A 57,403-nucleotide genomic window follows, 5' to 3' on the forward strand; every position below is an offset into this window, starting at 1 on the left:
TAAATATAAAAACGTATCCCCAAGGAGGAAGAATCAATTACAACTGTCGGATCAAGCGGATAATTTTGTACCTAAGCTAGGCTTGCTTTTTACTGTTATAACCGCTTTGCGCTGCTGCATATTGTTGCGGACTAGCGCGAATATAATAAGCGCGGTGCCATACAGCTCGAAGAGTCCAATCTGATAGCCCTGGAAGGCCATGATGACAAAGGTTGTAATCGGTACTGCGTTAATAAACAATACGCCGTTGACCGGTGTCAGCAGCTTCATGCCAAGATTCCATGACAGCAAGGCGGCAAGGCCAGGCAGCAGCACCATAAAAGCCATTTCGTATTTGATATTCCATAAGGTCTCCAGTGTCGGTACTGGCAATGCTCCTGCTGCAGAGGCCGACGCGACTACGATAAATGAAACAAAATTGCCCAGAATGCAGGTTAAAGTGGAATAGCGCAGTACTGACCAGTGCTTAAAACGGCTGCCTCCCATCGAGTAAATAACCCAGCCAATGACAGCTATAAGCATCATGGATAAAGGGAAAAGATGCTGGCCAGCCGTTTGGAAGAAGGAGAGCTTGCCATTTGTAATGACGAGCAGGGCGCCGATCAAAGCAAGGCCGACGCTCCATATCGTATAGCGCTTCGGTGCTTTCCGCGTAATAAGCCACATAATAATAACAGAGATCATCGGCATTAATACTTCAGTAATTGATGCTGCGATCGCGCCTGCCTCGCCCATCATCGCTTGCGCCATAAAAATGCACATATTGTATACGGTAAACGCCAACGTCCCCAAGACAGTAAGAAGAACTCCTCTTCCTTCCAATTTAAAGGCCGTTCTGCCTTCCTTCATCAACAAAATGACACTTAAAATTGCAGCTACGAAAAAATAACGTATAAACGAAAAATAAAAGGGATCAATTTGCTGCAATGCGACATGCGCGACCGGAAACATCGCTCCCCATGACATGCTTGCAACGAGGCAGAGCAATGCTCCTGCTATAGCTAACTTCTTAGACATTTCAACTTCGCTCCTGTATGAATAAAATCCGATTCACTCGTGTTACTTCTTATCATAATCAACTGCAATCTATTGGTAAATTGATTAAAACTAATGTAAACCATCATTATTAATGATATTATAATATCGGAAAGGCGGTTGGTTGCATGGAGTTGAACGATCTAGTCATATTTGAAGCTGTAGCCTTGCATGGCAGTGTCAGTAAAGCGGCGGAGCAATTGAATTATGTGCAATCCAATGTTACCGGCCGCATCAAGCGTTTGGAGCTGGAGCTGCAAACTACGCTATTCGAGCGCCATAAGCGCGGCATGATATTGAATACAGATGGCAAGCGGCTGCTGGAGCATGCTCGTGAAATATTGCAAAAGGTCGATGAGGTGAAGCGTATGTTTGTGCCTCATGATTCGCCTTGCGGTATTTTGGATATCGGCATTATTGAAACGGTCATTGCACTGCCTGGAATTTTGCACGCTTATTACAGCAAGTATCCGAATGTCGAGCTTTCTCTTTCTACAGGGGTGACGGAGCATTTGCTGCAGGATGTGTTAACTATGAAGCTAGATGGAGCCTTCGTTACCGGGCCAATTACCCATCCGCAAATCGATCAAATTGATGTCATTCAGGAAAGGCTGATGCTTGTAACAAAGGAAAGCCAATTTTCTGTCGAGGATATAACCAAAAAACCGTTGTTGCTATATAATAAAGGCTGCGGGTATCGAGGCCGGCTGGAGAGCTGGATGAAGGTTGAAGGAATTGTTCCGAAGCAAATTATGGAGTTCGGCACCTTTGGCACGATTATCGGCAGTGTTGCGGCAGGAATAGGAATAACGATATTGCCTGAATCGTCCGTCGCACAGTATGTTGCTGAAAAGCAGGTGTACGCGCATGCGATTCCTAAGCCTTTTCATGATATTACGACTGTATTTATTCGTCGCAAGGAAGCGTATGTGACAAGCACGCTGCAATCTTTTATGGATGAAATTGATCGCGCAACTAGAACCGGCTAAAGAAAAATATTTTCTAGTGCGGAACAGAAGAGGAGAGAAATATTGTGAAAAAAATATGTGTATTTGCGGGCTCAAATGCCGGAGTATCACCTGAGTATGAACAAGCGGCTATGCAGCTGGGCCAATGGATTGCTGCCAATCAATATGAGCTTATTTATGGCGGTTCCAAAATCGGCTTGATGGGACGGGTGGCAAATACGGTGCTCGAGGCTGGCGGCACAGTAATTGGCGTTATGCCAAGAAATTTGTTTACTGGAGAAATGGTTCATAAAGGACTCACTAAATTATATGAAGTAAACAGTATGCATGAGCGTAAAGCGTTAATGTCTGAGCTATGTGACGCGTATGTATCCTTGCCGGGCGGTTTAGGCACTTATGAAGAATTATTCGAGGTACTTAGCTGGTCGCAGCTTGGCATTCACAAAAAACCGGTTGGCTTGCTTAATGTACGCGGCTTTTATGATCCGTTAATGGCTATGCTGCAAAAAACAGTAGATGCCGGCTTTATGAGAGAGAGCAACCTAAGCCTCGTGCAATGCGAAGCTCAAGTAGAGACGCTGCTTGAAAAGATGAACAATTATGTGCCCGCGGCACAAACGAATAAATGGGATGAACTGCCTAGCCAGGCAGCGCAATAAACGATAGAGAGGTTGAGTCAGGCATTCGTGCCATGACTCAGCCTCTCGTCTTTTTACAAGGATGCTTGTTTAATTTGATGAATGTCCTGCAGCAAATCTAGAGATACTTTATTAAACGTGCTGTAATCGCAGCATTGCTTGTAAATGGCGTCGAAATCATCCTGAAGCGAGCTTGCATGCGTAAGCTGGGCAATGGCCGTCTTCATCAAGGCCGCATACCGGCTGCTGACCGGTTCGGCTTGCTCAGCAATGTTTTCGTCCGTATTGGGACTTATAGTCAGCTCATATAAATCAATGATAACTTCTTCTTGCAGAGGTTTATATTCATGGGGTGCAGTACTGTCGAATATTGCAAAGCCAAGCTCTCTTATAATAACCATATCGATGCTCTTAGGATCAAGCCCGCAATGGTATACCTCAATGTCGTATCCTCGATCTATCGCTGCAGCTGCAAGCTTACGTAAAATCGTTGATTTTCCAGAACCAGGCCTTCCTTTTAAATGGTAGCGCTGCAGATCATCCGTAAGCTGGGAAACATAGTCGACAGCTCCTTTGGCGGTTGCCGTTCCCAGAAAGCGGTCATCGATTCTGCTTTGATTCTCGCTTGGCTGCTGCTCGCCGAGTAAAAGCTGAATATATTGTTCAGTCAGCTTGTTAGTTTTGTCAAAGTCAATATGAGGCAAATAAAGCCTTTCCCAATCATCATGAATAAGTAATGCATCTGCGAAGCCGGAATATGCCGCCTGCTTGGCAGCTGCAATCTGCTCCTGAAGCTGATCCAATCGGGCTTGCTGCTGCGCAAGCAAACCAGGCTTAATGGCACTCTCCATATTTACCTTAATGATTTTTTTATCCGGCAGCGAAAGCTGGCTGGCAGCTGCTTCTTGTATGACAGCTAATTTCAGCTCTGGAATAACGATGCCCGACAACAGGTCTGATTGCAGCGGATTATGCACATACCAAGCAGCTTGCGGTGCAGCTTGTAATGCAATTTGATGAAGCAATAACGAAACATCCTGCTGCAGCTTGCTTTGAATAATAAAAACCCGGTCAATGCCCTGCAAGGAAGACTCCCATCTGTTTTTATAGCCTCCAGCAGTATTTGCCTCTGCCATGAAGTGCAGATTTTGTGTTGCTGTCATTATCATCACGTCCCTTCGAGCATTTTGCAATGCCTAGAATATCATATTATGCCCACTTTCAAATGGTGCCTATATGGTAGTTTTTGAAAGATATCAGCTAGCGGCAGCTTTGCTTATAAACGGACAATAACGTAAAAAAATGTTCAAATATTAAGATTTACTAGTGTTTTTGAGTATGATTTCATCTGTTTCCACAAAAAAAAGAGCAATTTTCGAATAAATTGCGAAAGTTGATTGTTCTTGCGGCTGCTAATTATGCTATAATGCGATATATGGGATACATCCAATTTATTCGGAGAGGACTATTATAATGAAACCAATTTACTCTGGCAAAACAAAAGACGTATTCGAGTTGGACAATGGAGACTACCTGTTGAAGTTTAAAGACGATGTCACTGGTGAAAATGGTGTTTTTGATCCGGGTGCCAACACTGTCGGCCTGGTAATGGAAGGAGCAGGTCGCGCTGGCCTAAGCTTAACTAAATTCTTTTTTGAGAAGCTGAAGGAAGCGAATATTCCTACTCATTATATTGATGCGAATATTGCGGATGCTACAATGACAGTGAAGCCTGCAACTGTATTTGGCAAAGGGCTTGAGGTTATTTGCCGCTACCGTGCAGTAGGAAGTTTCTTGCGCCGTTATGGCATGTATGCAGAGGAAGGACAAGCATTGGACAGCTTTGTAGAGGTTACGCTTAAGGATGACGATCGTCAGGATCCGCCTATCAGCGAGGATGCGCTTGCTATGCTGAATGTGCTGACACATGAGGAATATGCTGATTTGAAGCGATTGACGAAGCAAATTAGCGGCATCGTAAAGGACGAGCTTGCCCGCAAAGGCATAGAGCTTTATGATATCAAGCTTGAATTCGGGCGTGACCGCCAAAACAATCAAGTGCTTCTTATCGATGAGATTTCCGGCGGCAACATGAGAGCTTATAAGGATGGCGAATATATCGAGCCGTTGCAGCTTGAGAAGTTAATGCTTGCTTAATAGAAATAGCTGAGAGTTAGCCGAGAGATGGGCAAATGCACCTGTCTTATCGGCTTTTTTGAAATTATAAAATGTATAAGGCAACTCCTTATAATCAACTGGCAAAATTGCTCTAACGGTTGCCATCGCTGCTATTCCGATTATTTTAGCTCATTTGAGCATTTAACGGTTGCCACGAGCGCTATTGTCCCATTTCCGAGCAAAATCAATGCTTTTTGGGAAATTAAGCGCAATAGCAACCTTTAGAAAATTCAAGCTGTCATTTTTGCACGAATAGCGTTTGTGGCAACCCTTAGAATCGTTGATATATAAGAATGTGCCGACGCTTGAAGTTTTTGCCCGCAACGCTATAATGTTCATAACAATATGCGGGAGGAAACAATATGCACACGAAGGAAAGTCTAATGGAGCAATTGCAAGCTGCACATATTAATGGCAGCGGCACATTGCTCATGCACTCGTCTATGAAAAGCATAGGAGAAGTTTCTGGCGGAGCGGACACCGTGCTGGATGCTTTGTCTGAATATATGGCGGAGGGCTTACTCGTTCTGCCGACTCATACCTGGTCTTATATTAAAGCTGACAATCCCCGGTTTTACGTGGCAACTTCGCCTGTATGTGTCGGCATTTTGCCTGAGCTGTTTCGAAGCCGCAAAGAGGTGTATCGCTCCAGTCATCCCACGCATTCTGTCGCGGCGCTTGGGAAGGACGCGGAAGCCTTTGTAGCAGGCGATGAGCGCTTCGATACGCCGTGTCATCGCGAATCGGCATGGGGCAGGCTCCTTGACCGTAAAGCAACGATTATATTGGTAGGCGTTGACCAGAAGCGCAACACCTTTATTCACGGTATTGAAGAGTGGGTTGATATTCCTGGAAGAATGACCGATACACATGAACAGCTTATTACAGTGCTGCCTGATGGCACTGAAATTCCAGTCCCTTCACGCAGGCATTGCGGATTATCATGGTCGGAGCATTTTTGGAAGGTAGAAGAGCTGCTTGAGCAGCAAGGGGCGATTTATCGCGCCAAGCTGGGCGATGCTTTGATGTGGGTATGCGATACCGTAAAGCTGACAGAGCAGATTACAGCGCTGCTCAGGCAGTATCCGGATTTATTTTCTGATAATGAGCCGTTGAGCTATCATGTAAAGAAGAAGTGATTGATTGTATTTATTGTCACAGAGGCCTTGATCCTAATAAGCGGGATCGAGGCTTTTTTTACATATTAGAAAGTATAAATTTTCCGTTGATACAGCCGTATCACCTTGGCAAACGCATCTTTCCAAAGGGCGGCGAAGCCGTTTATCCTTGTGCTGGTCCAATGAAAAGGTTGATACCAAATTACTGCTTGTATCGTATTACTGTCATATACACATCGATAAGGGGTGGAGAGCTGTGGAACCTGTATTGCAAGTTGCATTGGAAGAGGCCGGATATGAAAATGAGAAGGCAACTATTTCAAATATTCAAATTACAGTAGCCCCGGGTGAGATGGTAGGGCTGATTGGACCGAATGGGGCGGGAAAAAGCACGACGATCAAATCCATTCTCGGATTGACGGCATACATAAAGGGTAAAGTCGAATTTGGAGGTGTTCATAAGCGATATGCTTATGTTCCAGAACAGCCGGTTTATTACGAGTATTTTACGCTATGGGAGCATTTGCGGTTAGCCGCTGCTGCTTTTGATATTAACGAAGATGCATTTACGCCAAGAGCCGAGCAGCTGCTGGAGTTGTTTCGCTTATCTGAAAATCGGCATGACTATCCCGCCAAATTTTCTAAAGGGATGCAGCAGAAGCTGATGCTGATTGTTGCATTTTTGCTGGAGCCGGATGTTTATATTGTGGATGAGCCATTTGTTGGTCTTGATCCCCGCGCAACGAAGGATTTGCTGGAACTGCTGGATCAGGAGCTGACAAGAGGAGCGGGTGTTTTAATATGCACCCATGTGCTTGATACCGCCGAGAAAATATGTGATCGTTTTGTGCTCGTTAATAATGGCGGCATGGTAGCCTCCGGCACGATTGATGATGTGCGTGAAGCTGCTGCTCTTTCTGCTGAAGCCTCTTTATTCGACTGCTTCCACCAGCTGACATAAGGAGGTGAGGGCGATGACGAAGCGTCGATTGTTTTTCACCCGTCTGAAAAGAGACTGGAAGACCCAAGCAAAGGCATGGGCAAGTGCACTGGATTGGACGGTTTGGTTATATTTGCTCATCCCGGCGATAATTATAGGCGGCGGGATGTATCTGGAACTGTGGGAAACCTTGCCTGCATGGTCAGAAGCTATGCCTTGGCTGTTGTTTGCCAAGATCAGCCTGTTCATTATGATATTGCTTGCTCGCATTCGTGTTTATCTGGAGGCGGCAGACCGTTTGTTCATGCTGCAAAGGCCTGCTTGGATTCAGGCATTGCGGCGATATGGGATGATGTATGGCGGTCTGAAGCAAGCTGCAGCTATACTGCTGCCATTGGTGCTTTTGCTGCCTTTTCTGTTAAAGGCAGAGCAGTTAAGCTGGAGCACGCTCATGCTTTATTATTTGCATGCATGGAGCTTTAGCATGATCGTAGCCGCAACTGAGCATGTTACAGCAAATGTACTGCTAGGCTGGCGCAAATGGGCTGTATATTTAAGCTGCGTGTCAGTTATCGCCGTTTTTTATTTTGTATCGGCCGGATGGCTCTCCTCTAGCCCGGCAGTTACTTTAATCCTAACTTTATTTGCAGCTGTTATGAGTTTAATGGCGGCTCTGCGCGCCAAGCTCAATATTGAGCTGGAGGTGGAGCGGGAGCAGTCTGCAAAGCTTAAAACAACGGAGCTGCTTATGAGCCAGGTGATAGAATCAAAGCCCAAAATAAACTTTCGCAAGCCGTTTTTATGGACCAAGTCTCAGCGTATTTTCAAAACCTCCGATGCTGGTACGATACTTGCCGAGATGCGTCTCAAGGCGTATGCAAGAAAGCTATCCCATTTGCAAGTATGGCTCGGCTTTATATCCATTTCATCGGTAGCACTGACCTTGGTGCCGCCAGCTGCTGCTGCAGCTCTTATTATCGCGCTTGCGGCGATGGGCGCCAACTGGCTGCGTGCGCAGTGGTCACAATGGATCGCTGAGGAGTTTATAGCGCAATACAGCTGGACGGATCGTCAAAAAAATTATGGCATCGTGCTTTCCCGCGGCTTGATTATGCTGCCTGCTATAGCGGTATGGTGTGCCGTTGTCGGTTTTTTGTTAGGAGGAGTATGGCTGTCTGTTCCTTTTTTTACGCTAGGCGGCGTGATATGGCTGTTCATTAGCTGGCAGCTGCTGAAATCCTATAAATAACAGTGCCTTGTAGTAACAATTTGTTCCAGCGATGATCAGGGATATGCCCTTGTATTCTGTTGCGAAGTTTGGGAAAATAGCTAAAGGACATTGAGCAACGGAAAGAAGGTCAAACATGAGCAAGCCATCCCTTTACGGATTGACATTCGCTCAGCTTACGAATTGGCTGAGTGATAATGGACATAAAAAGTCGCGGGCTAACGCGGTTTGGGAAGCATTGTATAGAACAAGAATTAGAAGTTTCGATGATATGCACGAGGTGCACGGTGATTGCCTTACATTATTGAAGGAACAGTTTGTGCTGGAAACATTGAAGGAGCACACGAAGCAGGAATCGAATGACGGAACGATCAAGTTTTTATTCCAGCTTAGCGACGGCAATTTGATCGAAACGGTCATGATGCGCCATAAATTCGGACTTTCGGTATGTGTAACTACTCAAGTAGGCTGCAATATTGGATGCAGCTTTTGTGCCAGCGGATTGCTTGCCAAAAGCCGTGATTTGACGAGTGCAGAAATTGTAGAGCAGATTATGCAGGTTCAATTTTATTTGGATGCAAGACAGCAGGAAGAAAAGGTAAGCCATATTGTAGTAATGGGTATTGGCGAGCCATTCGACAATTATAAGCATATGTCGGATTTTATTCATGTAGTGAAGGACCATAAAGGGTTGGCCATTGGGGCAAGACGTATTACTGTTTCCACGAGCGGACTTGCCAACAAGATTGTAGAGTTTGCCGATAGCGATCTTCACGTTAACTTGGCCGTTTCTCTTCATGCTCCCAATGATGAGCTGAGAACAAGAATTATGAAAATTAACCGGGCTATCCCGATTGCAAAATTAATGGATGCTATTGATTATTATATATCGAAGTCGAATCGCAGGGTTACGATTGAGTATATTTTGCTGAAGGATGTTAATGATCAGGCGGAGCAGGCGTTAGAGCTTGCAGAGCTGATGCAGCCGCGCAAACGGCAAATAAATGTGAATCTAATACCTTACAACCCTGTTGATGAGCATAGCCAATATCAGCGCAGTACACAGGAATCGGTAAGACAGTTTTATGATGTCATGAAGAAGCAAGGAATCAGCTGCAGTGTTCGATTGGAGCACGGTACGGATATTGATGCAGCCTGCGGTCAGCTAAGAAGCAAGCAGATCAAAAAAAGCGATGCCGTCGTTCAGTCTTCATAATTGGAGTAAAATAGGAGGTGCAGCTTATGCCCAACCTGCAACTGGGCTCGCTCGTACTCAATACGGAGCTTCTCTTGTATTTAATAGCGGGAGCAGCGGGCGTGCTGCTGGTTTGGCTGAGCAGCCGATCGTCGGAAGCTTCCTCGCGTTTCGTATCCAGTGCCTGGAGTGCGGTTTGGATCTGGATTGTTGTGTGGAAAGCAAGCTTTATCGTATTTGATTTTTCAGCCTTCAGAGATAATTGGAAATCGCTGTTGTTTTTTGATGGCGGGATCAAGGGCTTGATTGCCGCGTCTGTTATTAGCGCAGCTTTTGCAACGTTACAATTTATTAAGGCGGCTAACGCTAAAACCGCGTTTAAGCTGCTGCTTGCGCTCATTGCTGGCTGGCTTGCGGTATACAGTGCAGCACAAATTTTATTCGCTGACTGGCCGTCGTTCCAGCATTACTTGCTGCTTGCTTGGTCAATCGCAGCAGCGATAGGTGTTGTGAAGCCGCCAAAAGCAGCTTTGAAGCAGGCTTTTCCGCAATTGCTGGGCTTGCTGCTGATTACAGGGCTTGTGAGCTATTTTGCCTACGATGTAGTGGAAAATAACTGGCGCAGCACGCCTGTATCAGGATCGGCCGAGCAGAATATAGGGATTAAACCGGGGCAGTACTCTCCTGATTTCCAGACAGTTAATTTGCAAGGGGAAGCTGTTTCGTTGTCTCAATTTAAAGGAAAAACTGTGCTGCTCAATTTTTGGACGACTTGGTGCACCGTTTGCAAGGCAGAGATGCCGCATGTGCAAAAGCTGCACGAAAGCTTGGAGGAACAGGATTTCGTCATTTTATCAATTAACGCAACAAGCCAGGATAGCGGTGCCGAACAAGCACGGCGATATATAGAAAACGGTGAGCTGACCTTTCCGGTTGCGCTCGATCCATCGGGCTCCATAAGTCAAGCTTACCGTGTACGCGCCTTTCCGGTTACTCTCGTCATAGATCCGGAAGGGGTTGTACAAAAGTACCATATAGGCGCGATCAGCTACGAGCAAATGCGCAAGGCAGTGCTTGCCGCTTCATCCAAACAATAATGAAATTTTTAAAAGAGCCGATTACGGCTCTTTTTTTGATATATAAGAAAGTATAAGTTTTTGTATTCTTATACCCGCTCTTATATTTCACCGGTAAACGCGCCTGTCCAAAGGACGGCGGAGCCGTTTATCCTTGGTCACTATCGCTTAATTTGAAAAAGTAAATATTAACGGTTTAATTGTTGATACTAGTCCTATTCGTATTTTAAACGGTGAACGATGAATAATAAATTGGAGGGTAAATGAAATGAAAATTACTGTGCAATGTTCCGATTGCGAGCTGCAGGAACTAGATTATTTCTTTGAATTTGAGTTAACGGATGAAAATACAATTTTTCCGGTAGAGTGCACCAATGGGCATAAAAATGCTATTATTTTACCTCAGCAAAAATTTGAACTTCTGTTTGAAATGGGCCTGCGTGCTTTAGAGGATGGCTACACGAGAGAAGCAGCTTTTAACTTTGCAACTGCTCTTGAAAGATTTCATGAATATTGCGTCAAAGTTATGAGTAATGTGACAGAATGCCAAGATTCAGGAGCTTTTTTTGATGCTGAAGAGTTTAATTCCGAGTTTCAGAAAACATGGAAGGAGATGTCGAGGCAGTCAGAGCGACAATATGGTGCTTTTATGATTCTTTACTTAGTTGCTTTTAAGAGAAAACCTACTCTCATACCTAGTGATTGTATATCTTTCCGAAATGATGTTACACATAAAGGAATCTTTCCTAAAGAAGAAGCGGTTATAAAGTATGGCAAATTCGTGTTTGATTATATCTCTGAAAAATATATGGAGCTAAATCGTCAATTTCCTAAAGGTATAGCTGCTATAAATAAAATCGATACGGATAATTTTATAACAAGCTTTAATGGGGGAACTCTTCTGCACTGGAAAGAAACGGCAGCTTTTGCAATTATGGACGATGAATTTATTCATAAGACTTTTGAAGAAGCGAGACTCAGTTCGAAAAAGCTAAATATGTCGCGAGTAAAAGCTTAAAAGAACATTGCCATTACTCATTAAGAAGCAGCGCGTCCTTAGGCAAGGCCGCGCTGTGTTGTTGCGCTTACTTATTGCGGTTTATTCTCGCCATAAAGATTAGGCTTCAGAATGGCTGCATCCGGAAGCTCCTCTGCAAATTCCGTATGGCTCTTCTGGGCCAATGGCATTTTTCCTCGTTTTACATTTTTAGAAAGAGCGGGTTGATTGTTCTTCTGATTATGTGTCATGTTATGTCCCCTTTAATTTAATGCTACTAGTACATTGCCACATTTTCGATCAAAATATGTATTTAACCGGTAAACATGACTCAATCGCTCAAGTGAAGGATGCTGCGTCATTTATCATTGGACGTATAGGATATGTACTCGCAGCTAGTAAAAGTATGAAATCTATAGAATGTCTTAAGGTTTTCTTTAAAATCTCGCAAGCTCAATTTGTTATATTGTATACAGTTAACTAGTCACGCAGCGCGAATTCAGTAAAGGGGGATTCAAAATGATCAAAGTGAAGGGCGTAAGCCATCAATTTAGAATAGGGAAAAAAGGGAAAGAAAAAGTGGTTCCTGTACTGCACGACATTGATCTGCACGTCAATAAGGGTGAAATCGTGGCGATAGTAGGGCGAAGCGGCTCCGGAAAATCAACACTTCTTAATCTAATGTCCGGCTATATCCGTCCGTCGCAAGGCAGCATTGACGTGCTGGGTCATATGGTAACAGCTATGAATGAAGGTCAATGGGCGGATTTTCGCCTGGAGCATTACGGTTTTATTTTTCAGAGCTTTCAGCTTATCCCAAGCATGACGGCCTATGAGAATGTAGAGCTTCCTCTTGTACTAAAGGGCGAACAAGGAAAAGCGAGGCGGAAAAAGGTGCTGGAGATGCTTGAGCGAGTTGGACTGTCTGAGTATGCGGATCATTATCCGGGCGAGCTGTCTGGCGGGCAGCAGCAGCGTGTATCTGTCGCAAGGTCATTAATATTGGAGCCTCCAATCGTTTTGGCGGACGAGCCTACCGGAAGTTTGGATAGCGAGAACGAGAAGCAATTGCTGACGATGATCCAGCAGCTCAACCACGAGCTGGGTATAACGTTTGTTATTATTACTCATGATGAGCAAGTCGCTGCCATTGCACACCGTACCATTACATTACAGGATGGCAAAATTACAAAAAGCTCTAGCTCACTGGCAGGAGGGCATTACTATGAAGTTCAATGATCAGTTCCGATTCGTTCGGCAAAATATGAAAAAAAATAAAACGAGGCTGTTTATGACGGTGCTCGCTACCGCAATGGGTTGTGCTTTTCTTATCGTATTGGCATCGGTAGGCTTCGGCCTTAAGCAAAGTATTGTGGATAATATTGTAGGGGATAGATTGGTTACTGAAATAAGTATTCACGGAAAAGTAGACAAGGATCAAAATTTTCAAGGCAATCAGATGACAGATTCGGATATTGATTATTTTAAATCATTGCCTAATGTAAAGGCGGTTCTGTATACGAATTATGTACAGCAGTGGCTTAATCCTGCAGTCGAGGGTGAGGCGGTTAACGGCGGCTCCTTCAAGCAGATTGATTATGAAGCAGAAGCGAAGACCGGATTTAAGCTAAGTGCTGGTCGCATGCCCGAAACTGGGAAAAATGAAGTCATTGTAGGTTATCATATTCGTGAGACAGTAAATGAAGACGGACGTACGGCGGGTGGCGACACGGTCAAGAGCGAGCTGCTTCCTGCCAAGGATTGGCTCGGCAAGCAAATGGAGCTCGAGGTAACTTATTATGAGCAGCAGAAAAAACAGAGCCAAAAAATGCAGGTAACGATCGTTGGCGTTGCCGAGGCTCCTTCCAGAGAATGGCTGAAGGATAAAGATATTTATATAGGGCTCGATACGATGGGCCAAATTGAGTCTTTAACGAAATCACAATTCGGGGCTTTGCCGCCGCAGCAGGAGGATGGGGAGCCTACCAAGGAAGAGCTGGAGTCCGTGCCGCAGCTTGGCGATGAACGCAGCTACAATGGAGTGCGCATTATAGCTGATCATGCCAAGTCCGTTAAAGCGCTGGCAGAAACGGTTCGTGAGCAGGGCTATTACAACCATTCCATTGCAAGCGAGCTTGAGCAGGTAAATATGATGTTTATGATCATGACGATCGGACTTATATTTGTAGGTACCATTGCTGTTTTGATTGCGTCAATCGGTATATTTAATACGATGACGATGGCTGTAACAGAGCGAGCGCAGGATATAGGCATTATGAAAGCGATTGGTGCACATCCGTCCGCCATCCGCAAAGTATTTTTGCTCGAAAGCAGCATGATCGGCTTGTTGGGAGCTATAGTAGGAACGGTCGTTTCTTATATAATCTCTATCGCAGTTAATGCTGGGCTGCCTGTATTGATACAATCATTAATGAATGAAAAGGTGCCTAGCAACTTTCAGTTCTCAGTTATTCCGCCTTATTTAGCGCTGCTGGCCTGTGTAATATCCTTGGCGGTTGCCATGCTGTCAGGCTATCGGCCGGCTAAGCGGGCTACTAAAATTGATGTGCTGCGTGCGTTGCGCAGAGATATATAGTTTGATCAATCGCGATCATCCTATACAACGATGGATAACCGGGGCGCTTTTGCCTCGGTTTTTCCTGGTCTATAACGATATTTCTGGTCCGATATACGCCAGATATTCGTTATTTAAAATTTTATCAAAATCCGTTTATTGGAAAGGGTCTGTTATGTGCGCGCGATTGGTATTATAATATAAGGAATAACCTTTTTTAAAATTCATAATTAATAGGAGTGTGACGATCTGTTGGACGATATTCCCTTATCATTGCTCATTATTTTAGGAGCGTTGATTTTGCTGTCCGCCTTTTTCTCATCGATGGAAGCGGCATTTTCTAATTTGAGCAAGATTAGAGTTCGCCATTACGTAGAGGAGGAAAAACGTGGCAGCAAGAAAGCTATGTATATCGTTGAAAATTTGGATAAAGCCATCTCAACGGTGCTGCTAAGTAATTTAATAGTTACGGTGGCGGCAGTAAGTATTGCAACCAAGCTGCTGATAGATAACTATGGCTCATCTGCCGGCCTGACAATTACGATTATGGCTATGTCGCTTGTGCTTTGGATTGTCAGCATGATGATTCCGCGTACTTATGGCAAAGAACACGCGGATACTTACAGCTTGAAAATTTCTATTGTGATGTTTGGCTTGATGTGGCTGCTTACTCCTATTAACGCATTGCTGCAATTGCTGCAGCGGACATTCACGCGTCTTTTTTCCAAAGGCGAAGGCAATACTCATACCATTACTGAGGATGAGATTAAAGCCATAGTCGAGATTAGCGAGGAAGAGGGCGTTATTGAAAAGGAAGAGAAGGAGCTTGTGTACCGCTCCCTTGATTTCGATGAAATATTAGTCGGTGAAGTGCTTACGCCAAGGCCGGACATGATCGCTATTGAGGTCAGCCAGCCGATTGAGCAAATTAAAAAAATGTTTTTTAAGGAGCGCCTATCCCGCATACCAGTCTACGACAAAGATATTGATAATATTATCGGGATATTATCAGAACGCGAGTTTTTCGCCCAATTGCTTCAGCATGAAAAGGTAGATATTCGCAGCTTGCTAAGAAAACCGAAGTTTGTTGTAAAATCAATGAAAATATCGGCGCTTTTACTGGAGCTGCAGAAGAGCAACGTGCATATGTCGATTGTAATCGATGAGTTTGGCGGTACTGCAGGTTTAATTACTCTTGAAGATATTTTGGAGCAGCTGGTTGGCGATATTTGGGATGAGCATGACGAAGTGATAAATCTCATTACGCAGCTGGATGAGACTACGTATGAGGTTAGCCCTCAAATTACACTTGATGAATTTGAAAAAACATTGAATATTGAGCCTATAGAGAGCAGCTTTTACAATCTGGGCGCTTGGATATTCGGTAATATAGATCGCATCCCGCAAAAAGGCGACTCGTTTGAATATGAGCATGTAACCGTGACCGTTGCCGAGGTAGAGAAGAAGCGGGTGAAAAAATTGCTGGTTAAAGTAAATAATCCCAAGTTAGAAATTGAAGCATAAGCAATATATAGCTAATGCTGACGGGACTTATATATGTGAATGAAATAAGTAATGCAGGGAATGATTTCTTTATTTGATAAGGAATCATTCCTTTTTTATGGAATTGAGAAACTTCAAAATTGATGTTGACTCTAACGTTACGTTATACTTTATAGTCAAATTAAGCCGTTGCAAGACAGGAGGGATAAAATGAAAATAAGCGAGGTAGCTGAACTGGTTGGCATAAGCGTGCGAACTTTGCATCATTATGATGCTATTGGCCTGTTGTCGGCTGACGTCACGACGGAAGCAGGCTATCGTATTTATTCGCAAACCAATTTAGAGCAGCTGCAGCAAATTTTATTTTTTCGAGAGCTCGGGTTTCCGCTGAAGCAAATCAAAGATATTATAAACCGGCCTGACTATGATCGGCAGGAAGCCTTGCATATGCACAGAAAGCTGTTGCTGGACAAACGCAATCAACTGGATCAATTGCTTGCGACGGTTGATAAAACGATACAGGAAGCGAAAGGAGAGATTACGATGACAGCAAAAGAAAGATTTGCAGGATTTGATTTCAGCAGTAACCCTTATGAGCAGGAGGCGCGCGAACGCTACGGGGACAAAGCGGTTGATGATTCAAAAAACAAAATTAATGCCTATACCAAGCAAGGTCAAGAAGAGCTTGCCGATAGTATGAATCGCTTGTACCGGGAGCTGGCCGAGCTTCGGCATACCGACCCTGCATCCAGTGAGGCGCAAGAGTCGATTGCTAAATGGTATAAGCTGCTTAACGATATTGGAACGTATACGCCTGAAGTATTCCGCGGACTTGGGCAAATGTACGTAGATGACGAGCGATTTACCAAAAACATCGACCAATTCGGCGAAGGCTTGGCATTATTTATGAAAAAAGCGATGGCGGTGTTTGCCGACCGCGCGCAATAAGCACAATAAACAACGGGGGTGTCCATACGTCAATAACTGACGGGACGCCCCCTTTTAAGTAGCTCTAATACGGCGCTATGGACGGTTAAATTTGCAAAAAGCCCATAGCTTTTTTTACTTTAGAAAGCGTTTTGTTTGCCACTTCGGATGCTCTTTCCGCTCCATCCTTCAATATGCGGTCCAACTGCTCGGAATGAACAATATCATTGTATTTTTGTTGAATTGGCGTCAAATGCTCAATGACAGCCTCAGCCAGCTCTTTTTTGAAGGAGCCATAGCCTTGTCCTTCGTAACGCTTCTCAATATCTGCAATTGGCAGGCCTGAGAAGACGGAATAAATTTCTATCAAGTTGCTGACAGCCGGCTTATTGTCCCAATCATAGCGGATGCTTCCTTCGGAATCTGTAACAGCTTTAGCAAATTTTTTACGGATAACATCAGCGCTGTCAAGCATCATAACGTAGCTATTTTTGTTAGGGTTGCTCTTGCTCATTTTTTTAGACGGATCATCGAGCCCCATAATACGGCCGCCTGTATCCTCGGTAATAGGCTCAGGCAAAGTAAAGGTTTCCCCAAAGCGATTGTTGAAACGGATGGCCAGATCGCGCGTCAGCTCAAGATGCTGCTTCTGATCCTCGCCCACAGGCACATGAGTAGCTTGGTAGAGCAATATATCTGCAGCCATAAGCGCAGGATAAGTAAATAGAGCTGCACTGACGCCTTCCTTGCCCTCGGACTTTTCTTTAAATTGTGTCATGCGGCTCATTTCGCCGAAGTGGGCCTGTGTTTCCAAAATCCAGCCGAGCTCTGCATGTGCAGAAACATGCGATTGCAGAAAGATCGCATTGTTGTTAGGGTCAATGCCTGCTGCTACATACAAAGCGGCTATTTGGCGAGAGCGCTCGCGCAGCTCCTTTGGATCCTGCGGAACCGTTATTGCATGCAGATCCGGTACGAAGAAAAAGCCTGTATATTCCTTTTGCAGCTTAACGAATTGGCTTAATGCCCCGCCATAGCCTCCAATATTTAGCTCGCCGCTGGGTTTAATGCCCGATAAAATTGTTTTCATGGAAGTTTCCTCCTATAATCTAAAAAGTTTTTAAAAATCAATACAAAAAAACGCCCCGCCCCTAATAAAAGGGACGAAGCGTATGCTCCGCGATACCACCCGAATTCGGCTAATAGCCGCTCTCATCCACAATCTATACGCACGCAGCAGCGTGCATAGACAATTGCGTCTTCCGAAATAACGGTGGAAGCTTCCGTCAAAGCCTACTGTCCTATAAGGAGTTCGGTTTGAAGCGAAGAGACCCATTCACTTATACTTTTGTGCCGGACCTTGCACCATCCGCCGGCTCGCTTAAACAAAAGCAGTTAAGCTACTCTTTCCCTTCATAGCTGTTACATATATTATTCTTATACTTAAGATTACCGATTCTTAGTATTCTAGTCAAGCTGCTATCTATATTTTTCCAAAAGAATAATTTGAATGTCGATTTGACAAACAGTTTAAAATCATTTATCTTAATATTAAGATATTTAATTTAAAGATATGTGTAAATCATTTGGAAATCAGGTGATCAGAATGGGTAAGGATAAACAAAGCGCCTTGGAGCTGTATATAGCTTTATCTCGCGCAGCGCAATGGATGAATGCACATGCGGATAGGGATATTAAAGAACATCAGCTTAATCGTACCGAATTTGGCGTGCTCGAGCTGCTTTACCATAAAGGACCTCAGCCTTTGCAGCAAATTGGAAGCAAGGTGCTAATGAGCAGTGGAAATATAACATATGTTGTCGACAAGCTGGAGAAGAAAGGCTTGGTTTGCCGAAAAGCTTCCAGTGAGGACCGGCGATCAATGTATGCGGAGATCACGAAAGAAGGCAGCGCCTTAATAAAATATATTTTTCCCCAGCATGCCGGTGTAATTGCCGCAGCAGCAGCGGGGCTCAGCAAGGAGGAGCAAGAGCTGGCCAGCAGCCTGCTGCAGAAGCTGGGCAAATATGCAGAGGAAACTTATTGAACAACAGATATGAATTACAAATAAATGGAAGGGAAATGATGGCATGTCTACACTACAAACAGCAGGAATTCACCATATTACAGCTTTTGTTAAGGACCCTCAGCGCACGACAGATTTTTATGCGGGTGTACTTGGCTTGCGGCTAGTTAAAAAGACGATCAATTTTGATGCGCCTGAAGTTTATCACCTTTATCTTGGAGATGCGCAGGGAAGTCCGGGGACGATCATTACGTTTTTCCCTTGGTCGGAAGGCAGAAAGGGCCGGGTAGGCACAGGCCAGGTTGGCATTACAGGCTACGCTGTGCCAATCGGTGCATTGCCGTTTTGGGAAAACAGATTGTCCAAGTTTCAAATCCCGTATGAAATACTGGAACGCTTTGGCGATAAGCTGCTTTCCTTTTCTGATCCTGACGGGTTGAAAATTGAGCTTGTGGAGCGTGATATGAAAAACGATCATACATGGGAATTTGGCGGTATAACTGCTAAGGAAGCTATACGGGGCTTTAGCGGAGCTGTACTGTACAGCCATAATCCTGCCAAAACCGCCGAGACGCTGGAGAAGGTATTAGGTATGACGAAGGTTGGCAGCAGCAATGGATTTACTAGGCTGCGCGCAGCTGGAGATATAGGCAATGTGATTGATATTAGCGATCAGCAAGCGGCAGTCGGTGCGGGAGGCAGCGGCACTGTCCATCATATCGCCTGGCGCGCAAAGGATATGGAAGAGCATGCACGCTGGAGAGAGCATGTCGCTAATCAAGGGTTTGAGCCGACGCCTATAGTAGACCGGCAATATTTCAATGCTATTTACTTCCGAGAGCATGGTGGCATCTTATTCGAAATTGCAACAGATCCTCCCGGCTTTGCAAAAGACGAGGCGCCGGAGCATCTTGGCGAGCAGCTAATGCTGCCGGCCTGGTACGAGCCGCAGCGCGCAGCTATCGAGCAGCTTCTGCAGCCGTTTGAAGTAAGAGTGCTGAAGGAGGATCAATGATGAAGCATATATTTAAGCAAGGCTCGAGCAAGGACGCGCCAGTATTGCTTCTGCTGCATGGGACAGGTGGCAATGAACACGATCTGCTTGGACTCGCGGAGCTTATTTCACCGCAATCATCTGTGCTGAGTGTTCGCGGCAATGTGCTGGAGAACGGCATGCCGCGCTTCTTCCGCAGATTATCGGAAGGAGTATTTGATCTTGAGGATTTATTGTACCGCACGCAAGAGCTGAATAGCTTTTTGGAGGAGGCGGCAGCGCAATATAGTTTTGACCGATCCAATATGGTAGCGGTTGGCTATTCCAACGGTGCGAATATTGCCGCGAGCATGCTGTTTATTTATAAGGACGCATTGCGCGGGGCGGTGCTGCATCATCCTATGGTGCCGCTTCGTGACCGGATACTTCCTGATATGACCAGCTTGCCTGTCTTTATCGGAGCAGGCGACAATGATCCAATCTGTACACCTAAAGAGACGAAGGATTTGACGCAATTGCTGGAAAATGCGGGGGCAAGTGTACACGTCCATTGGGAAAGCGCAGGCCATCGTTTGACACAAACAGAGGTACAGGCAGCCGCTGCCTGGTTTGAAAAACAGTTTGCCGAAACAAAATGATGTGAAAAGGGCCGTTCGATATTGATCGAACGGTCCTTTTTTATTCTGAGCATACTGCAAAATCTTTTATACAGCGGATGTGCATAACGGATTCATAGCCGAAGTCAGGTGAATCGCATACTCCTCCGCCTTCAGTTCAAGCTCTTCCTCGCTTAGCTGCATAGCGTTATAGACGGAAAATACCGGCAAAAAAGTCGTGCCAATAATGCTTGCCGTTACTTCAAACGGACGCAGCAGCTGCTCCAGTGGAAAATGGTTGTAGCCCTGCGGAGTGTAAGCAAAATCGGAGCCGCCGGCAGTAACAGCCAGCCCCCATTCCTTGCCATGCAGCTTATTGCCTCCCTCGCCATACGCCCAGCCGTATGTCAATACGTCATCAAACCATTGCTTGAGCAGGCTCGGGCAGCTGTACCACCAGACTGGAAACTGAAATATTATACGATCGTGATCCAGCAGCAATTGCTGCTCTCGTTCTACATGTATGGCTGTATTGCCGTACGCCGCGTATAAGTCATGAACGGTTGTTGTATGCTGGGCAGCAGCCTGGGCCAGCTTTTGATTCACGCGCGAGCCTTTGTGCAGTTCCGGGTGAGCGATAATAACTAATGTTTTGCGTTGTACGTTTTCTTTTTGAGCGGTCATGATGCCGTCACTTCCTCTTTTTTAAATTGGATAAATCCGGTCATGCGGATCATTAATGTGGTCTTGTAGCAAATATATCAAATGACTGGGCGATCCTTCGTGATAATTATCACAGCGCCATAATATACCTGATCAGTACAATGAAGGTAAACATACCGTGTGAATCCATTCACAATAAAGTATGAGGATCAATGGGGAGGAATTCATCATGAAAAAAGTAGGGATTATTTTGTTGTCGCTTATGCTTGTAGCTATTATTGCTGCTGGTTGCGGCGGGGAGAAAAAGCCAGTCAATACAGAAACAGAAAAGCCTGCAAATTCAGCTTCGCCTGCGCCGGCTGACGGCTATGCAGACGGCTCCTATTATGCAGAAGGCAGCTTTGACGAAAAATCAGGCTGGAAGGAAGTTGTCGCTTTGCAGGTAGAGGGCGGCAAGATTGTGCAAGTAAACTGGAATGCGGTAAATAAAAACGGTGGACCGGATAAGAAGGCTTCGTCACAATCTGGTGAATACGGCATGAAGGCAAAGGGCAATGCAGCATCAGAGTGGCATGAGCAAGCAGCCAAGCTTGAGCAGTTTCTAGTCGATAATCAAGCGACATCAGCAATTGCCGTTAATAATGAAGGCAAAACAGATGCAGTATCCGGCGTTTCGATCGGTGCCGGCGAGTTCGTGAAGCTGGTAGATGCAGCGCTAAAAGCTGGACCTGCAGAGCGTGGCGCGTATAAAGACGGCAGTTACTATGCAGAAGCGGACAGCTTCGATGAAAATTCTGGCTGGAAAGAAACAGTCGGCATTACTGTAATGAACGGCAACATTGTTGCTGCAAGCTGGAATGGCATCCATAAGGATGGAGGCACAGACAAAGTTACACGCTCCAAATCTGGCGAGTACGGCATGAAGGAGATTGGCAAGGCAGCAGCTGAATGGCATGAGCAAGCTCATAATGCCGAGCAATATTTGATCGAGAAGCAAGATCCTGCAGCCATTGCAGTGGCAGCTGACGGCAAGACGGATGCCATCTCAGGCGTATCCATTCATGTTAATGGATTCGTAGAGCTGGCAGCCAAAGCGCTTGCCGGCGCCAAATAAGTTTACCTTCTAGAAAATCCTATTTAGGGAGAGACGGATATGAAGCAGATTATCGTTTTGGGCGGTGGATACGGCGGTATACTGACAGCCAAAAAGCTTGCCAATAAGCTTCGTAAAAATAAAGAGGTTCATATTACACTAATCGATCGCAAGCCGTATCATACGTTATTGACAGAGCTGCATGAAGTGGCGGCAAACCGGGTTGAAGAGGATTCGATCCGGATCGATTTGAAAAAAATATTTTCCGGGTTCCGCAATGTTGATGTTGTTCTTGACCATATCGATATAATCGATTTCGAGGGGCAAAAGCTGAAAGGACAGCGTAAAAGCTATGCCTATGACTATTTGGTAATCGGCACGGGCAGCAAGCCTACCTTTTTCGGCATCAACGGCGCACAAGAGCACGCCTTCTCGCTTTGGTCCTATGAGGACGCAGTTAAGCTTAAGGAGCATACACTAAAAATGTTCCGTGAGGCAGTTAAGCAGCTTGACCCGATTGTCCGTAAGGAAATGCTGACGTTTGTTGTCGTTGGCGGAGGCTTCACAGGCGTGGAGATGATCGGTGAATTAGCAGAGTATACACAGGAGCTTTGCAAGGAGTTCCATGTGAACCCCGAAGAAGTTACTTTGCACGTAGCGGATATGGTAGATACTATTTTGCCGATTCTTCCTAAAAAGCTCATTGCTAAATCCGAGAAGCGCTTGCGCAAGCTTGGCGTGAACATTATTACAGGCGCCAAAATAACAGAAGTATCAGAGAAGGGCGTTATGGTAGGCGGCTCGTTTATATCCTCCAGAACGGTCATATGGACTGCGGGTGTAGAGGGCTCAGATCTTGTAGGCGAGCTTGATGTTGAAAAGCAAGGACGCCAGCGTATTCTTACGAATGACAAGCTTCAAGTGCCGGAGCATTCAAACGTGTATGTAGTTGGCGATAATATTTTCTATATTCCTGAGGGCAGCGAGCGTCCAGTGCCGCAAATGGTAGAAAACGCTGAGCTTGCCGCCCCGATTATCGCTCATAACATCGCATCTGAGTTCAATAATCAGTCGAAAAAGGCCTATAAGCCTACGTTCCATGGCACTATGGTTTGTATTGGCAGCAAGTATGGCGTAGCCAGCGTAGGCATTCCGAAAATGATGTTTTCGATGAGCGGCTTTCCTGCCATGGGCGTCAAGCATTTAATCAACATGCTTTATCTGTTCCAGGTTTGCGGCTTCAATAAAGTGTATCATTACATTCTGCATGAGTTTCTGCATGTGAAAAACAACCGCAGCTTTGTCGGAGGACATTTTGCCAAGCGCTCGCCAAATTTCTGGCTCGTTCCGCTTCGGATATTTGCAGGCTGGATGTGGTTTAAGCAAGGGTTTGACAAAATGGGCAAAATTATAGCTGATCCAGGCGCAATGTTTTTAATTCCTGCCAAAGCAGCGGACGGCACGTCAGGAGCTTCGGTAGCTGAAACAGCTGATGCGGTGTCAGCAGCGACGAATTACTCGTCTGACGCGCTTGCTGCTTTGCCTGTGCCCGGCTTTATGAAGGATATGGTGGACTGGTCGATGGGGCTTATGTTCTATACGTCTGACGGCGGATTTACGCCGCTGGCTTATATATTCCAGACAGGCATGGTAGCGGCTGAGCTCATCGTAGGCGCACTGTTAATTGTCGGACTATTCACTGCGCCGGCTGCAGTCGTATCGGTTGGAATGGGCGTAATGGTTTGGGTATCCGGCATGGCTCCAAGCGAAATGCTATGGTACTTGGCAGCGGGCATTGCATTAATCGGCGGCTCGGGCAGCACGTTCGGACTTGATTATTATGTCTATCCGCGGCTTAAGAAGATCTGGAAGAAGCTTCCCATCGTTAGACGCTGGTATTTGTATACGGACTAATTCAAAACTTATCTGGAAGCGTAATGCGGGTTCTAAACATTGCGCTTCCCCTGCATTGATTGTTGAAGGGAGCGGTTGTCATGGGTAAGGAGCTGCTGCAAGATACGCTAAGCTTATTGAACGAGCTTATTCATAAGCAAACAAATATAGAGCTGGATGTGAATGATCGTTCTTTGCAGGAGCTTGCAGATATGATCGGCTCTTATGGTATGGCACGCTCGCGCAAGATGACGGTTTTATCCTGCTGCATGCTGATATCAGTTGGCATACGAAAGCACAACAAGCTGCTGCGCGGCGATAACGATCGTCTGGCCCGTTCAATTTTGGATGGCGATTATTTAGTCGGACTTATTTACCGGGTAGCTGTAAGCCGCAAGGAGCAGAAGCTGCTTGCAAGGCTTACTCCGATCTATAAAAAAATGCAGCTGAAATCGTTGGAAGGCGGCGGCAGTGAAGGCATTATGACGGAGTTGAAGCAGGAAATCAAAGCTTATTTAGACCAGCATAGCGCATAAGGAGCGGAATGTGATGAAGAAGCCACTGCATGAGCAGCTTCACTTGTCTATAACCGAAATCGATGAGCTGCTGCTGCACATTATCCAGTCGGATGATGAGCTGCAGCGGCCTTCTTTGCTTTATTCCAGCATCGAATGCTTGATTGCAGCAGGAGGCAAACGGCTGCGCCCTATAATGGCGCTTGTCGGCGGCAGATTCGGGACGCCTGAGCGTGCTCACCTTGCGTGGAAGGCAGCAGGTTTGCTTGAGTATATGCATATGGCATCATTAATTCATGATGACGTTATAGACGCCTCGCCGCTGCGGCGCGGCGAGCAGTCGCTGCATGCTGCGACTGATATAGGCACAGCGGTTCATGCCGGCAATTATATGCTGGCAAGAGCGTTGGAATGGTCGAGCGACGACGAGCTGATCGATGGCGACTTTTATATGGGAGCCGAGCTTGCAGCGCTTATAACCGAGCTTTGCATAGGGGAGTACAATCAGCTGCAGCATCGTTTTGATTTCAATATGACGCTCGATCAATATTTGGATAAAACAAAGAGAAAAACAGCTTTGCTGATGGGAGCGTGCATGTCGGCGGGCGCTCGAGCGGCAGGGGCGGACGAAGCTACGGCTAATCGGTTATATGAGTTTGGCGAAGCGCTGGGCATCGCCTTTCAAATTCAGGACGATCTGCTCGATTTCACAAGCAGCAGCGAGCAGCTGGGCAAGCCTTCAGGCGCGGACCTGCGCAGCGGCAATATTACACTGCCTGTTATATACGCGCTTGAAGATGAAGGCTTAAAAGCGCTGCTGCTGCCGCTTCACGCCGATGCCAGCGAGGCGCAGTTCAGCGAAGCGCTGGAAGCTGTCCGGCAAAGCGATGCGCTCGTCCGCAGCAGGCAGCTCGCCGAGCAATATACTTTAAAGGCTAAAAGCATTATGCAGCATTTTGAAGGCCATCCTGGCAAAAATGATTTACAGGTGCTGGTACATTATTTTTTGGGGAAATCATAGAATGACGCACTCGATTTAGTAAAGCAAAAACGGCTCGCAGGTCTAAAATGACTTGCGAGCCGTTTATTATTGATCAGCGTCAGGCCAGCAGCGCAGCGGCAATCATCGCAGCACCTGTCAGCTGATAGATCATAATAGTTCGTGCATTTGAACCTAGAAATTGAGGCAAGTTATCTAAATTGCGGGAAGCAATATGGATGGACTGAACGGCAAGCGGCAGTGTGAGAAGGCCAAGCAGCCAGAAGTAATTGCTGCTTGCTATGGCCAAGGCTGCGATACTGATGTAGGCGCCTGCGTAAAGCAATGCATAAACCTTTAATCCTCTAGCTTTACCGATCCGCACTAGCCAGTTGCGTTTGCCGCCCTTCATATCGGCTTCATAGTCTGGATACTGATTTATCCACAAAACAGCCGTAATGAGAAAGGCTAGCGGAAGGCCGATAAAGGCTGCGTAGACATCAAGCACACCAGTAAGCATGACATACATGCCAGTCATAACAAGCGGGCCGAAGGTGAGGCCGACAGCAGCCTCCCCCAAGCCATTGTAATTGAGCTTGAACGGAGGGAGGCTATAAAATACGGCCAGCACGCCGCCGATCATGCCGATCCAGAAAACATTAGGCTCTCGAACAAGTGCAATATATAGCCCAATGAAAAACGCGATTGCCAACGTAATAAAGGCAATAATGGCCGTTTCAATCATGGAGAGCTTGCCATCTACAATTGTCTTTTTACCGCCGCTGAACGGAGTCCGCTTGTCAGCTGTCACATAGCGATCAACGCCGGTCCAATAATCAACAAATTCATTTACAGCGTTTTTGCCTATTTCGATTAAATAAATGCCAGCCAGAGCCAGCAGCACCCAGCTCCAGTCAACTGATTTTTCTTTGTTGTATGCAAGCGCAGTGGCGATCAGCATAGGCACGGTTGAAGCAATCCATATTTTGGGGTCTGCTAGCTGCCAAAATCCGCTCCATAGCCTGCGATTCAGGTTCAAGCTGTTCATATAAACCATCCTTTCAATTGAACAATGAGATGAAGGCGATCGGCAGGGAGAATGAAAGTAAAAATAACGTATCCATACGCTGCCAGACCATTTGGCGATATTGCGAGCGCGGCGCGCCAAGGCGATAGCTGCGTGCCTCCATGGCATCTGCCAGGCTTGCGGCTCGGCGGAAGGAGCTGGCCGTAACCGGAACTAGCAGCGCAATAATCAGCTTGGCTTTTTCTTTAAGCGGCCGATTGGCTAGTGAAAAGCCGCGGGATACTTGAGCCTTCCAAATCCGCTCTGATTCTTCGAATATTGTAGGAATAAATCTGAGCGAAATGGAGAGCATGAGCGCCAGCCGATCAATAGGCAAGCCGATCCTTTGGAGCGGGCGCAGAAGGCTGCCCAGTGCGCCGGCTATTCGATCCGGCTGCGTAGTAAAGCTTAGTACAGCTGCGAAAGTGATGAACAATGTCATGCGACCGGCGGATACAAGCCCTTTCTCCAGTCCGCCGGAATAGATGGAGAACGTGCCTGCCTTAAGCAATCGTGCTCCTTCAGCGTGAAAAAAAATGTGAAATAACGCGATGAAGGCAATTAAAAATAAAAGCGGTTTAATAGCCTTGATATAGTACGCAAACGGAATTTTCGACAGAACCATGACTATGAACGTAAAAGCCAATGCAATTATTAAAGTAACGTAGGAATTAATGAGAAACACGGCTGCCATAAAGAGGAGCATGCCTGCCAGCTTGGAGCGGGGGTCCAGACGATGCAGCAAGGAATGTCCGTCAATATAGCGGCCCAGCATCAATTTGTGCTTCATTGCCCCTCTCCTTTCTTAAAGTATAGGAAAGTATATCATTCTGCATACTTTCTCTATATTTCTCCGGAATGAAACTCGCGATCGCCAAAGGACGGCGATAGCCGTTTCACCTTGACGAGTAAAGCTAAGCATCAGGAGCTCTCTTGAAGGGCTGCTTTTATAGCGGCAGCAAGTCCTGATGCATCCGGATATTGGTGCCGCTCGCTTAACCCTAGCGATTCCTGCAAAGCGAAATATAATTGATAGGCGGCCGGGATTTGCAGTCCAGCGGCGTCTAGGACATCTGTTCGGCGCATTAACGTATACGGCTCTCCTGAAAAAAGGATTTTCCCTTTATGCATAACGATCATTTGATTCGTATATGGCAGCACTTCCTCTAAGGAATGGGTAACGACAATAACCGTGCGCTGCTGCTCCTGGCATTGGTGATGCAGCAGCTGCATAAGCTCAGACCTGCTCGATGTGTCTAAAGATGCGGTCGGCTCATCAAGCACAATAATATCCGGCTTTGCTGCCAATACGGATGCGATGGCAGCCTTGCGCATTTGGCCAGAGCTCAATTGATAAGGCGTTTTGGCAAGCAGCGCTTCGTCCAGACCCATAGCTTCCGCTGCGGATCGCGCAGCAAGCTCTGCCTCGGCTGCGCTAGCTTCAAAGTTAAGCGGTCCATAGAGCAAATCCTTCCAAATCGTTTGCTGGAATAGCTGCTGCTCGGGATATTGAAAAACAAGGCCGACGCGTTGGCGCAGCTGCTTCGGCAATTTGGCCGGATGTGCGGGAATGACCATATCGAGCAGATGAATCGAACCGTGATCGGCTCTAAGCAGCCCGTTAAGATGCTGCAGCAAGGTTGATTTGCCTGATCCGGGAGCCCCTACAATCGTAATGAACTGATTAGCTCCCAATGAGAAATTAATATGATCAAGAGCCAGCTGCTCCTTTAACGCTCGCTCTTTGTAGCTGTAAGAGACCTGCTCGAACGTAATGCCCATAGCTTATTCAGCACCTCCTGCTCGCTTAATAAATCGCCGATATCAATTCCTTGAAGCTTGAGCTCCCTGCATAGCTCCAACGCATAAGGAGCTTTAAGCCGGCATGCATCCAGCAAAGGCTGCTGTTTAAGCAGCGTTTCCGGTTTTCCATCTGCCAGGATGGTGCCTTCATGGAGCATAATAAGGCGGTCGGCAGCTGCAAGCTCCTTTATATCATGCGATATTGTAATGACTGTTTGCTGCTGCTCAGCCGTTATTTTTTTTACATAGGCAAGAAAGCGGTCGCGGAAGGAGCTGTCGAGCATAGAGGTTGCTTCATCCAAAATAACAATGCTCGGCTTCATCGCAAGCACCGCCGCCAGCGCAGCACGCTGCTTTTGCCCGCCTGACAATGTGGCGGGATGGCGATCGAGCAATGAGGTCAAGCTCAGCAGCTCTGCATATTCCTCGATTCGCTGCTCGATCTGCTCACCTGGCAGACATAAATTTTCTAAACCAAAGGCTATGTCATCCCGAATGGTAAGTCCGATAAATTGATCATCAGGGGAGGCAAAAACATAGCCGATGCGAGAACGGATATCATATACATGCTCTGCCCGGAGCGGCAGGCCGTGGATCGCAATATCGCCGCTTTCTGCTTGCAGCAAGCCGTTGAGCAGACGCGCTAGGGTAGATTTTCCAGAGCCGTTGCTGCCGGCGAGAGCGACCCATTGTCCGGCGGGAATTGTCACAGACAGCTGATCCAGCACAGCATGACTGCCGCGATTGAAGCTGACTTTATTAAATTGTATGGCAGGTGGGCGGTTGAAGCTGTTAGGCAAGGAAGACATGCTGCAACTCCTTTCAGCTTTGAGGATTGCGCAGAGCAAGCAGCTGCAATCGGTTAAGCGATTGAATGAGATGACTGGAGGCTGCGCCGACAAATATACCGGTTGCTATGCCTGCCAGCAGCAGAAAAGGCAAGTAATAAAAGATTTTCGCAGTGCCGAGCACAATGGAAGCTGCCAGCAGCTGACCCAGATTATGAACGATGCCGCCCATAACACTGGTCATCATCAAGCTGAACTGCTTGGCGCCGAATCTTACCATTATATACATGATCATAAAGCTGCCCAGCGCGCCAAGCACGCTGAACAAAAAGGTGGAAAAGCTGCCAAGAATAAAGGCAGTAAGCAATGTTTTAATAAATATTAGCAGCAAGGCGTCCTTGCCCCCAAAACAAACTAGGCACGTCAGAACGACGATATTGCCAAGCCCCAGCTTTGCGCCCGGTATCGTTACCGTGAACGGAATTAGCGCTTCTACTACGCCAAGCACGACAGCTAGTGAAGCAAACATGGAAACAATAATCAGCCTTCGCAGTTGATACTGATCAGGAGGCAAACGCATCGACCCCTTCCTCGTCATCAGGCCCTATAATTTCTACAAAAACACGATTAGGCAAACAAACAATTTTTTCATTGACGGAATGAACATGGCCGAAGCCAATACAAATATGGTCAGGACAATCAGACTCCACCATCTCTATGCCGTAATTGGAAACCTTCAGACGATTGTAGCCCCGCTCTGAGCGAATTTCGATTTCATATTCCTCTTCTGTGAGTGCCACCGTATCATAATGCTCTCCATTTACATAGATAGAGGCAAACGCCGCTTCTTCATGACTGCGGCCCCCGCCGAGCGCGGAATATCCGAACCAGGCAAGCGCAACTATAAGCAGCGCAGCGATCATAATATCGCCTCGTTTCATAGCGCTCTACTCCTATCTGCTGTAAGTTACTTTAAGATTATCACCTTCTGCCATACGCGAGAATGACATTTGTCACAGGCTAATGCTGAAAGGTTTGATAAACTCAATTCAGAATAGAAGAAAGTATTCTTGGATTCGTTGGTGGAGGGGATAGCATGCGCTTTAAAAATATAGGAATCATGATTTTAGTCACTTGCCTGTTTATTATATCCGGCTGCAAGCCTGCAGGCTCAAGCGACACTCCGAAAGCGAAGCTTCCGATAAGCGAAAATTATTTCATTTTCGATACGGTCGTTAGCGTGAGAGTATACGACGAGCGCATGAACGTTTCTCATTTTGCTGAGATTAAAAAATTGCTGGAGCATATTAATGAGACGATGAATCGCTTTGAGGAAAACAGCGAGGTTACAAAAATCAATCAGTTTGCAGGCAGTTCAGCAGTACAGGTATCCAAGGAAACCTTCTATATTATTAAGACAGCCAAAGAATATGCGGAGCTTTCCGGCGGGAAGTTTGATCCGACTATTGGCCCTTTAGTTGATTTGTGGGCAATCGGCAATGGAGGCGTCAAAGCTCCATCTCGCGCAGCAATAGAGGAAGCGATGAAGCTTGTAGATTACAAAAAGCTGCTGCTCGATGAAAGCCGTTCGTCTGTCCAGCTTAAGGATTCGGATATGACGCTTGATCTGGGAGCGATCGCCAAAGGCTATGCAGCTGATGTTGTGGCGGATTATTTGCAGAAGCAAGGCTTCGCCAGCGCCATTATTGATCTTGGCGGCAATATCGTCGCCATGGGCAGCAAGCCGGATCAATCGGCATGGTCGATCGGTATACAAAGTCCGGAGGAAAAGCGGGGAGCGCATTTAGGCACTCTTCCGGTACGGAATAAAACGATTGTAACTTCCGGCGTCTATGAAAGGTATTTTAAAGATAATGGTCAAGTGTACCATCATGTTCTGGATCCGTTCACAGGGTATCCTGCCAGCAATGAGCTGGCCAGTGCAACAATTATAACGGACAATTCCATGAATGCAGATGCGATGTCGACCGCAGTGTTTGTGCAAGGCTTGCAGGAGGGGATGGCCTTTATTGAATCGACCGACAATGCAGAGGCTATTTTTGTAACAAACGATCATAAGGTTTATATCACTTCCGGACTTAAGAACATATTCAAGCTGACCAGCGACGATTACCATTTTGCAGAGTAAGAAAAGCTTAGTAGTTGAAAGGGGATGACGTCATGAATCGTTCAATGAAGATATCTGCCAACCAGATCGATAACGGCTATCGCTTGCCGATTCGAACCGCCTCTATGTTTTCTAAGGAGCATATCCGTATGCTGAATGAAGTAGCGACGACTAAACAACTTGAAGAGAATGAGTATTTGTTTCAGGAGGGTGCAGTAGCCGACCGCATTTTTTTTGTCCACTCCGGCAGCGTTAAATTGTACCGAATGCTGAAGGAAGAAGCAGCGAGCACGATGGCGCTTTACTTCACAGGCGATTTATTTGGCGAAATGAATACTGCTGCTCATGTCATTCATCAGCACAGAGCAGTAGCGATGGAAAAGTCAGTTGTGGGTGAAATAATGCAAAAAGATGTGAATGCTTTAATTCGCTCAAGCGGTCAATTTGCTGAAGCCTTCGTCGCCTGGTCGGGTCTTATGAACCGAATCACACAAAGCAAGCTGCGCGATTTTTTGCATTACGGAAAATCGGGTGCGCTCTGTGCACTATTGCTGCGTCTAGCTAATACTTATCCGGCGGAACGGGGCGGGAACCGCTATATTGATAAACGGATTACGAATGCTGACATGGCTGGAATGATTAGCGCTACTCGGGAAAGTGTGAACCGGCTGCTGGGTGATTTGAAGGAAAAAAAGATTATTTCCATGATGGAAGGGAAGATTGTGCTGCACAATATTCCCTACTTGAAGAAAGTGTGTAATTGTGACAATTGTCCAATAGAAATATGTAGGATGTAGCGGAATTTCCTGTTGATTTTTCAATTTTTCTTTGTATAATTCTAGGTGACATGCAATGATAGACGGCAGGGGAAATAAGCTAAATTGCGGGGGTGGCAAATCATGTCGATATTTTTAGGCGGACAGCGGGTATTGCCAGCTACGAATAAATTAAAGGATGTGGAGGCTATTTTGGCCTCCCCTTTTTCGTATATGGTGCTGCTTGGCGGTCACTTGGGACAGCTGAAGCCTACCGTTGACCTGGCAAAGCAGCATGGCAAGAAAGTGCTGCTGCATGCGGATTTAATAGACGGCCTGAAAAATGACGAGTATGCTGCTGAGTATTTATGCCAAACAATTCAGCCTGCCGGCATTATATCTACCCGTGCAAGTGTAATAAGCCGGACTAAAAAAAATGGCTTGATCGCCATTATGCGTCTGTTCCTTATCGATTCGGATGCGATGGAGCGAAGCTATACGATGCTGGAGAAGCAGCGGCCGGATTTTATCGAGGTGCTGCCAGGCGTTATTCCAGATGTCATTACTGAGGTAAAGGAGCGCAGCGGAATACCGATTATTGCAGGCGGCCTTATTCGAACAGACGAGCATGTGCAGCAGGCATTGGATGCCGGCGCTACGGCTATTACAACATCTAGAAAAGAACTATGGAGAAATTGGAAATAATAAGGAGTGAGTGAATAAGTGAACGAAAACTATATCTTAACGCTGGACCAAGGCACAACTAGTACGCGGGCTATGCTGGTGGACAAAAAAGGAAGCATTGTCGAGATGGTGAAGCAGGAATTAAAGCTCAGCTATCCAGAGCCGGGGTGGGTTGAGGTCGATGCTGAGCAAATATGGCATTCTTCGCAATCCCTTCTAGCCGAATTAACGGGAAAAGTAGCGGTTAAGGCGCAGCAAATTGCCGCGATAGGCATTACAAATCAACGCGAGACGACGGTTATTTGGGATAAAGCGACAGGGAAGCCCATTCATTCTGCGATCGTGTGGCAATCGAGACAATCAGCTGATATTTGTGAGCAGTTAAAAGAAAACGGTTACGAGAAGCTTATTCATGAGCGAACCGGTTTGCTTATTGATCCTTATTTCTCTGCCACAAAAATTAAGTGGCTGCTGCAGCATGTTGATGGAGCTGAAGAAAGAGCAAAGCGTGGAGAGCTGCTTTTTGGAACGATTGATACATGGCTTATTTGGAAGCTAACTGGCGGTAAGGTTCATATTACCGATGTTTCCAACGCTTCCCGGACGATGCTGTTTAATATTCACAAGCGCAGCTGGGACGATCAATTGCTGGAGGTATTGGACATTCCTGCATGTATGCTGCCGCAGGTGCGTTCATCCTCAGAAGTTTATGGCATGACCGAAGCAAGCATATTCGGCGAGCCAGTTGCAATAGCAGGCGCTGCCGGCGATCAGCAGGCTGCTTTGTTTGGGCAGACTGCTTATCATAAAGGGGATACTAAAAATACGTACGGAACCGGCTGCTTTATGCTGATGAATACGGGTGATCAGGCCATAATGTCGGATAAGGGCTTGCTTACAACGATCGCTTGGGAAGTAGACGGCAAGCTGGAATATGCTTTGGAGGGCAGTGTATTTGTTGCGGGCGCAGCCATAACCTGGCTACAGGAAGGATTGGAGCTGATTCAATCAGCAGCGCAATCGGAAGAGCTGGCAGCGCAGGCGGAATCAACGGAAGGCGTGTATGTTGTACCTGCATTTGTAGGGCTTGGCACCCCGTATTGGAACAGCGATGTCCGAGGAGCTGTTTTCGGCCTGACACGCGGTACGAACCGTTCGCATTTTGTAAGGGCTGTTTTGGAATCGCTTGCGTACCAATCCAAGGATGTGCTTGCGGTTATGGAAGCCGAAGCCGGATTGAAGCTGCAATCGCTATATGTTGACGGCGGGGTAGTCGCTAACAATTTGCTTATGCAATTCCAAAGCGATTTGCTAGGCGTTCCGGTTGTTCGGCCGCAAAGCAATGAATCGACCGCCTTAGGGGCTGCTTATTTAGCAGGCCTGGCTGTGGGCTTCTGGAAGGATAAGGCGGAAATTGCGAGCATGCGCGCGGTCGCCAAAACATTCATCCCTTCGGAAGAGGAGCAAAAATATAAACAGCTTTATGAAGGCTGGCAGCGAGCCGTAAAAGCCGCTATGGCTTTTGTATCATAGTTGTGCTAAAGTAGAACTAAGTTAATATTCGGTTGGAGAATTGGAGAAACCACCGTAACCGCTTCTTTCTGTGAGAATTGAAGCGGTTATAGTGGTTTCTTTTTTGTTTAATACTAAGGGAGGTCATTAGATGAGTCATATGAATCAAGCAAGTTTTAGTGCCAATAATCGAGAGGCTTTGCTCAAACGAATGGAGCAGGGGCCGCTGGATTTGCTTATTATAGGGGGCGGAATTACGGGTGCAGGCATTGCGCTCGATGCGGCGGCAAGGGGGCTCAAGGTAGCGCTGGTGGAAATGCAGGACTTTGCTGCAGGCACCTCCAGCCGCTCGACCAAGCTTGTTCATGGCGGCCTGCGCTATTTGAAGCAGCTGGAAATCGGCGTTGTTGCTGAAGTTGGCAAGGAAAGAGCGGTAGTATATGAGAATGGGCCGCATGTCACAACTCCGGAATGGATGCTGCTGCCGCTTTACAAGGGCGGAACATTCGGACCTTTTTCAACGTCAATCGGTTTGCGTGCATATGACTTTTTAGCAGGCGTGAAAAAGCAGGAAAGACGTAAAATGCTTAGTACCGCTGAAACGCAAAAAATGGAGCCGCTGCTGAAAAAAGAAGGCATGAAGGGCGGGGGCTATTATGTGGAGTATCGTACGGATGACGCCCGCTTGACGATCGAGGTCATGAAGAAGGCGGCGGAGTATGGCGCAATTGCAGTCAATTATGCCAAGGTAGATTCGCTTCGCTATGACAGTGGCGGCAAAGTAATTGGCGCAGTTGTTCAAGATCAAATCGACGGTCAATCCTACGAGATTAATGCAACCAAAATCGTGAACGCCACCGGACCATGGGTTGATAAGGTAAGGGAGCTGGATAAATCGAAGCAAGGAAAAACGCTTCGTCTTACTAAAGGTGTGCATCTTGTGTTCAGTCAGCAAAAATTCCCGCTAAGACAGGCGATTTACTTTGATACAGCCGATAAGCGGATGGTATTTGCTATTCCGCGCGACGGCAAAACCTATTTAGGCACGACAGACACCAATTACAGCGATAATATTGCTCATCCGGTTATGACAGAAGAGGATCGGACTTATTTGCTCGCATGCGCTAACGATATGTTTCCAAGCCTTAAGCTTAAGGCTGCTGACGTCGAGTCCAGCTGGGCTGGACTTCGCCCGCTTATTCAGCAGGAAGGCAAGGATCCTTCCGAAATATCGCGTCGAGATGAAATTTTTGTATCGCCATCCGGACTTGTATCGATAGCTGGCGGCAAATTAACAGGGTATAGAAAGATGGCTGAAACAGTCGTCGACAAGGTTATTTCTATTATGAACAGCGAAGGGCTGGGCGCAGCCTACTCTTCATGCGTAACTAAGGATATTCCTATGTCCGGCGGTGATATCGGGGGCTCCAGGCAGCTGCCGGCCTTTATCCAAAAATACAGAGCTTTAGGCCAGAATTACGGCTTTACGGCGGAAGAATCGGAATTTTTGGCAGGGCGCTATGGCTCTAATGTGAGCGGCATGCTGGAGAAGGCAGCTGAGGCAGCAGCATGGGGTCAGCCGTTCCATTTATCTCCGCTCGTCAGTTTGCAGCTTTACTATGCGATTCGTAATGAAATGACAGTAAAACCGGTTGATTTCTTTATAAGAAGAACTGGAGATCTCTTCTTCAATATTAATCAGGTTCGCCAATATGCGGCAGCTGTTATTGAAGCGATGTCCGATCATTTCGAGTGGTCAGGCGAGCAAAAGCATTTATTTACAGATGAGCTTAACGAAGCTATTCACGATGCTGTGAACCCGGCTAAATAATCATCTAAATAATCATCAAAATAATTATACACTGAGCTTTTTACGGTGAGGGACCTGCATTGCTTGCATTGCTTGCAATGCTTGTGGAGCTTGCAATGCTTGCAGAGCTTGCATGTGGAGGAGATTGGACACACGTTCCGTTATTTGCCCTAAAAATGCTGTTTTTGAAATTTCGCGGACACACATTCCGTTATCGACTCATTTTTCGGCTTTTGCGATGTATTTTTGGTGCAATAGCGGAACGTCTGTCACTATTGCCTAGCAAATCAAGCTATTTAAGCACAATAGCGGAACGTCTGTCCAAGTTACGGATGCTTTTTCCTCACAAGTTGCGAAATCCGCATATGTAGTAAATTTCGCTTGTCAGGCTGTCGAAAAAACCTTTGTATCACAAAATGTGGTCACTAAAAGCTGTTTTGAGGTGGCACCGACCGATTCTGTATGAAATTTCATATACAAATGTGTTTTTTGGGGCATTTCTGCGAATTGTATATGAAATTTCATATACATTTGGCTGTTTTGAGGTGGCACCGACCGATTCTATATGAAATTTCATACACAAATGTGTTTTTTGGCATTTCTGCGAATTGTATATGATAATTCATATACATTTGGTCGTTTTGAGGTGGCACCGACCGATTCTATATGAAATTTCATATACAATTGGCTGTTTTGATGCGGCGACAGCCTGGCTTATTCTTATATTCCAAAAAGAAACGGTTCATCCATACTAAGGACGAACCGTTTCTTTTCTGTTTTGCCTGTTAAGGCTTGTCCCCTAGCAGCATTGCATTTACATTTGAGACAGCTCTTTGCTAATAATAGTAAGGAATGATTACTCTTGGGTTGCTTCTTCACGATAATCTTCTACTATAACCTCGAGCTCGCCTGTTTCGGGATGAATGACGAATCCATGGACAGGAATAACTTTAGGAAACAGTGGATGATTGCGAATCATTTTAACGCTATGCATGACGCCCTCCTCGGCGCTGCTAAAGCCGCGCAGGAAGCGTTCCATTCTAATACCTGAATTTTCCAAGGTTTGAATAGCTAACGGCTCGATTCCATATTCGGTAAATTTGCTGATCATGCCTTGCGTATCTAGGTTTGTCATACCGCACTCATGGTGGCCTATGACGAGCACTTCTTTGGCGCCCAGCTCGTAGACGGCAACAAGGATGCTGCGCATCGCACTACCGAAAGGCTGTGTAAGAATTGCGCCGGCATTTTTTATAAATTTCGCATCGCCGTTACGCAAGTTAAGCGCCTTAGGCAGCAGCTCGAACAATCGAGAATCCATACACGTTAATATGGCAATTTTTTTATCCGGGAACTTGTCCGTTATATAGTCGACATATCTTTTTTCTTCGACAAATTTTTTGTTGAATTCCAGGAGACGCGGAACAATTGACATTCAAAATCCTCCTTTAAACTTTACCCTGTTTCTTATTATTCAACTATTGTCACTTATAGTCAAATGAAGCTTTTGAGAATTATTAAAGAGGGATCCCAAAACTTCCTGTATTGCCCTTTTAAAAATGGCCCCAGCCTACAGCTTTCGTCAGCGCAGTAAATTAAAATCAAAATCAGGGATCAAGCCTTCGCGGATAGCTCCGGAAAAGAGTGTTGTTATAGCCGCAAAGCCTTCTTCCCCCAAGTCAAGGCTGAACTCGTTAACATAAAGCTTAATATGGGACGCGGCTACTTCCGAAGATAGCTCCTGCGCATGCTCCATCACATAAGCTTGCGATGCCTCGGGATTGTCCCAGGCATACTGCAGGGAGGCGCGAATATGTGCAGCTATAGCTTCCCTGTCTAGCGACCGTTTTGCAATTATAGCGCCAAGCGGAATAGGGTGCCCCGTTTCACTTTCCCACCAGCTGCCAAGATCGACAAGCATATGCAGACCATATGCCGAGTACGTAAAGCGGGCTTCATGAATGACGAGCCCTGCATCGATCTTGCCTGCTTGCACAGCCGGCATAATTTCATGAAAAGGCATCACAATAATCTCTTCTACTCCACCGGGTATATTAGTGGAAGCCCATAGCCTAAAGAGCATATATGCTGTAGACATCTCGCTTGGCACTGCGATTCGTTTCCTCTGCAGCATAGCGCCGTCGTGTATATGGCTCTGTTCAGATGGCGTCTCCTTTGTTAGCAGCAGAGGGCCGCAGCCTCTGCCTAGAGCGCCGCCGCATGGCAATAAAGCGTAGTCTTTGAGTACATGCGGCAGAGCTGCATAGGAAATTTTCATTACCTCAGGACCTTCGCAGCGTGCGGCAAGATGATTTGTAATATCAATATCTGCGTATGTGACTTGAAGCTCAGGGGCATCCTTAACGAGACCGTGCGCCCAAGCATGAAATATAAACGTATCATTCGGGCAAGGCGAGTAAGCAATGTTCATAACCGTATTCGCTCCTTATGGCGTTTGTTCTGTTATACATAATGGTTCGATGGCGCGAAAAGCAGCTTCTAAAGCTGCAAGCGCGTCTTTAATTCTCCATGCGTCGCGATCGCGCGGGCCTACGGCATTGGAAATAGCTCTTAGCTCTACTATTGGCAAATTCCGCAGCTGAGCTGCAGTAGCAACGCCATGCCCTTCCATTCCTTCCGCGGCAGCGCCTGGTGTTTGCTGCAGACGAGCAGCGGCGGTCGCTGAGGTGCCTGTAGCTGTTGCTGCCGTAATAATAGGAGCGATACAGGAGGGCAGCGCTGCAGCCTGAAGCTTGCGGTAAATGGCTTCGCTCCAATAGGCGCTTGCTGGAATGCTGCATTGTCCAAAACCGAGCTGTTCAATTGTAATAAACCCGTCCGCTGATTCTGCCCCCAGATCAGCGGCTGCAATCAAGCTTGAAACGACAAGGCTGCCGATAGCAGCCTGAGGATGAAAGCCGCCGCCAATACCTGCGCTTATTACAAGCTGGTAGGAACCGCCGCCGGCTAGCTCCATGGCAGTTGCAGCAGCAGCAGCTGCCGGCCCGACGCCGCAAGTAATAACCTTGATTGGAGCCTGCTCCGACAGGCCTTGCAGCACGGCTGCTCTTTCAGCTTCAACTGCAACGACAACTAATATAGTTGGATTCATATAGCTTCACCTTTGTTTTTAAAATTAGGTATGATGTACAGATCTTACAATCATCTATTGTTGAACATGATAATAGCATTGTGGGATTGGTACGACAATATGTTTTGGCGATAAATGGCCGGCTGCATTGCAAGGATAAGCGGCTCCGCCGTCTTTTGGTTAGGCGTATTTACCGGTCAATTATAAGAACTTTATAGTGAAAATTATAAAGTCTTATAATTCAAAAAAACAGCTTGGCAAGCAAGCTGTTTTTACAGTGTATCATATAAACTTCCATCTGTGCGATTACAAGTAAGGACGTCGAGGCCGCTTTGTCTTGTTAAAAAACAGTAAGGAAGCGCCACATATAAGCAGCACAATTGCAATATATGGCTGGAATCCGGAAACGGATTGCAGCAAATAGCCTACCGAGAAAACAAAGAAAAATATAACCGCAAGCGATGTAAGGATAACGACTGGAAGCAGCAGCCAGCGATTGCGATTGCCGAACCAGTAAAACTCAAGAAGCCCTACGGCTGGTGCTAATATAAAGCCAGGCCACATATATTTCCAGCTGTCGAACAGCATGGATACCTGGCATACAAGACTTACGGTAAGCAGAATGCCGCCAGGGATCAGCAGGCCGATCCCACGCCGCTGCAGCGCTTGGAAGTACAACCAGTGAAAAAACACGCCTACTGGCATAATAAACATAACAGGCCAGAAATAGTAGAAAAATGAGCTTGGTCCAAATTCATCTCCTGCAATCAGCAGCAGTAAGCCTAGCACAAGCAAAACGATTCCGGCAATGGCTGATGGTTTCATCGTACACTCTCCAATTCAGTTCATTCATAAGTTTTTTTAAATTCACTAAAAGCGATGACGCAGCCTTTCCTCATGATTAGCCATATAATCGCCGGCAGCTGTTGCGACTTCGCTATTTCTATGCTGCATAAACCAAATAATAATGCCTGCGATAATGATGATAGCCATTGCGATAAAGCTGTCGCGCCACGTAAACGTAGCGGTAGGAATAATATTGCAAATGGCAGTGGCAGATGATCCTAACGCCGCAAGCTGAAACGGAGCTGCAAGATCAGGATGGGTAGCGTGACGTCTGCGCGCAGTGTCCAGTGATTGCTTGGTCTGCGATGACGTGCGCTTCATCAGCATGGCAAGCTTGGGGCGAGATAGCATCCAAAGCATTAATATCGGAACCAGCATACAAAAAATTCGTAGCACAACTAGCTGTACATCAAAGGATGTGTACACCGGCCAATGCAGGGTCAGATTCGTAATGACTACAATTAAAGAAAGAAAAATCAAACTTCCAAGCAGATTGTATAATTTACGAGCTCTTTCAAAAAGCTCCTTTTCATGTTGGCTAAGATGCAATTTTGTAGCTTTAAAGCTTGCGTACCAGCTAATAAGGATAAAGCCGATAAATGCGGTTCGTTCCAGACTCACCCATACAGGGTACATGTACAATCCTCCTTTTTAATATAATAGTAAACCTTTAAATTCAAATAAAACAGCCGGCACTAAAATTTATGTACTATTATTATAATTCATCGTACCTTTTGCTGAAAGTATTAGATACCGTCGCTGGTCTCAACTAATCCTAGACTTCAGTCGGGTTTAAAAGGTTGCAAAACCGCCAGTCTGCATAATGCGAGATTACTTCTTATAAAGCGACAATTTACACCTCTTGCGGCAAATGATGAAAAAGATACAATTAAATTATTATAGGACAGGGAGGTGACATATATGAGTGAAGAACTGAACGATGAAGTAAGTCAATCCCAAGAGGAAGAAATCGAGCTAGTGCTTGACGCAGAATTGGAGGAAGCAGCAGCTTCAGTGGAAGATGAAGCAGACGTAGAAGATGATGCAGATGATAATGACGATGAAGAAGATGATCAGGAATAAAAGCAATTATAAACATAGATTTTATGTTATAAGGAAAAGATGAAAGCTGCTCCCTTTGCCTAGTCGCATGGCCAAGAGGACAGCTTTTTAATTATATAAAAGTAAGGTATTGACAAATGAAATAAAATTGATAAACTATATATATGTTATTTAATATAAAAAAGTTAGTAATTAACTTGAATATAAAATCTAGGAGGCAATAATAATGACAAAATCAGCTTGGGCAGTAGATGTAGCGCATTCCGCAATTGAATTTTCAGTTCGTCACATGATGATCGCTAAAGTAAAGGGCTTGTTTCATGAGTTTGAAGCAAAAATTGAAGCAGATCCTTTCGATTTGACTACAGCGGATATTGCGTTTTCCATTGATTTGAACAGTGTAGATACGAGAAATAATGACCGCGATGCGCATCTTCGTTCTGCAGACTTTTTTGAAATTGAGAAATATCCGACAATGGATTTCCAATCGACGTCCATTACAAAAACAGGCGATGACGAATACAATGTAACGGGCAATGTAACACTTCGTGGCGTTACTCATTCCGAAACGTTCAAAGTTGTGTTTGAAGGTGCGGGCAAAGACCCTTGGGGTAATGAAAAAGTAGGCTTTAGCGTGAAAGGATCTTTAAAACGCAGTAACTATGGCTTGACCTATAATGCTGTGCTAGAAACAGGCGGAGTGCTGATTGGCGATGATGTTGCAGTCTCGCTAGATATTGAAGCTTCGCGCGCTCAATAATGCAATGAAATAAGCAGATCCTTTTAAACGCAGCCAGCTGGCAAAACGAACTGTTTTGTCACTGGCTGTTTTTTGTAATATAGGCAAGTATAAGTTTTCACATTATACCTATACCTATATTCCACCGAGAAGAGGCACATCCTTAGCCAAGGACGCGCCGCGTTTCTTCTTGTAAGTTTATGTACTCTTCTACTGTAAAAGTACTTGCTGTTTTCATTTGAAAAGCAGTAGGATAATAGTGAGGCTGTCGATTCATTATGAATAAGGCAAAAGCCTCTAGTTTTATGTTATTTACAGCAGAGAGGAAGTCTGTTATGAAATATATGCGTATGCTGTGCTTGTTGTTCTCGCTGCTGCTTATTTCTTGCTCTAGCACAACTGCAAATGAGCCGTCTGCAACACCTGTTATTGCAGCGCCTGCTAAGACGCCTGCATTGCCTCCGGCAAGTGAACATCCTAGTACAGGGATTGTTATCGGAAAACATGCGAATTATCCTGAGCTGGACATCGTTTCCGATATTGACTGGCAGGAGCATTACCATCATGCCGTACACTATCCGCTGCTTTCGCGGCCAGACATCGATCAGTCGATTAGAGCGCTGCTCGATGAGCGTATCGATGTATATAAAACCGAACTGATAGAAGCACACAGCAAAATAGGCGAGGAAGTCATTCCCGAGCTGCTGATTGAATATGAAATTAAATTTTTATCGGAAAAATATATTGCAGTGCTGTTTACTGAAAATAAATTTTTCGGAGGTGCTAATCAAGAGGTCAATCTGTTTTCTGTAAATATTTCCTTAGAACAAAACAAATTGCTTCAATTAGAGGATATTTTTAAAGCCGATTCTAACTATTTACATGATCTTTCACATTATTGCCGGCAAAAAGTAATCCAAACAGGCCAGCTCGACGATTATTATGATCCGCAGCGGCTGGAAGAGGAGATGGCTCCCGAGCCTGATAATTTCAAGACGTTTATTTTAACCGATCATGAGTTGATTTTTTATTTTGATTGGTACCAGCTTGCTGCCAGAACGGCAGGGATTCACACAATTTCTGTCCCGTATGTGGAATGGAATGACAAATGGGAAGCAAACTATGTCCCATATGAGCCGACACCCCCCGCTGCCGTACAGAAGCCTTCTATAAAGCCTGGAGGTACGGAGCCTTCGGAGGGTGAAGCGGAAACGGCGGTGCCGCCTTCAGCATCACCTGTGGTTGCAGCAGAACCGAAGCGCAAAATTGCGCTCACCTTTGATGATGGTCCCCATAAAAAGGTAACGCCGGTCATATTGGATATTTTGAAAAAGAAAGGCGGAAAGGCTACCTTTTTCGTGCTTGGCAACCGGGTGCAATACTATCCGGAAATAATGCAGAGAATGGTGGACGAAGGCCATGAAATCGGCAATCATTCCTGGAACCATTCCGAGCTGACAAAGCTGACAGAAAAAGAAATTGAAGAACAGCTGCTTAAAACACAGCAGGCTGTTTATGATACAGTAGGCATATGGCCCGGCACAGTCAGGCCGCCATACGGCGCATACGACGATATCGTAATCGCCGCTGCGCAATTGCCGATTATGATGTGGTCGGTTGACACGCTGGACTGGAAGCATAGAAATAAAAATAAAGTTATAAAAGCGGCGCTTGCCGGAGCTAAAGACGGCGGAGTGATTCTGTTCCACGATTTGTACAGCTCGACAGCGGATGCGCTTGGCCCGATTATGGATAAACTAACGGCTCAGGGCTATGAATTTGTTACAGTCAGTGAATTGTTTAACCAGCATCCTGAGGATTTATCTTTTGAAGCCGGCCGTGTTTATCGTAATGTCCCTGCAGCCCAATAACCTTACCCTTACAGCCATTATATTTATTATAATATCGATTAAAAGGCGCCCAGCTTGCTGGCGCTTTTTATTTAATTATAAGACTTTATAAGTTTTCACTATAAACTTGTTCTTATAATTCGCCGGCAAACGCACCTGTCCAAGGACGGGGGAGCCGTTTATTCATGTAATACAAAAATTATTTAAAATATTTGACGGGACAAATTACTTCGTATTATACTGAATAAATACTTTAGTGGGTAAACAATATAGAGGGTATACTATGAGCGGATGGGAGGTTTAGTTTTGACCAGGCAGCATATTCTTACTGAATTTGAAGAGCTATATATAGATTTTCAGCGCAAAATAGGCGCAGCGTGGCAGAAAAAAATGGAGCATACCATTTCGAGTTCACAAGGAACAATATTGTTTCGATTGAATGCAGCAGGCCCGCAGAAATTTTCAGCATTGGCTGAAAAATTGGGAATTACGCCCGGAGCCGTGACAAGCTTGTCAGATAAACTCATTAGCGCAGGCTATGCGGAGAGAAAGCGTGATGAGGAGGACCGCCGTGTCATTTATTTAGAAATTACAGAAGCCGGCCGCGAGATTGTAAAAAGTCTCAAGATGGATATTAAAGGCGTGGTGAAATCATTTTTTGAAGGTGTATCGGATGAAGATTTAAAGCACTTGACGAGAATTTATGAGCAGATTTTAAAAAATATTAACGAAATTGAAAAGGGGTAGGAGGAATGGAGCAATTATCAGATAAACGCAAAATTTCGATTATGATTGCGATTATAACAGCATTATTTTTTGCAGCAATTAATCAGACCATTATCGGTATTGCGATGCCGCGAATTATCGCAAGGCTCGGCGGAATGGATTATTACTCCTGGGCGATTACGATTTATTTGCTTACCTCTACGGTAGCCTCCATTCTAGTGGGCAAGCTTTCTGATATTTACGGGAGAAAGCCGTTTATATTATCCGGAATCGGCTTATTTATGATCGGAGCTTTACTTTCAGGCTTCTCAAGCAGCATATTTGAACTGATTACTTACCGCGCAATCCAAGGCGCTGGCGCTGGTGTTATTATGTCTACGGTATTTACAGCGATAGGCGACTTGTATGAGCCCAGGGAACGGGCCAAATGGACAGGAGTTATGAGTGCTGTATTTGGACTGTCAAGCGTGCTGGGACCGCTGTTTGGCGGGTATATTGTCGATCATCTTGATTGGCACTGGGTATTCTGGATCTTCCTGCCGCTGGGCATCGTTGCTTTCGTCTTGATTATGCTCAACTTTCCTAAGACGGCTAAGCGGGAAAATGAATCCGTTGACTATTGGGGTTCCGCTTTGCTTACCTTGACCATAGTACCTATGCTGCTTGCATTCTCATGGGCTGGCCAGGGAGAAGGGAAATATCCTTGGGCCTCGTGGCAAATTATTGGTCTTTTTGCAGCGGCATTAGCAGCTTTCGCTATTTTTATGCAGGTGCAATTGAGAGTAAAGAGCCCTGTTCTTCCACTAGGTCTATTTAAGAACAGCGTATTTACGGTTTCAAATCTAGTCGGATTTTTCTTGAACGCAGGTATGATGGGAGCAATCATATATGTTCCTATATTCGTGCAAGGGGTAAAGGGAATATCACCAACAATGGCTGGTTATGTAGCAATGCCGATGTCGGTTGCGATGCTCGTGACGACGGCCGTTGCCGGACAGCTGATTTCCAAGACCGGGAAGTACAAAAAGATGGCATTAATCGGCTTGGTCATTATGACCCTCGGCATGGTTCTTATGTATTTTATGAAGGCAGATACTTCAATTGGATACCTTATAGGATATATGATTATTTTGGGGCTGGGCATCGGTATCGCTATGCCAGTGTTCTCACTGACTGTTCAGAATGCAGTGTCGCCGAAAATGCTGGGCGTAGCAACAGCGACCTCTCAGTTGTTCCGCAACTTGGGCGGTACAATCGGCATTGCTGTTATGGGCAGTGTAATGAGCTCCAATCTGGCTAAAAGAATGACTGAGCAGGCTTCCGCCAATGCCCAATCGGCAGCTCAGATGGATCCGGCGCTTAAAGAAAAACTGGCCTTGTTTGCTAATCCCCAGGAGCTGCTCGATCAGCCGAAAATAGCCGAGGCGATGAAAAGCTTGCCGCCTGATTTGCAGGCCGCATTTGAGAAAATGCTGGATATGTTCCGCGAAACGCTCAGCTCCGCCATTACGACTACATTTCTTACAGGTGCTATCGTAGCTGCTGTCGCGGTAGTCATTGCCTTGTTCCTTAAAGAAATACCGCTGCGTTCCGCCAAGGATAAAATGCCGAAAGCTGCTGTATCCGGCAAAGAAACCGCAGCGAGCTCTGAGTCATAATAATCGAGTGAAAAAGATCGAGCAGAGGGAATCCCCTTTGACTCGATCTTTTTTGAACTCGCCTATATAAAGGATGGCGGAGCTGTTATCCTTGTGCCTAACCCCGTTTCTTCTCCCGGTACTGCCCCGGTGTAATGCCCTCCTGCTTGCGGAAGGAACGAATAAAGTTTTGCGGGTTGTTATAGCGCAGCCGGGCTGCGATATCTTTAATGGGCAGATCTGTCTCAACGAGCCATTGCCGCGCCATTTTAAACCGATACATCGACAAGTATTCGCTGAAAGAATGGCTCGTTTCCTTGCGGAAGACGCTGCTTAAATAGTTGGCATTATAATGAAGCCTTGAAGCGCATTCCTCCAGCGTAAGATCGGTATCGTAATGATGCTGCACCAAATCGATAATTTTTTCGGATATATTATGATATTGGGCTTCTTGCCTATCCTTGAAAATATGAATAAGCGGCTCCATGATGCTTGCTCGGAACCATTCCTCGATTTCTGTCTTCGTCTGCAGGCGAAGCAGCTGCTCCGGCAGCGAGCTGCTGCCGGAATAAACATGGCTGACGCTGATGCCTGATTCCTGCATCATAATGATAATGTTATTTAATAAACGAGATAAAGGAATTTGGTATTCATGCGGCAGCAGCTCGGCTGAAAAAACAGTTTGCAGCAGCTGCTTAAGCAAATCATAAGCATGCTCCTGCTCAGAAAGCTTGATCGCATCAAAAAGCTCATTTTCCAGGTGAGAAGGATAGTTCAGCTGCAGATTTGCCTTGTCAGCTGCTACATTCTCATACTGAATAATAATGCCATGCCCAAGCTTGATTCGCTGCTTGAGCGCTTCTAGCCCTTCGCGATAGGCAGTGCTTATTTGTGAGAAAGAATGGAACGGCAAGCTGAGGCCAAGACTCGTCTGCACACTCAAAACAGCGCTGATCTGCTGCTGCAAATGCTCCGTTACCGCATAAATTTCATTGTGGAACAGTGCGGCATCGCTTTGGCTGCTGCCAAAAATTATTATGACGGTTTGGTCCATAATGACGGACTCCAAGCGTTGTGAGCTCGGGATAAGCTCATCGATAATATTGTGTGCAGCGAACAAGAGCAGATCAAGATCATTTTTGGAATAGCGGCTTTCCTCTAGAAAATCGATTTGCATCGTAATGACTGCCATCGACTTCCAGCTGTCTACTTGCTCGCCATAGCCGAATTGGCGCAGCTTCACTGTCATATCCTGCTCCTTGACGCTGCTTTGCAATGCTTTCATCAAGTAGAAGATGCTCACCTGCTGGATATGCTGGCTCATTTCCTGCTCAAGCTTATGCTTGGATTGGAACAAGTAGTGTACGCGTTCGCCAATCGCTTGAAACTCATCTGTTTTCCTCGCTTTAATATCGGTAAAACGCTCGCCGATTTGATTGAGCAGCAGCTGAATCGGAGAATACATGCGCCTGGATACCAGCCAAGCGATCAGCATGGACAATGCCAGCATAATTAAACAAATATAGAGCGTATATAAGCCTATTTTGTTTGAGTGCTTCATAATGCTGGACATCGATGTGATCGAGACGTATACCCAGCCGTTAAGCTCGGAGCGCAAATAGGAAACAGAATACTCTTTATGGTCTATGGTGGCTTGGAATTGGTTGGAGCTTTTATCCCAGCTTTGCTCGCTTAAGCCGCTTGCCGTAACCGTTTTGCCAATCAGCGCGGCATTAGGATGCAGTAATATGCGCTGCTGGTCATCAAGCACCATCATCGTCGAATGCTGGCTGTCTTTGCTCTCAAGCAGCTGCTCCAGCTGGCATGTTGTAATATTCGCAAAAGCGAGTCCATGCTTGTCCAGACCCGAAGCGGGAAGTTTTTTGACCAGGCTGATCACATTGCCGCAGGCAGCGCCGCCGCGGCCTTGCTCCTCGCTATAAAACCACTCTGCAGGCAGCAGCGTCCAGAAGGAGTTTTCCGGGCTTTCCAGCAGCTCCGAAAGCTGCTCGTTATACGGGTATTGCTCATAAGGGTACAGCCCGGAATTTTTAATCATCCAGTTATACCGTTCGTTGATAAGAACAACATCCTCCAGTTTGGTATCAAAGGATTGCATATGGCGCAGCTCGTTGCGCAGGTCGTCATAAAGCATGAACTGGTCGGCTGAGAGCTGCTGGTTCATCGCTTTTTTCAGCACGGTGGAATTAAGTACCTGGTTAAAGGTATGGTTGACAGTGATCAGCTTCTGCTCTACATTGGAATTGATTTGCATGAGCAGCTGCAAATTGCTTTGATTCACGTTTTGCTTAATTTCCTTGGATGAAGTAACATAAGCGAACGTACCGATAAATAAGACAGGCAGTGTGCTTAGCAGAAATCCGAATATGGTCAATTTACTAAGATAAGAAAGTGATCGCACGACATTCAACATCCCATCTGGAAGTAATCATTAGCTCATGTATAATCATTAGAGTAATTGTAGTAAACGCATACATTTAGGGCAATAATCATCTGCAGTACGGATAATCATTACCTTAGATTATGTCTGTAATTGCTTATAAACTCAAGGAGGATTGCATATGAAGCGCAACAATGCCAAGCTCGCTTTTCCTATTTTTCCAAGCCTGCTGCTGATGGTTTTACTGGCTGCGACAATTACGGGCTGCTCTTCATCGGCTATGAAAAGCAATCAGGATGACAAGGTTTATATTTCAATTATGGCACCGCTGCATTTTCCTCATCCCCCTAGTCAGGAGGTAATGGAACAGCTTCAGCAATTGACGAATGTAACACTTGATATTAATTGGGTAAATGACGGCATTTATTTTGACAAGATGAACACAGCTATCACAACCAACTCCATGAAAAAGGTAACTTTTGTTAAGCATACTGATTATATATTTATGAAAAATGAAATTCGGTCAGGCTCGTTTTGGGAAATCGGCCCTTATTTGGAGCAGTTTCCAAATCTGCGGCATTTGAGCGACGATATTTTGAACCAAGCTGCGGTAGACGGCAAAATTTATGGGTTATATACAGAGCGTCCGTCCTCAAGGCAAGGCATTATTATCCGCAAGGATTGGCTGGAGGCATTGGGCCTCAGCGAGCCAAAAACGTTGGATGAGCTGTATGAGGTGATTAGAAGATTTACCGTCGATGACCCCGACAATAATGGCAAGCGGGACACGATCGGTCTGGCTGACCGCAATGATTTAATATATGGAGCATTCAAGACGCTGAGCTCATATTTTGGCACGCCCAACAATTGGAAGATTGAAGGGCAAACGCTTATTCCGGAATTTGAGACGCCGCAATATATGGATACGATGGATTTTATGAAGAGGCTTTATAATGAAGGGCTGATCAACCTTGACTTCCCTGTAACGAGCAAGGAAATGCAGAGAGACAAAGTGATTCGCGGCGAAGCGGGCATATATATAGGCAGCATGACCGATGTGCAAAGACTATCGGATGAAGCCAGACAGTTTAATCCGGCAGCCCGATTCACGTTAGTAAATCGGATTGAAGGGCCGCAGGGCTATCGGGTTTGGTCTATTCCAAACTATAACGGCTTATATTTATTCTCGAAAAAAGCGATTAAAGAAGAGTCTGAGCTGCTGCAGGTGCTCGCTTTTTTTGATCGGACTATGGATAAAGAAGTGGCCAATCTGATGAAGTACGGGATTGAAGGCAAGCATTATTCTGTGCAGGATAAAAAGGTGCAGCTGCCAGAGGAAACCTCACAGCTTCGCTCTACGGAAGTCAATGCACTTCATGCATTAATTCTTGCGGAAATAAGCAATCCTAATTTAATAAAGGCCGCGGAAAAAGAAACGATGTGGGAGCTTGCGGAGGCACTTAGCGAGGATAACAATAAGTTTATTGTAAAAGATCCTGCGGTTGGGCTGGAATCGAAAACGTATGATGAAAGAAGTCTGGAGCTGTATAAAATTATTTCTGATGCAACGTACAATTATATTCTCGGCAAGCTGAACAAGGAAGACTTCTACCAGCAAGTTGAGCTGTGGAAGAAAAACGGCGGCCAGCAAATTATACGGGAGTACACTGATTCCTATCTCCGCAAATAACTGGCGCAGTTCGTAAACAGCGTATGCGCTGGAGGAGCGGTGGGGTTCGTTTTGTATGAGGTCAGCCAATATGGCTGGCCTTTTTTTGTTGTTTAGGAAATTATGCATCAGATAAAATTGTGGATAAGTATGTCGAGCTCGAATTTATCCTAATAATGCGGACACTGATGTCCATTAGCGCTCATATTTCGCCAACTTCCACTTTCTAGCGGACAGAAAAGTCCGTTAGCGGGAAAAAAGCTAGAAAATTCGGCGGAATGTTCTTCTAATGGTCATAAGTGTCCGCATACATAACAAAAAGACTGCTTTTTTGGTTCTAACGGTCATGGATGTCCGCACCGCAAATAACATCGCATCGTTTGTTCTTTGTACACGATGATGGCAAGTTAGGTCACCGATAGGTGATTTTGTTCTGAAAGTGCAGGAAGGTATAAGATTTCAACTGTGAAGGACGGCGAAGCCGCTTATCCTTGCTGAAATAGGCCGGGTGTCATAGCAGCGCAAAGTAATCATTAGCTCATACACAGCATGTCCGGCCGCCAAAATGAAGAAATGATTGTTTCGGTACTGGCAGACGCGATGCTATTGTTGGGGTGTTCCTAAACCAAATGATACGAAAATGGAGGTCAAAGGTACATGAAAAAGAAATCGCTTACAATGATTCTTTGCACGATGCTCGCTTTAGTTCTCGTATTATCAGCCTGTGGATCAGGCGGCAAGACAAATAATAACGGTAACGGCGGAGCAAGCAATGGCGGCACAACGACTAATGAGGGCTCGCAAGCTACGCCAAAGCCGTCAGAGCCGGAGAAGCCGACCGAAATTACGATTATGCTTCCGCTGAATATTGCTGAAACGCCGCCAGATACGATTAAGAACGAGCTGGAGAAGTTAACGAATACCAAGCTTACGTATCAATTTTTCCCTGCGGATACTTATGAAGAAAAGCTTAACTCTTCATTCGCTACAGGCTCGTTGCCGCAGGTTACTTATTTGAAAAACCAGGCAACATTTGTACAAATGAAAGAAGCGATTCGCGATGGGCAGTTTTGGGAAATTGGCCCGTACATGTCCGAGTTTCCTAATCTGAGCAAGCTGAAGGCGGAAATTTTAAACAACACGAAAGTAGACGGCAAGCTCTACTCCTTATATATTGGCCGGCCATTGGCACGCCAGGGCATGATTTACCGCAAGGACTGGGCCGATCATCTTGGACTGAGCGCTCCGAATACGATAGATGAGCTGTACGACATGCTTGATAAATTTACGAATGCTGACCCGGACAACAACGGTATCCATGATACGATCGGCTTGGCAGACCGCAATGATCTGATTTATGGCGCATTCAAAACGCTGGCTTCATGGTTTAGGACGCCTAACAATTGGGGAGAGCAGGATGGCCAGCTAAAGCCGGAATTTGAATTCGAGCAGTATGTGCAGACGATGGATTTCATGAAAAAAATTCGCGACAACAAGCTAATGAACGTAGACTTCGCAGCTACGAGCAAAACGGACCAGGTCAACTTGTTTACAAGCGGCAAGGCAGGCGTTTATATCGGATCGATGCAGGATGTCAACTCCTTGGAGAAGGATCTGGTCAAAAATATTCCAACCGCTGTAGTAGAAACGCATAGCATGGTTGCCGGCCCTAATGGCGAATTTGGCACCTGGGCAATTCCAGGCTATAACAATGTCGTGCTGTTCCCGAAATCGGCAGTGAAGGATGAGGCTGAGCTGAAAAAAATATTAGCCTTCTTTGATAAGCTTATGACGGCAGAGGTTGCTAATCTGATGTACTGGGGAATTGAAGGCACACATTACACAGTTGTAGACAACAAAGCGAAAGCTTCCGAAAACCAAGAGCTTACAGAGCGCGAGGTTAAAGGCTTCAAGGACAGTGTAATCGGCGAGCCTGAAACGAACGGCATGTATGAAGGCTATCACGAGCTGCCAGCGCGCATTCATGCAGAGGAGCTTATTTTGGAAAATGAAAAAATAGCAATTCACGACCCGACTGCTCCGCTCGATTCTGCAACTTATACCGAGAAGGGCACGCAGCTGCAAGAGCTGATCAAGGATGCGACTTACAAATATATGTACGGCACTCTCGATAAAGCTGGCTATGACAAAGCGGTCGAGGATTGGAAAAAGCGCGGCGGTGCGGAAATTATCGAGGAGTTTAACGCTGCATACAGCAAGTAATTAAGCAAAAGCAATGAGCGCAATGACCCTATAAAAAAGTTTGCCGAAGTGCAATAGGGCTGCTGCAAGCAGGGCAGCCCTTTCTTGCAAAAGCAGCACAAAGCTGCGGCAACGATTTCCCCTTGGAAAGGAAGAGCAAACATGCAACAAGCAGCGATGGAGCGTGAAAGGTTGCCTGAGCCTCGCAATAGCAGTGAATTGAAACGACGCCTTTGGAAAAACAAATGGCTCTATATCATGCTGCTGCCAGGAATTTTTTATTTTATTATTTTTAAATACATCCCTATGTTTGGACTTGTTATCGCGTTTCAGGATTATAAGCCGTTTCGAGGTATAAGCGGCAGTCCTTGGGTAGGGCTCAAGCATTTTACCCGATTATTTACAGAGCCTGATTTTCTTAATATCTTGACGAATACGCTGCTATTGTTCGGCATGAATTTATTGTTTTATTTTCCGATACCGATTATTTTGGCGTTGATGCTTAATGAAGTACGTATGAATTTTTTCAAAAAGCTGTTTCAGACCTTGGTCTATTTGCCGCATTTTATGTCATGGGTCATTATTGTATCGATCAGTTTCGTTATGCTGACGATGGACGGCGGTATTATTAATGAGCTGCTTGCTTTACTTGGATTCGAAAAAATCAATTTCCTACTGAGCACCGAATGGTTCAGGCCTATGTATATTATACAGGTCATTTGGCGGGAGGCCGGCTGGGGAACGATTATATATTTGGCGGCAATCGCATCGGTTGATCCGCAGCTGTATGAAGCAGCGCGCATGGATGGAGCGGGAAGAATGAGGCAGGTTTGGCATATTACGCTTCCTGCGATTCGCAGCGTGATTGTTATTTTGCTTATTTTGAAAATTGGAGACGTTCTTGAGCTGGGCTTCGAGCATGTTTATTTGCTGCTTAACTCTATGAACCGCGAGGTTGCCGAAATTATTGATACGTATGTGTATACAGCGGCATTGCGTCAAGGGCAATTCAGCTATAGTACAGCAATCGGCTTCTTCAAATCCTTTATCGGTCTTATTCTTGTCATGCTTGCCAACAGGCTGGCCAAGAAGATGGGCGAGGAAGGCATCTACTAAAGGAGGCTGCTTATCATGGTTGAAGATCGGACATGGAAAGGACGAATGTTCTCGGGCATCAATTTCACGCTGCTCATGATCATTGCGCTAGTAACCGTACTCCCGTTTATTCATATAGTAGCAGGTTCATTTACGACAAGCGCTGAGATGGCGGTCAAAAAGTTTATTTTGATTCCGACGGTTTGGAGTCTGGATGCCTATAAATTTATTTTCTCAACGAACACGATATTTAAAGCGATGGGCGTGTCAGTTGGGGTAACGCTGTTCGGTACGCTGTTCAGCATGCTTGTTACTTCGCTTATGGCCTATGGCTTATCACGAAGAGACCTTGATGGCCGCGGTTTTATTATGTTTCTTGTCGTTTTTACGATGCTGTTCAGCGGCGGCTTGATTCCTTCCTTTCTCGTTGTGCGTGAGCTAGGCTTAATTGACAGCTATTTGGCTTTAATTATTCCTTCGACGATCAGTGCTTTTAATCTCATTATTTTGAAAAACTTTTTTCAAAATATTCCGGAAGGGCTGGAGGAATCAGCTAAAATTGACGGGTGCAGTGATTTCGGCATTTTGTTCCGCATCGTTCTGCCGCTCTCTATGCCAGCGATTGCTACTTTGTCCTTGTTCTACGCGGTTACGTATTGGAATACGTACCTCAGTGCGATCCTGTACTTGAATGACAGCAATATGTGGCCGATTCAAGTGCTGCTGCGCCAAATTGTCGTGCTTGCCAGCGGTCTGGATTATAGCGCAGATCTTGATGCTTCCGTTCCGCCGCCGGAGCAAACGGTTAAAATGGCAGTTATTGTAGTAGCGACCCTGCCAATTCTAGTCGTGTATCCGTTCTTGCAGAAGCATTTTGCCAAAGGAGCTATGCTGGGTTCGATCAAGGGATAACAGTCAGCGTCCAGCATCATTAGGCTGATGAAGAGGGGAAAGGAGCAATACACCTTGGATAATAATACTTCCGCTCAGCAGCAGCTTATTGCTGCTGAGCTTCATAAGATGGATCAGCTGTTTAGCGGGCTGCCAGCGTGGCTGGCGCGGCAATTCGACCGCAAAAGCGGGGGCTTTTACTATGCGGCCAGCTCGAGAGAGCTGGCTGCTCCAGTTCCGGATATCGAATCGACGGCACAGGCGGTTAATATGATGGAACGGTTAGGGCTGCTTGGGGATATGCCTGATTCAGTACGACAGCAGATGATACATTTTTTATGCAGCAAGCAGGATGCGGCAACGGGCTGCTTTTGGGATGAGCAGCCTGCCATGCGGGAAGATGAAGTGATGGTTTCAAGAGCAATCGGCTACAGCATCAATGCTTTGCGCAAGCTTGGCGGCGAAGCGCGCTATCCGCTGCCCTATGTCCAGGGCCGCGCTCCGCTATATATGAAGTCTGCAGAAGCGTATGGTCAATGGCTGCGCAGCGTTGATTTGAGCAATAGCTGGCGCGGCTGTGACCGGCTTTCCTGCTCGGCCGTTTATTTGAAGCAGCTTGATCACAGAGATGAGCAGGCGTATAGAGATGTGGCGCTGCAATATTTTGAAGAGCTGCAGGATAAGGAGACAGGACTATGGGGGGACGGCTCGCTTTATGTGAAAATTTCCGGTACCTTCAAGCTGCATTTGTTTTATCAGCATTTTGAAGCAGGCATGCCAAGAGCGGGTAACATCTACGCAAGCATATTGCGGGCACTGCAGGAGGAACGCGCGGAGGATATGTGCTATATCCGCAACCCGATTCATCTGCTTTCCTATATTAAGCCGGCGATAGCTCGGGAGGAGCTTCGATTTATTATTAAAAGGACAACGGATAATATGAGGCTGCTGCTTAGAGCGGACGGCGGCTTTTCACGAGAGCTTGCGCATTCTCCTGCAGCACCGAATATTGCACAGGTAAAGCGGGGTGAATGTTACCCCGTTATGCCAAAGCCCGTCTATTTGAGCCTTGGCAAGATAGAAGGGGACATGAATGCAGCGACACAGGCGCTGCTTATTCGCTCATTGTGTTATCGCTTGGCTGGGTTTGAGGAAGCAAAGCTGCCTGTCCAGGCTTCGGATTTTTTTGAGAGATTAGGTCAATAGAAAGTATAAAGCAGACTGAGGGGAAGCGGGCGCTTACTGGCAGCAAGCTGTCGCCAGAAGCGAAAAGCACGCTGTACAGCCATGGCATCTACCAATTCGGCAACGCGATTGTTATGCTGCTGCAGCTCGCTGTCCCACCGCTGGCTCGTTTTTCGAATGCCAAAATAGCAGGAGCAAGCTATAATAGAGTACATGAAAGCAATGAAAGCCCAGCTTTAGAACAAAGGAGATGACATTTATGAATATAATCGGACAGTGGCAGCCGGCTGAGCCGGGCGTAATTCGAAAAATATTGCCCCCAGGCCAATCTTTAATGCTGATGGAGGTACGATTCGAAGCAGGTGCGGAAGGCTATGAGCATGAGCATCCTCATGAGCAGCTATCTTATTGTATAGAAGGCAAGCTGGAATTTCGCCTGAATGGGACGCCGCATATAATTGAAGCAGGCCAATCGATTGTAATTCCAAGCGGAGTAAGGCATGGCGTTGTTGCACTGCAGCAGAGCGTGCTGCTGGATGCCTTTACGCCGCTGCGGGAGGATTTGCTGAGCGGAAATTAAAATATTGGGGAGGAATCCATCATGACAATTGGTGTATTAGCTCATTTAATGGGGCGGCTGCCTTATAAGGAGCTGGCGGCTAAGGTCGCCTCACATGACTTTAAGCATGTGCAGCTGGCGTTGTGGAAGGCAGTCAGCGATATTGATTTTTCTGCTCCGGGCAAGCTGAGCCCTGGCTTGGCAATGGATATAGGCGAGCAATTTGACCGCCAGGGCGTTTCGATTTCTGTGTTGGGCTGCTATTTACATATGTTTCACAGAGACGAGGAGCAGCGGCGCATTCACATTCTTCGTTTCAAGGAGCTGCTGCGCCATGCGCGTTATATGGGCGCGCCTATAGTTGCCTTTGAAACAGGCGTGAATCCATCATTGGATTATACGGAACAGGATTGGCTCGTTATGAAGCAAGTGCTGGAGCAGCTGGCCGAGGAAGCTGAACGCTGGGGCGTGCTTATCGGAATCGAAGCGGCTAACGATCATTTGATCGGAACAGCTGAGCAGCTGGCCAGCATGCTGGAGGAGGTGCCTTCCTCTATGCTGGGTGTAGTTATGGATGCGGGTAATTTACTGCATGAGCATAACTTTTCAGCTCGGGATCAAGTTATGGAAGAGGCTTTTGCGCTGCTTGGCAGCCGAATCATTGCAGCTCATGCCAAGGACCGGATACAGCGAGATGATGGCGTTATTACAACGGCAACGGCGGGCAAAGGCATGCTCAACTATGAGCTTTACATGAAGCTGCTTAATCAATACAAGCCGCAGGTGCACCTTATTATGGAAGTGGCGGAGGAGCAGCAAATGGCGGAAACGAAAGCATTTTTGGAACAAACTAGAAAGTGGTCCTAAACTCCGGCTCCTGCCCATTGAAATTGCAAAAAAGGATTGCATATCCGATAATACGTCTATTATGATAGAGGTGTAAGCCATAGGACTTAATTTCTATAGTTCGGAAGGCTTACTTGCAAATTCAGGCAAGGGTGAGGGTGTCATGATCAATTATATCGTACACTATATTCATGTGTTGGTAGCGGTTACAAGCTTAGGTGTAGCGCTCGTATTTCCGATTATGTCCCGTACAGCCAAAACCTCCATCGAGGCAAAGCAAACGGTCGAGCTCTTTCAAAAGCTCAAGTTTGTTCCTCATATCGGCAGTTTAATATTGGCGGTAACAACCGGAATATTGCTGTCGCTGGAGCCGAAGCTTGTTACGCAAAGCTGGTTTGTCTATTCTCTTGTCGTTTATTTTTTAGTGCAAGTATATGTAGCGGGCTCATTGCCGCGCAGGCTCAAAAATCAAATGGTTATATTGGAAGCGCATACAGAAGAGGAAGTGCCAATACAGTACAGGCTGTTTATGCGCAAATTTTTGCCTATTGAAATGCTCAGCCAATTGTTAGCTGTGCTGCTAATATTTTTGCTTGTTTTTAAGCCGATGTAAGCTTATTTGATACTGGACGCAGAGTATGTTATGATTGTATTAATTGCAAATCGTTTCCAGATTTGTTTTGTTGATCACTATTGCTCATAATTAAGAACTGCCCTGTCGATTATATCGAGGCGGTTTTTCTTTTTTTAAAATATAGGGGCGAAGGTATAAGTTTTCTGCTTATACCTGTTCCTATACTGCGAAAAACTTCTGCTTCGCATAAGCGTATGCGGCCGTTCTTTTTTGAGAGGGAGATGATGATTTTGTACAATCGTAAGAAGCAGCTAGAGCCGGTACCGGAAGAAAATACGAAAGTATGG

The 57,403-nt window shown here is 45.9% G+C and carries 57 protein-coding genes and 1 other annotated feature (1 of these 58 cut by a window edge); of the genes, 39 read left to right on the plus strand and 18 right to left on the minus strand.

Going from position 1 to position 57,403, the window contains the following annotated elements:
* Positions 1-51: 51 nt before the first annotated feature.
* The gene (locus V1L65_RS21320; RefSeq protein ID WP_331701278.1) at positions 52-1,017 is read right to left on the minus strand and encodes a DMT family transporter; all 966 of its coding nucleotides are present in this window, start codon (positions 1,015-1,017) and stop codon (positions 52-54) included.
* A gap of 146 nt (positions 1,018-1,163) precedes the next feature.
* Here V1L65_RS21320 and V1L65_RS21325 point away from each other — a divergent pair, with 146 nt between their 5' ends.
* Together V1L65_RS21325 and V1L65_RS21330 are read left to right on the plus strand one after the other, a co-directional pair.
* A complete protein-coding gene (locus tag V1L65_RS21325; RefSeq protein ID WP_331701279.1) occupies positions 1,164-2,024 on the plus strand; it encodes a LysR family transcriptional regulator in 861 nt (286 codons plus the stop codon).
* Between the two features lie 44 nt (positions 2,025-2,068).
* Positions 2,069-2,662, plus strand: coding sequence for a TIGR00730 family Rossman fold protein (locus V1L65_RS21330; RefSeq protein ID WP_331701280.1), 594 nt, complete (start codon positions 2,069-2,071; stop codon positions 2,660-2,662).
* A 53-nt stretch (positions 2,663-2,715) separates the two neighbouring features.
* On the opposite strand, the gene V1L65_RS21335 is transcribed toward V1L65_RS21330, so the two are convergent.
* Positions 2,716-3,777: a hypothetical protein gene (locus V1L65_RS21335; RefSeq protein WP_331701281.1), complete on the minus strand. Its 1,062-nt coding sequence runs from the start codon at positions 3,775-3,777 to the stop codon at positions 2,716-2,718.
* Between the two features lie 337 nt (positions 3,778-4,114).
* Between V1L65_RS21335 and V1L65_RS21340 the strand changes: the two genes are divergently transcribed.
* The 7 genes from V1L65_RS21340 (at position 4,115) to V1L65_RS21370 (ending at position 11,394) form a co-directional block, all read left to right on the plus strand.
* Positions 4,115-4,798, plus strand: coding sequence for a phosphoribosylaminoimidazolesuccinocarboxamide synthase (locus V1L65_RS21340; RefSeq protein WP_331701282.1), 684 nt, complete (start codon positions 4,115-4,117; stop codon positions 4,796-4,798).
* 383 nt (positions 4,799-5,181) lie between these two features.
* Positions 5,182-5,958: an AAC(3) family N-acetyltransferase gene (locus V1L65_RS21345; RefSeq protein WP_331701283.1), complete on the plus strand. Its 777-nt coding sequence runs from the start codon at positions 5,182-5,184 to the stop codon at positions 5,956-5,958.
* Positions 5,959-6,193: 235 nt separating this feature from the next.
* On the plus strand, positions 6,194-6,898 hold the full coding sequence (locus tag V1L65_RS21350) for an ABC transporter ATP-binding protein (RefSeq protein ID WP_331701284.1): 705 nt from the start codon (positions 6,194-6,196) through the stop codon (positions 6,896-6,898).
* Positions 6,899-6,911: 13 nt separating this feature from the next.
* Positions 6,912-8,126, plus strand: a complete 1,215-nt coding sequence (locus tag V1L65_RS21355; protein ID WP_331701285.1) for an ABC transporter permease — start codon at positions 6,912-6,914, stop codon at positions 8,124-8,126.
* A gap of 115 nt (positions 8,127-8,241) precedes the next feature.
* A complete protein-coding gene (gene rlmN / locus V1L65_RS21360; RefSeq protein WP_331701286.1) occupies positions 8,242-9,321 on the plus strand; it encodes a 23S rRNA (adenine(2503)-C(2))-methyltransferase RlmN in 1,080 nt (359 codons plus the stop codon).
* 26 nt (positions 9,322-9,347) lie between these two features.
* Positions 9,348-10,397 (plus strand): TlpA family protein disulfide reductase, encoded by a 1,050-nt coding sequence (locus tag V1L65_RS21365; RefSeq protein WP_331701287.1) that lies wholly within the window; start codon positions 9,348-9,350, stop codon positions 10,395-10,397.
* Between the two features lie 247 nt (positions 10,398-10,644).
* Entirely contained in the window at positions 10,645-11,394 is a 750-nt protein-coding gene (locus V1L65_RS21370) for a hypothetical protein (RefSeq protein ID WP_331701288.1), read from the plus strand.
* A 71-nt stretch (positions 11,395-11,465) separates the two neighbouring features.
* On the opposite strand, the gene V1L65_RS21375 is transcribed toward V1L65_RS21370, so the two are convergent.
* Positions 11,466-11,624: a hypothetical protein gene (locus V1L65_RS21375; protein WP_331701289.1), complete on the minus strand. Its 159-nt coding sequence runs from the start codon at positions 11,622-11,624 to the stop codon at positions 11,466-11,468.
* Between the two features lie 268 nt (positions 11,625-11,892).
* Between V1L65_RS21375 and V1L65_RS21380 the strand changes: the two genes are divergently transcribed.
* From V1L65_RS21380 to V1L65_RS21395, 4 genes are all read left to right on the plus strand, one after another.
* Positions 11,893-12,612 (plus strand): ABC transporter ATP-binding protein, encoded by a 720-nt coding sequence (locus V1L65_RS21380; protein WP_331701290.1) that lies wholly within the window; start codon positions 11,893-11,895, stop codon positions 12,610-12,612.
* Positions 12,599-13,969, plus strand: a complete 1,371-nt coding sequence (locus V1L65_RS21385; protein ID WP_331701291.1) for an ABC transporter permease — start codon at positions 12,599-12,601, stop codon at positions 13,967-13,969. Before V1L65_RS21380 ends, V1L65_RS21385 begins: the two co-directional genes overlap by 14 nt.
* A 231-nt stretch (positions 13,970-14,200) precedes the next feature.
* Complete coding sequence (locus V1L65_RS21390; RefSeq protein ID WP_331701292.1) at positions 14,201-15,472, plus strand: hemolysin family protein; 1,272 nt, start codon at positions 14,201-14,203, stop codon at positions 15,470-15,472.
* 189 nt (positions 15,473-15,661) lie between these two features.
* Positions 15,662-16,399 carry a MerR family transcriptional regulator gene (locus V1L65_RS21395; RefSeq protein WP_331701293.1) on the plus strand — a complete coding sequence of 246 codons (738 nt, stop codon included), beginning with the start codon at positions 15,662-15,664 and terminating at the stop codon, positions 16,397-16,399.
* A gap of 85 nt (positions 16,400-16,484) precedes the next feature.
* On the opposite strand, the gene trpS is transcribed toward V1L65_RS21395, so the two are convergent.
* On the minus strand, positions 16,485-17,468 hold the full coding sequence (trpS, locus tag V1L65_RS21400; protein WP_331701294.1) for a tryptophan--tRNA ligase: 984 nt from the start codon (positions 17,466-17,468) through the stop codon (positions 16,485-16,487).
* Between the two features lie 66 nt (positions 17,469-17,534).
* Positions 17,535-17,804, minus strand: a binding site (T-box leader).
* 180 nt (positions 17,805-17,984) lie between these two features.
* On the opposite strand from trpS, the gene V1L65_RS21405 reads away from it, so the two are divergent.
* From V1L65_RS21405 to V1L65_RS21415, 3 genes are read left to right on the plus strand one after another with little or no spacing between them, the layout of a single operon-like run.
* Positions 17,985-18,425 carry a MarR family winged helix-turn-helix transcriptional regulator gene (locus V1L65_RS21405; RefSeq protein ID WP_331701295.1) on the plus strand — a complete coding sequence of 147 codons (441 nt, stop codon included), beginning with the start codon at positions 17,985-17,987 and terminating at the stop codon, positions 18,423-18,425.
* Between the two features lie 43 nt (positions 18,426-18,468).
* Positions 18,469-19,419: a ring-cleaving dioxygenase gene (locus V1L65_RS21410; protein ID WP_331701296.1), complete on the plus strand. Its 951-nt coding sequence runs from the start codon at positions 18,469-18,471 to the stop codon at positions 19,417-19,419.
* Positions 19,419-20,036, plus strand: a complete 618-nt coding sequence (locus tag V1L65_RS21415) for an alpha/beta hydrolase (protein WP_331701340.1) — start codon at positions 19,419-19,421, stop codon at positions 20,034-20,036. The genes V1L65_RS21410 and V1L65_RS21415 overlap by 1 nt, the downstream gene beginning before the upstream one ends.
* 66 nt (positions 20,037-20,102) lie before the next feature.
* On the opposite strand, the gene V1L65_RS21420 is transcribed toward V1L65_RS21415, so the two are convergent.
* Positions 20,103-20,678 (minus strand): NAD(P)H-dependent oxidoreductase, encoded by a 576-nt coding sequence (locus tag V1L65_RS21420; protein WP_331701297.1) that lies wholly within the window; start codon positions 20,676-20,678, stop codon positions 20,103-20,105.
* A gap of 208 nt (positions 20,679-20,886) precedes the next feature.
* On the opposite strand from V1L65_RS21420, the gene V1L65_RS21425 reads away from it, so the two are divergent.
* From V1L65_RS21425 to V1L65_RS21440, 4 genes are all read left to right on the plus strand, one after another.
* Positions 20,887-21,771: an FMN-binding protein gene (locus V1L65_RS21425; protein ID WP_331701298.1), complete on the plus strand. Its 885-nt coding sequence runs from the start codon at positions 20,887-20,889 to the stop codon at positions 21,769-21,771.
* Positions 21,772-21,810: 39 nt separating this feature from the next.
* Entirely contained in the window at positions 21,811-23,664 is a 1,854-nt protein-coding gene (locus V1L65_RS21430) for an FAD-dependent oxidoreductase (protein WP_331701299.1), read from the plus strand.
* 80 nt (positions 23,665-23,744) lie between these two features.
* Entirely contained in the window at positions 23,745-24,179 is a 435-nt protein-coding gene (locus V1L65_RS21435; RefSeq protein ID WP_331701300.1) for a hypothetical protein, read from the plus strand.
* Positions 24,180-24,192: 13 nt separating this feature from the next.
* Positions 24,193-25,179, plus strand: coding sequence for a polyprenyl synthetase family protein (locus V1L65_RS21440; protein ID WP_331701301.1), 987 nt, complete (start codon positions 24,193-24,195; stop codon positions 25,177-25,179).
* Between the two features lie 79 nt (positions 25,180-25,258).
* On the opposite strand, the gene V1L65_RS21445 is transcribed toward V1L65_RS21440, so the two are convergent.
* From V1L65_RS21445 to V1L65_RS21470, 6 genes are all read right to left on the minus strand, one after another.
* Entirely contained in the window at positions 25,259-26,185 is a 927-nt protein-coding gene (locus V1L65_RS21445; protein WP_331701302.1) for a prenyltransferase, read from the minus strand.
* Between the two features lie 13 nt (positions 26,186-26,198).
* Positions 26,199-26,993, minus strand: a complete 795-nt coding sequence (locus tag V1L65_RS21450; protein ID WP_331701303.1) for an energy-coupling factor transporter transmembrane component T family protein — start codon at positions 26,991-26,993, stop codon at positions 26,199-26,201.
* Positions 26,994-27,124: 131 nt separating this feature from the next.
* Positions 27,125-27,985, minus strand: coding sequence for an ATP-binding cassette domain-containing protein (locus tag V1L65_RS21455; protein WP_331701304.1), 861 nt, complete (start codon positions 27,983-27,985; stop codon positions 27,125-27,127).
* Complete coding sequence (locus V1L65_RS21460) at positions 27,934-28,815, minus strand: ATP-binding cassette domain-containing protein (RefSeq protein WP_331701305.1); 882 nt, start codon at positions 28,813-28,815, stop codon at positions 27,934-27,936. Before V1L65_RS21460 ends, V1L65_RS21455 begins: the two co-directional genes overlap by 52 nt.
* A gap of 13 nt (positions 28,816-28,828) precedes the next feature.
* On the minus strand, positions 28,829-29,374 hold the full coding sequence (locus tag V1L65_RS21465) for a Gx transporter family protein (protein WP_331701306.1): 546 nt from the start codon (positions 29,372-29,374) through the stop codon (positions 28,829-28,831).
* The gene (locus V1L65_RS21470; RefSeq protein WP_331701307.1) at positions 29,358-29,735 is read right to left on the minus strand and encodes a NusG domain II-containing protein; all 378 of its coding nucleotides are present in this window, start codon (positions 29,733-29,735) and stop codon (positions 29,358-29,360) included. The genes V1L65_RS21465 and V1L65_RS21470 overlap by 17 nt, the downstream gene beginning before the upstream one ends.
* Before the next feature lie 155 nt (positions 29,736-29,890).
* Between V1L65_RS21470 and V1L65_RS21475 the strand changes: the two genes are divergently transcribed.
* The 5 genes from V1L65_RS21475 to V1L65_RS21495 all read left to right on the plus strand — a co-directional run bounded on the left by V1L65_RS21475 (position 29,891) and on the right by V1L65_RS21495 (position 35,704).
* Complete coding sequence (locus V1L65_RS21475; RefSeq protein ID WP_331701308.1) at positions 29,891-30,943, plus strand: FAD:protein FMN transferase; 1,053 nt, start codon at positions 29,891-29,893, stop codon at positions 30,941-30,943.
* A 32-nt stretch (positions 30,944-30,975) separates the two neighbouring features.
* Positions 30,976-31,719 carry a Crp/Fnr family transcriptional regulator gene (locus tag V1L65_RS21480; RefSeq protein ID WP_331701309.1) on the plus strand — a complete coding sequence of 248 codons (744 nt, stop codon included), beginning with the start codon at positions 30,976-30,978 and terminating at the stop codon, positions 31,717-31,719.
* Positions 31,720-31,821: 102 nt separating this feature from the next.
* Positions 31,822-32,382, plus strand: coding sequence for a glycerol-3-phosphate responsive antiterminator (locus V1L65_RS21485; protein ID WP_331701310.1), 561 nt, complete (start codon positions 31,822-31,824; stop codon positions 32,380-32,382).
* A gap of 18 nt (positions 32,383-32,400) precedes the next feature.
* The gene (glpK, locus tag V1L65_RS21490; protein ID WP_331701311.1) at positions 32,401-33,894 is read left to right on the plus strand and encodes a glycerol kinase GlpK; all 1,494 of its coding nucleotides are present in this window, start codon (positions 32,401-32,403) and stop codon (positions 33,892-33,894) included.
* A gap of 139 nt (positions 33,895-34,033) precedes the next feature.
* On the plus strand, positions 34,034-35,704 hold the full coding sequence (locus V1L65_RS21495; RefSeq protein WP_442955712.1) for a glycerol-3-phosphate dehydrogenase/oxidase: 1,671 nt from the start codon (positions 34,034-34,036) through the stop codon (positions 35,702-35,704).
* Between the two features lie 835 nt (positions 35,705-36,539).
* On the opposite strand, the gene V1L65_RS21500 is transcribed toward V1L65_RS21495, so the two are convergent.
* The 5 genes from V1L65_RS21500 to V1L65_RS21520 form a co-directional block, all read right to left on the minus strand.
* The gene (locus V1L65_RS21500; protein WP_331701313.1) at positions 36,540-37,118 is read right to left on the minus strand and encodes a beta-class carbonic anhydrase; all 579 of its coding nucleotides are present in this window, start codon (positions 37,116-37,118) and stop codon (positions 36,540-36,542) included.
* Positions 37,119-37,265: 147 nt separating this feature from the next.
* On the minus strand, positions 37,266-38,114 hold the full coding sequence (locus V1L65_RS21505) for a 1,4-dihydroxy-6-naphthoate synthase (protein ID WP_331701314.1): 849 nt from the start codon (positions 38,112-38,114) through the stop codon (positions 37,266-37,268).
* A gap of 15 nt (positions 38,115-38,129) precedes the next feature.
* The gene (locus tag V1L65_RS21510; protein ID WP_331701315.1) at positions 38,130-38,795 is read right to left on the minus strand and encodes a futalosine hydrolase; all 666 of its coding nucleotides are present in this window, start codon (positions 38,793-38,795) and stop codon (positions 38,130-38,132) included.
* Between the two features lie 285 nt (positions 38,796-39,080).
* Positions 39,081-39,599, minus strand: a complete 519-nt coding sequence (locus V1L65_RS21515) for a hypothetical protein (RefSeq protein ID WP_331701316.1) — start codon at positions 39,597-39,599, stop codon at positions 39,081-39,083.
* A gap of 45 nt (positions 39,600-39,644) precedes the next feature.
* On the minus strand, positions 39,645-40,256 hold the full coding sequence (locus tag V1L65_RS21520) for a hypothetical protein (protein WP_331701317.1): 612 nt from the start codon (positions 40,254-40,256) through the stop codon (positions 39,645-39,647).
* A 285-nt stretch (positions 40,257-40,541) separates the two neighbouring features.
* Between V1L65_RS21520 and V1L65_RS21525 the strand changes: the two genes are divergently transcribed.
* From V1L65_RS21525 to V1L65_RS21545, 5 genes are all read left to right on the plus strand, one after another.
* Positions 40,542-40,703: a hypothetical protein gene (locus tag V1L65_RS21525; RefSeq protein ID WP_331701318.1), complete on the plus strand. Its 162-nt coding sequence runs from the start codon at positions 40,542-40,544 to the stop codon at positions 40,701-40,703.
* A 205-nt stretch (positions 40,704-40,908) separates the two neighbouring features.
* Complete coding sequence (locus tag V1L65_RS21530; protein ID WP_331701319.1) at positions 40,909-41,442, plus strand: YceI family protein; 534 nt, start codon at positions 40,909-40,911, stop codon at positions 41,440-41,442.
* A gap of 257 nt (positions 41,443-41,699) precedes the next feature.
* Positions 41,700-43,292, plus strand: a complete 1,593-nt coding sequence (locus tag V1L65_RS21535) for a polysaccharide deacetylase family protein (RefSeq protein ID WP_331701320.1) — start codon at positions 41,700-41,702, stop codon at positions 43,290-43,292.
* A 285-nt stretch (positions 43,293-43,577) separates the two neighbouring features.
* Positions 43,578-44,018 (plus strand): MarR family winged helix-turn-helix transcriptional regulator, encoded by a 441-nt coding sequence (locus V1L65_RS21540; protein WP_331701321.1) that lies wholly within the window; start codon positions 43,578-43,580, stop codon positions 44,016-44,018.
* 5 nt (positions 44,019-44,023) lie between these two features.
* The gene (locus V1L65_RS21545) at positions 44,024-45,655 is read left to right on the plus strand and encodes an MDR family MFS transporter (protein WP_331701322.1); all 1,632 of its coding nucleotides are present in this window, start codon (positions 44,024-44,026) and stop codon (positions 45,653-45,655) included.
* Between the two features lie 97 nt (positions 45,656-45,752).
* On the opposite strand, the gene V1L65_RS21550 is transcribed toward V1L65_RS21545, so the two are convergent.
* Positions 45,753-48,056, minus strand: coding sequence for an AraC family transcriptional regulator (locus V1L65_RS21550; protein WP_331701323.1), 2,304 nt, complete (start codon positions 48,054-48,056; stop codon positions 45,753-45,755).
* Positions 48,057-48,216: 160 nt separating this feature from the next.
* On the opposite strand from V1L65_RS21550, the gene V1L65_RS21555 reads away from it, so the two are divergent.
* The 5 genes from V1L65_RS21555 (at position 48,217) to V1L65_RS21575 (ending at position 55,098) form a co-directional block, all read left to right on the plus strand.
* The gene (locus V1L65_RS21555; RefSeq protein WP_331701324.1) at positions 48,217-49,725 is read left to right on the plus strand and encodes an extracellular solute-binding protein; all 1,509 of its coding nucleotides are present in this window, start codon (positions 48,217-48,219) and stop codon (positions 49,723-49,725) included.
* 636 nt (positions 49,726-50,361) lie between these two features.
* The gene (locus tag V1L65_RS21560; protein WP_331701325.1) at positions 50,362-51,927 is read left to right on the plus strand and encodes an extracellular solute-binding protein; all 1,566 of its coding nucleotides are present in this window, start codon (positions 50,362-50,364) and stop codon (positions 51,925-51,927) included.
* A 141-nt stretch (positions 51,928-52,068) separates the two neighbouring features.
* A complete protein-coding gene (locus V1L65_RS21565; RefSeq protein WP_331701326.1) occupies positions 52,069-53,022 on the plus strand; it encodes an ABC transporter permease in 954 nt (317 codons plus the stop codon).
* Positions 53,023-53,037: 15 nt separating this feature from the next.
* Positions 53,038-53,913 (plus strand): carbohydrate ABC transporter permease, encoded by an 876-nt coding sequence (locus V1L65_RS21570; RefSeq protein ID WP_331701327.1) that lies wholly within the window; start codon positions 53,038-53,040, stop codon positions 53,911-53,913.
* A 54-nt stretch (positions 53,914-53,967) separates the two neighbouring features.
* Entirely contained in the window at positions 53,968-55,098 is a 1,131-nt protein-coding gene (locus tag V1L65_RS21575) for a hypothetical protein (protein ID WP_331701328.1), read from the plus strand.
* Here the strand turns inward: V1L65_RS21575 and V1L65_RS21580 are convergent.
* Positions 55,092-55,292: a hypothetical protein gene (locus V1L65_RS21580; protein WP_331701329.1), complete on the minus strand. Its 201-nt coding sequence runs from the start codon at positions 55,290-55,292 to the stop codon at positions 55,092-55,094. The genes V1L65_RS21575 and V1L65_RS21580 overlap by 7 nt on opposite strands.
* 44 nt (positions 55,293-55,336) lie before the next feature.
* Between V1L65_RS21580 and V1L65_RS21585 the strand changes: the two genes are divergently transcribed.
* The 4 genes from V1L65_RS21585 to V1L65_RS21600 form a co-directional block, all read left to right on the plus strand.
* Positions 55,337-55,657 (plus strand): cupin domain-containing protein, encoded by a 321-nt coding sequence (locus V1L65_RS21585; RefSeq protein ID WP_331701330.1) that lies wholly within the window; start codon positions 55,337-55,339, stop codon positions 55,655-55,657.
* A 21-nt stretch (positions 55,658-55,678) separates the two neighbouring features.
* The gene (locus V1L65_RS21590) at positions 55,679-56,503 is read left to right on the plus strand and encodes a sugar phosphate isomerase/epimerase family protein (RefSeq protein ID WP_331701331.1); all 825 of its coding nucleotides are present in this window, start codon (positions 55,679-55,681) and stop codon (positions 56,501-56,503) included.
* A 142-nt stretch (positions 56,504-56,645) separates the two neighbouring features.
* Complete coding sequence (locus V1L65_RS21595) at positions 56,646-57,095, plus strand: DUF2269 family protein (protein ID WP_331701332.1); 450 nt, start codon at positions 56,646-56,648, stop codon at positions 57,093-57,095.
* Between the two features lie 242 nt (positions 57,096-57,337).
* Positions 57,338-57,403, plus strand: partial view of a cold-shock protein gene (locus V1L65_RS21600; protein ID WP_331701333.1) — the 5' end (the start) only. 144 nt of this gene lie beyond the right edge of the window; 66 of the gene's 210 nt are visible here — the first part of the coding sequence; the start codon lies at positions 57,338-57,340; its stop codon lies beyond the right edge, outside the window.

The sequence above is a fragment of the Paenibacillus sp. IITD108 genome (assembly GCF_036541265.1).
Lineage (GTDB): Bacteria > Bacillota > Bacilli > Paenibacillales > Paenibacillaceae > Pristimantibacillus.

What these genes read in the sequence shown, in the direction of transcription:
- V1L65_RS21320 (WP_331701278.1), bottom strand. Translation starts at nt 1,017, where the DNA reads ATGTCTAAGAAGTTAGCTATAGCAGGAGCATTGCTCTGCCTCGTTGCA.
- V1L65_RS21325 (WP_331701279.1), top strand. Translation starts at nt 1,164, where the DNA reads ATGGAGTTGAACGATCTAGTCATATTTGAAGCTGTAGCCTTGCATGGC.
- V1L65_RS21335 (WP_331701281.1), bottom strand. Translation starts at nt 3,777, where the DNA reads ATGGCAGAGGCAAATACTGCTGGAGGCTATAAAAACAGATGGGAGTCT.
- V1L65_RS21340 (WP_331701282.1), top strand. Translation starts at nt 4,115, where the DNA reads ATGAAACCAATTTACTCTGGCAAAACAAAAGACGTATTCGAGTTGGAC.
- V1L65_RS21345 (WP_331701283.1), top strand. Translation starts at nt 5,182, where the DNA reads ATGCACACGAAGGAAAGTCTAATGGAGCAATTGCAAGCTGCACATATT.
- V1L65_RS21355 (WP_331701285.1), top strand. Translation starts at nt 6,912, where the DNA reads ATGACGAAGCGTCGATTGTTTTTCACCCGTCTGAAAAGAGACTGGAAG.
- rlmN (WP_331701286.1), top strand. Translation starts at nt 8,242, where the DNA reads ATGAGCAAGCCATCCCTTTACGGATTGACATTCGCTCAGCTTACGAAT.
- V1L65_RS21365 (WP_331701287.1), top strand. Translation starts at nt 9,348, where the DNA reads ATGCCCAACCTGCAACTGGGCTCGCTCGTACTCAATACGGAGCTTCTC.
- V1L65_RS21370 (WP_331701288.1), top strand. Translation starts at nt 10,645, where the DNA reads ATGAAAATTACTGTGCAATGTTCCGATTGCGAGCTGCAGGAACTAGAT.
- V1L65_RS21375 (WP_331701289.1), bottom strand. Translation starts at nt 11,624, where the DNA reads ATGACACATAATCAGAAGAACAATCAACCCGCTCTTTCTAAAAATGTA.
- V1L65_RS21380 (WP_331701290.1), top strand. Translation starts at nt 11,893, where the DNA reads ATGATCAAAGTGAAGGGCGTAAGCCATCAATTTAGAATAGGGAAAAAA.
- V1L65_RS21385 (WP_331701291.1), top strand. Translation starts at nt 12,599, where the DNA reads ATGAAGTTCAATGATCAGTTCCGATTCGTTCGGCAAAATATGAAAAAA.
- V1L65_RS21395 (WP_331701293.1), top strand. Translation starts at nt 15,662, where the DNA reads ATGAAAATAAGCGAGGTAGCTGAACTGGTTGGCATAAGCGTGCGAACT.
- trpS (WP_331701294.1), bottom strand. Translation starts at nt 17,468, where the DNA reads ATGAAAACAATTTTATCGGGCATTAAACCCAGCGGCGAGCTAAATATT.
- V1L65_RS21405 (WP_331701295.1), top strand. Translation starts at nt 17,985, where the DNA reads ATGGGTAAGGATAAACAAAGCGCCTTGGAGCTGTATATAGCTTTATCT.
- V1L65_RS21410 (WP_331701296.1), top strand. Translation starts at nt 18,469, where the DNA reads ATGTCTACACTACAAACAGCAGGAATTCACCATATTACAGCTTTTGTT.
- V1L65_RS21415 (WP_331701340.1), top strand. Translation starts at nt 19,419, where the DNA reads ATGAAGCATATATTTAAGCAAGGCTCGAGCAAGGACGCGCCAGTATTG.
- V1L65_RS21420 (WP_331701297.1), bottom strand. Translation starts at nt 20,678, where the DNA reads ATGACCGCTCAAAAAGAAAACGTACAACGCAAAACATTAGTTATTATC.
- V1L65_RS21425 (WP_331701298.1), top strand. Translation starts at nt 20,887, where the DNA reads ATGAAAAAAGTAGGGATTATTTTGTTGTCGCTTATGCTTGTAGCTATT.
- V1L65_RS21430 (WP_331701299.1), top strand. Translation starts at nt 21,811, where the DNA reads ATGAAGCAGATTATCGTTTTGGGCGGTGGATACGGCGGTATACTGACA.
- V1L65_RS21435 (WP_331701300.1), top strand. Translation starts at nt 23,745, where the DNA reads ATGGGTAAGGAGCTGCTGCAAGATACGCTAAGCTTATTGAACGAGCTT.
- V1L65_RS21440 (WP_331701301.1), top strand. Translation starts at nt 24,193, where the DNA reads ATGAAGAAGCCACTGCATGAGCAGCTTCACTTGTCTATAACCGAAATC.
- V1L65_RS21445 (WP_331701302.1), bottom strand. Translation starts at nt 26,185, where the DNA reads ATGAACAGCTTGAACCTGAATCGCAGGCTATGGAGCGGATTTTGGCAG.
- V1L65_RS21450 (WP_331701303.1), bottom strand. Translation starts at nt 26,993, where the DNA reads ATGAAGCACAAATTGATGCTGGGCCGCTATATTGACGGACATTCCTTG.
- V1L65_RS21455 (WP_331701304.1), bottom strand. Translation starts at nt 27,985, where the DNA reads ATGGGCATTACGTTCGAGCAGGTCTCTTACAGCTACAAAGAGCGAGCG.
- V1L65_RS21460 (WP_331701305.1), bottom strand. Translation starts at nt 28,815, where the DNA reads ATGTCTTCCTTGCCTAACAGCTTCAACCGCCCACCTGCCATACAATTT.
- V1L65_RS21465 (WP_331701306.1), bottom strand. Translation starts at nt 29,374, where the DNA reads ATGCGTTTGCCTCCTGATCAGTATCAACTGCGAAGGCTGATTATTGTT.
- V1L65_RS21470 (WP_331701307.1), bottom strand. Translation starts at nt 29,735, where the DNA reads ATGAAACGAGGCGATATTATGATCGCTGCGCTGCTTATAGTTGCGCTT.
- V1L65_RS21475 (WP_331701308.1), top strand. Translation starts at nt 29,891, where the DNA reads ATGCGCTTTAAAAATATAGGAATCATGATTTTAGTCACTTGCCTGTTT.
- V1L65_RS21480 (WP_331701309.1), top strand. Translation starts at nt 30,976, where the DNA reads ATGAATCGTTCAATGAAGATATCTGCCAACCAGATCGATAACGGCTAT.
- V1L65_RS21485 (WP_331701310.1), top strand. Translation starts at nt 31,822, where the DNA reads ATGTCGATATTTTTAGGCGGACAGCGGGTATTGCCAGCTACGAATAAA.
- V1L65_RS21495 (WP_442955712.1), top strand. Translation starts at nt 34,034, where the DNA reads ATGAATCAAGCAAGTTTTAGTGCCAATAATCGAGAGGCTTTGCTCAAA.
- V1L65_RS21500 (WP_331701313.1), bottom strand. Translation starts at nt 37,118, where the DNA reads ATGTCAATTGTTCCGCGTCTCCTGGAATTCAACAAAAAATTTGTCGAA.
- V1L65_RS21505 (WP_331701314.1), bottom strand. Translation starts at nt 38,114, where the DNA reads ATGAACATTGCTTACTCGCCTTGCCCGAATGATACGTTTATATTTCAT.
- V1L65_RS21510 (WP_331701315.1), bottom strand. Translation starts at nt 38,795, where the DNA reads ATGAATCCAACTATATTAGTTGTCGTTGCAGTTGAAGCTGAAAGAGCA.
- V1L65_RS21515 (WP_331701316.1), bottom strand. Translation starts at nt 39,599, where the DNA reads ATGAAACCATCAGCCATTGCCGGAATCGTTTTGCTTGTGCTAGGCTTA.
- V1L65_RS21520 (WP_331701317.1), bottom strand. Translation starts at nt 40,256, where the DNA reads ATGTACCCTGTATGGGTGAGTCTGGAACGAACCGCATTTATCGGCTTT.
- V1L65_RS21525 (WP_331701318.1), top strand. Translation starts at nt 40,542, where the DNA reads ATGAGTGAAGAACTGAACGATGAAGTAAGTCAATCCCAAGAGGAAGAA.
- V1L65_RS21530 (WP_331701319.1), top strand. Translation starts at nt 40,909, where the DNA reads ATGACAAAATCAGCTTGGGCAGTAGATGTAGCGCATTCCGCAATTGAA.
- V1L65_RS21535 (WP_331701320.1), top strand. Translation starts at nt 41,700, where the DNA reads ATGAATAAGGCAAAAGCCTCTAGTTTTATGTTATTTACAGCAGAGAGG.
- V1L65_RS21545 (WP_331701322.1), top strand. Translation starts at nt 44,024, where the DNA reads ATGGAGCAATTATCAGATAAACGCAAAATTTCGATTATGATTGCGATT.
- V1L65_RS21555 (WP_331701324.1), top strand. Translation starts at nt 48,217, where the DNA reads ATGAAGCGCAACAATGCCAAGCTCGCTTTTCCTATTTTTCCAAGCCTG.
- V1L65_RS21560 (WP_331701325.1), top strand. Translation starts at nt 50,362, where the DNA reads ATGAAAAAGAAATCGCTTACAATGATTCTTTGCACGATGCTCGCTTTA.
- V1L65_RS21565 (WP_331701326.1), top strand. Translation starts at nt 52,069, where the DNA reads ATGCAACAAGCAGCGATGGAGCGTGAAAGGTTGCCTGAGCCTCGCAAT.
- V1L65_RS21570 (WP_331701327.1), top strand. Translation starts at nt 53,038, where the DNA reads ATGGTTGAAGATCGGACATGGAAAGGACGAATGTTCTCGGGCATCAAT.
- V1L65_RS21580 (WP_331701329.1), bottom strand. Translation starts at nt 55,292, where the DNA reads ATGTACTCTATTATAGCTTGCTCCTGCTATTTTGGCATTCGAAAAACG.
- V1L65_RS21585 (WP_331701330.1), top strand. Translation starts at nt 55,337, where the DNA reads ATGAATATAATCGGACAGTGGCAGCCGGCTGAGCCGGGCGTAATTCGA.
- V1L65_RS21590 (WP_331701331.1), top strand. Translation starts at nt 55,679, where the DNA reads ATGACAATTGGTGTATTAGCTCATTTAATGGGGCGGCTGCCTTATAAG.
- V1L65_RS21595 (WP_331701332.1), top strand. Translation starts at nt 56,646, where the DNA reads ATGATCAATTATATCGTACACTATATTCATGTGTTGGTAGCGGTTACA.